The organism is Lunatimonas salinarum (assembly GCF_017811155.1).
In the GTDB taxonomy this organism is placed as follows: domain Bacteria; phylum Bacteroidota; class Bacteroidia; order Cytophagales; family Cyclobacteriaceae; genus Lunatimonas; species Lunatimonas salinarum.
This window is the reverse complement of record NZ_JACVCV010000003.1, coordinates 230,686-288,356: the sequence shown is the minus strand read 5'-3', so window position 1 is coordinate 288,356 and position 57,671 is coordinate 230,686. Positions and strand designations below refer to the sequence as shown.

The window sequence follows — 57,671 nt, the reverse complement described above, 5'->3', positions numbered from 1 at the left end:
GGACAACTTGGAAAGTCCTTTCAAGAAGGTAGGAGATGTGTATCAGGCTGATTTAGCAAAGCAGGACTCACGGTATGTCAGCATGAATGAGGCTTGGGCGGAAATGGCTAAGTTTTCGGTGGGGCATCCCCAGCTGCTTTTTTTGGGAGGCTCAGATGTGCTTGCCTATTTTTACGCGGGCGAACATACTGACAGCACGGAAATCAGTTATGTTCATATTTCATTGTAATAAAAAACCATTGACAAGAACATGCAGTCAAAAAGTAATCCCTATAAATGGGAATATTCGGAAGTGGATAAGCGGATCATTTCCGGTCTGCAGGATTTTCTGCCTGACAGGGTTTTCGACGCTCATGCGCATATATATCGGGTAGCGGATTTGGGCTTGTCGGACGCCGATGCCAGTTTATGGACGGGAGGTGGCCAAGAGGCGTCGATTCTTTCTTGGCACGAGCATGTTTCCCCCTTGTTTCCAACATCCAAACTCGTCGGGGGACTGTTTTTTCCTGCCCCCTTACCTCATGCGGCGATTTTGGCGTCCAATGCCTACTTGATGAGCCAACTGGACCAACATCCGGTATCCCGGGGACTTGCATTGGTGACGCCTGACCTGATGCCCGAGGATTTGGCTGAGGTACTTTCTCATCCACAGGTGGTCGGATTGAAGCCTTACCATGTGTACAGCAGGGAGAAGCCGACTCCTCAGAGTTCGATTTCCGGTTTTTTCCCAGAACACTGGTGGAAGTGGGCGGATGAAAAACAGGCGGTGGTCATGATGCATATTGTAAAGGACGATGCCCTAATGGATCGGTTGAACATCGATGAAATCCGACGTATGTGCACCGAATATCCTGGGATGAGGCTGGTACTGGCGCATACCGGGCGTTCCTTTCACGCACACCATGCAGCCGGCATGAGTGCGATAAGCGACCTTGAAAACGTATGGTTTGATATGTCCGGTGTGTGCGAATCAGGACCTATGGAGTCTGTGATCGAGTATTTTGGTTCGCAAAAGCTTCTTTGGGGCAGTGATTTTCCCGTTTCTTCCCTGCGAGGTAGATCTGTCACCCTTGGGGATGGTTTTTTTTGGATGGATTCCCAATCCTGTAGCTGGAGCCGTGCCCACGGAAATCCGATATTGGTTGGCATTGAGTCTTTGAGGGCGCTTCGCCAAGCCTGTAGCCGCATGGATCTCTCGGAGTGCGATATTTCCGGGATTTTTTTTGACAATGCGATGCGGATGCTCGATAGGAACCCCATATCCACTTCCTATGGTCAGGCTCTTTATACGCAAGCGAAACAACGGATACCCGGAGGGGTACAACTGCTCTCGAAGCGGCCTGAGAATTTGGCGCCGAACCATTGGCCCCCTTATTTTAGCCGGGCCAAAGGTTGCTCTGTATGGGACCTGGATGGGAACCGGTACGAAGACTTCTCCACCAACGCCGTTGGATCCTGCCTGTTGGGCTATGCCCATGATTCGGTCAATCGGGCGGTAAGCAGGCGGGTCTGGTTGGGTTCTATGTCTTCCTTAAATCCTCCTGAAGAGGTCGAGTTGGCGGATGAATTATGTGACATTCATCCCTGGGCAGAGCAGGTTCGTTTTGTCAGAGGGGGCGGAGAGGCATGTGCCGTAGCGGTACGTATTGCTAGGGCGACAACCGGTCGTTCTAAAGTGGCTGTTTGTGGGTATCACGGTTGGCAGGACTGGTATTTAGCTGCTAACCTGGGAGATAATGACGCCTTAAAAGGGCACCTACTCGCTGGTCTGGAGCCCGCGGGCGTTCCGGTAGAGCTCCGCGATACGGCACTGACTTTTCGTTACAATGACCTAGAGGGATTTAGGAAGTTGATGGAGCGATACGGAGATTCCTTGGCGGCGGTGGTGATGGAGCCATGCAGGGGATCCGATCCGAACCCGGGGTTTTTAGAAGAAATTCGCTTAGAGACCCGTCGAAGGGGCTGTTTGTTGGTATTCGATGAGATTACGGTGGGCTGGCGTTTGCATTTTGGCGGTGCCCATTTGCGGTATGCCGTGCAGCCTGATATGGCTGTGTTTGCGAAGGCATTGGGCAATGGCTATCCGATAGGGGCCATCATTGGAAGCCGGGAGGCTATGGATGGGGCTCACGTTTCATTTATCAGCAGTACCTATTGGACTGAGAGTTTGGGGCCGGTAGCTGCGCTGGCGGTATTGCAGGCCATGCGGGAAACCGATGTCCCAGGCCATGTACGTATGGTCGGGATGCAGGTGCAGCAGGCTTGGCTAAGCCATGCCGAGCAATTGGGCTTGCGAGTTAAGGTGGGCGGCTTCCCGAGTTTGGCCACCCTGAGCTTCGACTACCCCGAGGCCGAGATGCTTCGGACCATCTTCACCCAGCAAATGCTGCAGCGGGGGTTTTTGGCAGGCACAGCCTTCTATCCCACCTTGGCGCATACAGAAGGAGTGCTGAGTCGATACACCGCAGCAGTGGGTGAGATGTTCGGAATAATGGCTAGTGCCATACGAGCCGGGGAGGCGCATCGCCTGTTAAGGGGGGAAGTGGCAAAGAGCGGGTTTGCCCGACTTATTTGAAAAGGGCTTCCTACAATTTCCAATTCCTCCGGAAGATTAGTTGCCTAAGGTGGCTTTTGTCCTTCCGCTTACCCGATAATTTCTTACATTGAATGTGGTTAAAAGCAAGCCCCTATGAAAACGATGTCCGATTCTCACCGACGATCATTTCTGAAAAGTTCCCTGATAGGTAGTGTAAGTCTGTTGACTCTTTCTCCTTTTGCGCTCTCATCCTGTAGAAATGGGGGACTGTTTGGACGAAAGCAAGATCTCGATTACACTACCCGGTTGGAGGTACCCACTCGACTGTTTGACGGAGAGAGGTGCTGGGTGCATCCCCGTGCGGGACTGATTCCCGGAGCGGGAAAAGGAAGTCAGCCCCGGATTGTCATGACGCTGAACACCTTAGAGCTCGGTGGCAGTGATGTGTTTAAGGGAATGTATACGATGTATAGCGACGATTTGGGAAAAACCTGGACGGAGCCAGCACTGTCCGAACCCTTGGCACCCCGCATGGAGCTGATAGCAGGGGAACAGCGTCCGGTCGCTGCCAGTGACTTTTGGCCCACGTGGCACGCCAAGTCCGGTAAGCTGCTGGGTACAGGCCACACGATTGCTTATACTACTGACTGGAAAGTGAGTTCTCCCAGACCTAGGGATACGGCCTATTCGGTGTATGATCCGTTGGCCAACCGTTGGTCGGTTTGGGAAAAGCTGAAGATGCCGGATAATCCGGCCTTCCAAAATGCCGGGGCAGGATGCGTTCAGCGCTACGACCTGCCTGATGGATCTATTCTCTTGCCGATTTATTTTTCACCACCTGGCGAAAATTCCCGGGTGACGGTGGCCAAGTGCCGTTTTGATGGTTCCGAACTTATTTACTTGGCACATGGCAACGAGCTGTCCGTGCCGGATCAAAGCCGCGGTCTTCACGAGCCCTCGTTGACGTTTTTTGGAGGAAAGTATTTCCTTACGATCCGAAACGATATACAAGGATATGTGAGCAGAAGTACCAATGGAGTGGACTTCGAACCCATTCAGCCCTGGCGTTTTGATGACGGGCAAGAGCTCGGAAACTACAATACCCAACAACATTGGGTGACCCATAGCGAAGGTTTGTTTTTGGTTTATACCCGTCGGGGAGCCAATAATGACCATGTTTTTCGTCACCGGGCGCCCCTCTTCATGGGGCAGGTGGATCCGGATCGGATGGTCATCATACGGGAGACGGAGCGAATTTTGGTGCCAGAGCGTGGTGCCCGGTTAGGTAACTTTGGGGTGACGGAAATCAGTCCAGAGGAGACTTGGGTGACGGTTTCCGAATGGATGCAGCCCGAGGGCGTAGATAAGTACGGTAGTGATGGCAGCGTATTTGTGGCCCGCGTTCGCTGGAATCTCCCGAATAAAAATGATATATGCTGCGCGAAATAGGTGTGATATATGCTGCGCGAAATATGTCTTTGGCGAAATATTTGGTTGGGTTTATGAGGTTAGTGTCGCTTCGAGTTTTGGTTTATTTTGGAATTTGAGACGAGAAGGGCCTACTTTCCTGCTATGATTTTGTTGAAAAGTGGTGAATTTGCCTGTATCACGTTTTATATAACGAGCAATATCTGCGGTTTGGGCTAAACCCTAATAGTATTTTCATAGATTAGCTAAAGAGGGCACAGAATGACACAGAGTATGGAATTGAATGATTTGTCTTATAAAATAATCGGATGTGTATATAAGGTTCATTCCGAATTGGGTCCTGGTTTGCTGGAATCTACCTATGAGGTTTGTTTGGAGTATGAAATGCGAAAGGCAGGATTGGCTGTAGAAAGGCAAAAGCCACTTCCGGTAATTTACGATAACATCAGACTTGAAGCAGGCTATAGAATAGACCTTTTGGTCAATCATCAAGTCATACTTGAATTAAAATCTGTGGATGAAATCGCTCCCATTCACAAAGCACAATTAATGACCTATTTAAAACTGACGGGGTTGAAGTTGGGCTTATTGCTCAATTTCAACGTCCAGGATATGAGAAAAGGGATTAACAGAATAATAATGTAAAAGGCGGCACCCCAGATAGCTCAGATTACCACAGATGAGGTTTTGAATTGGGTAAAAACTTTAAACGATGGCCAAAGCTTCAAAGAAAATCTGTGCAAATCTGTGTAAATCGGTGGTGAAAAAAACACACCCCAGATAGCTCAGATTACCACAGATGAGGTTTTGAATTGGGTAAAAACTTTAAACGATGGCCAAAGCTTCAAAGAAAATCTGTGCAAATCTGTGTAAATCGGTGGTGAAAAAAAAGCACTCATACGATTACTTTTTGATTGTTTTGGAACTTTTTTATTCCAAAAAGCCCCTTATTAAGCCGCCGTAAAAAAGTATCAGGATTCTATCAGAAAGTAATAGCCATATCGTACCGGTTCCGGTATCTTTGGTAATCGGGTGATTTAAAGATCTGCATACCATGGAAATGAGAAAGAGCCTTGTGCTGAAAAAATTACGAGCCGGTGAAAAGGTCACCTGCTTTAAAATTAACCTGGCGGATGCCCGATCGGTGGAGATTGCTGCATTTGCTGGATTTGACTGCATTTGGGTAGACCAGGAGCATATTGGACAGGATTGGTCCATATTGGCTTCCCAGATATGGGCGGCAAAGGCCCATGGCAAAGACGTAGTGGTAAGAGTTCCGAGGGGAAGCTATAGCGACTATGTAAAACCGTTGGAGTTGGATGCGGCAGGTATCATGGTGCCCCACGTAATGAGTATCGGGGATGGTGCCGCCGTAGTGCGTCAGGTACGTTTTCACCCCGTTGGCTTACGGGCCATCGACGGAGGGAATGCAGATGGGGCCTATACAGCCCTCGATTTCAAGCAGTACCTCCGAGATGCAAATACCGAACGTTTTGTGATTTTTCAGATTGAAGACCCCGAGGCGTTGGAGGCGATTGAAGAAATTGCAGCCTTGGATGGCTTTGACATGCTTTTTTTTGGTCCCGGAGATTTCAGTCAGGGCATAGGTGCACCGGGTGAATGGACTCACCCTAAGATTCAGGAAGCCAGAAAACGGGTAGCCGAAGTTGCTGCCAAGTATGGAAAGTTTGCCGGAACGACAGGAGGTGTAAGTCAGCTGAACGACTTGTATGCCATGGGTTATCAGTTCGTAAGTATCGGTGCAGATGTGGTGGGGCTCACCCAATATTGCCAAAAACTCCTGAGTGAGGTACCCTCTGCCCCTTCCAAGATCGAAGGAAATTCCTATTACCATTCCAGAGATAAGCAATGAGGTACGTTGATTTGGGAAGCACCGGTCTGCGTGTGTCTGAAATAGCGTTTGGCGGCGTGGAAATAGGCATGCCTTATGGAATAGGCATACGTTCCGAGGCGGATATGTTGCAGGAAAGAGAGGCCGTAAATCTATTAAACCGATCCTTGGAAGAGGGTATTAATTTTTTTGATACAGCACGCATGTATGGAGATTCGGAACGCCTGATGGGAATCGCATTTGCGTCCAAGAGGGAACAGGTGGTTATCTGCTCTAAATGCCGGCACTTCCGAGATCAGAGAGGACAGTTGCCAGCGACAGGTGAACTAACCCGCATCATACATCAATCAGCGGAGGAAAGTCTGTGTGCGTTGCGTACCGATTACCTGGATCTATTCATGTTGCATCAGGCGGATGAAGAAATCCTACAGTGCGAAGAAATAATCGAGGCTTTTCTGGCACTTAGGGATGCCGGAAAGGTTCGTAGCATAGGAGCATCAACCTACTCGGCCTCCGAGTCAACCTTAGCCATTAAAAGTGGTGTATGGCAGGTAGTCCAATTGCCTTTTAATATATTGGATCAACGTCAGGCTGCCGTCTTTGAGTCTGCTGCCAAAAGCAATGTGGGTCTGGTAATCCGTTCGGTGTTGCTGAAGGGCCTGTTGAGCGATCGGGGAAAGGGCCTTCCTTTACCCCTTGAGCGTGTGGAACGGCATATACAAAAGTTAGCCGACCTGGCAGGTACAATGGATATCGATCTACCCACCTTAGCTATTCGTTTTGCCCTTTCTTTTGAGGCGGTATCCTCGGTATTGGTGGGTATTGATCAGGAAAAATACCTCCTTCAGGCGGTGGGGGCGGCGCATAAATCCCAACTGGATGAGGAAATCTTCGATGCCGTAAAGCGGCTTGCATTTCCGGATCCTGAATTTATCAACTTACCTCATTGGGATCGAATGGGGTGGCTAACCTAAACGTAAGGATTATCATATGATACGAATTGGAATATTAGGCATGAGTCCCGGAAATGCACATCCTTATTCTTGGTCTGCGATTATCAATGGATCTTTTGATGGAAAGGTGATCGCAGAGATCGGCTATCCGGCGGTATCTGCCTACCTTCAGGCAAACCGTGACACGTTGGGAATTCCCGGTGCCAGGGTGACGCACGTTTGGACTCAGGACTTGGAAATCAGTGAAAGTATTGCCAAATCTTCTAAAATACCCTATTTGGCCGAGAAACTGGAAGACATGGTGGGCGAAGTCGATGCCGTGATTTTGGCTAGGGATGATCCGGAATATCACGTGGCCATGGCCAAGCCCTTTTTAGATGCTGATGTTCCGGTATTTGTGGATAAGCCATTGGCGTTTAGCCAGGAGGATTTGGAATACTTTGCGGGCCAAGTGGCGGCGGGAAAGTTCCTCATGTCCTGTTCGTCAATGCGCTACGCACAGGAGTGTCGGACGGTTAAGACAGAGTTGGGGGCCTTGGGCAAGATCCACTTGGTGACCGCTGTCGGGAAAAAGGACTGGAAAAAATATGGGGTGCACTTGGTGGAAGCGCTTTTCAGTACCTTGAATGATCCCGTTCCACTTTGGGTTCGTCACGTGGGCGAGCGGGACCGGGACACGGTTGTAATGGAATTTGAAGGAGGCATTAAGGCGAGCATTCACCTGTTTTCGGATATTTGCGGTACCTTTCAGCTTTCCTTTTTCGGAAGCGATGGATGGCGTCTGGCCGACATCCGCAACTCCTACAGCATGTTTCGGGATAATATGTTGGAATTCGTCCGGTCCGTGGAAGAAGGAGCTAGCCGCTTGGGTTTTGGTAAAACCTACCGCATCATCCAAACCGTAATAGGTGCTCAAACGAGTTTGGATCATGGAGGGATTGTGGTACCATTGAAAAAATAAGTATGCACGTAAACGAATTATTGAGTTTAAAAGAAAAGGTCATCGTTGTGACCGGTGGATCGGGGCAATACGGCAAGTGTTTGGTAGAAGGTTTGGCCGAAGCGGGCGGAACGGTGATTACCACCTCCCGGGAACTCGCTTCGGCGCAGAGGACCGCCGAAGCGTATCAGGCACAGGGTCTGCGGGTCTTCCCCATGGAGCTGGACCAAGGTATTCCGGAGTCTGTAGCGGCTTTTCGGGAAGAGCTGCTGGCTGAGTTCGGGCGATTGCATGTATTTGTCAATAATGCAGTTTCACGACCAATGAAGGGCTATAGGGCACCGATTAGTCAGTTTTCAGAATCTATGCAGGTCAATGCGACTGGTATGATGGACCTGCTCAGAAAGCTGACAGATTTGATCATCGCCTCTGGTGGAGGATCGGTGATCAATATCGCTTCCATGATGGGCATGAAAGGGCCGGATTTATCGAACTACGAAGGCACCACCATGGGAGATCTTCCGCCTGATTATTTTTTTCACAACGCCGGACTGATCAACATAACCCGTTTTATGGCGAAGATGCATGCCGGAAAGAACATCAGGTTCAATTGTATCAGTCCCGGAGGACTTTTTAACCATCAGCCCCAGGCTTTTTTGGATAATTATTGCCGTAAAGTGCCTATGCGACGCATGGCCAATACCGATGACATAAAAGGGTTGGCAGTGTTGCTGGCCTCTGACGCAGGAGCCTATATCAATGGAGAAAACATCTTGATGGACGGTGGACTCAATGCATGATAAGGCCAGCCATAGCGAGGAAGATTTTGAAAGTGCTTTTGGGCTGCGGGGTAAGCTTTTCTGGGTGCTAGGAGGTGCCGGGTACCTGGGGCAGTCCTTAGTGAAAATGTTGGCCTCCGCCGGGGCAAGGGTTATCTGTGCCGATTTGGGAAGCAAGAGCAAAGACTTTGTGGGTCAGGAAGAGTTGTTTCCACAAGTGATCCCTGTGTCCTTGGATATTGCCGAAGAGGAACAGGTGGAGGCATTTACCTCCTTGCTTTCGTCTGAGTTTGGAGTACCTAACGGGGTGGTCAACCTGACCTATGCGGCGTCAGGGAAGGCGTTTGCCGATTTATCAGCAGCCGACTTTAATAGGGTAAATGAGATAGGCCTGACCGCTGGTTTTGTATTCGGCAGAAAGGTTTGCGAGCTGATGGCGCAGGCAGGTGGAGGTAGTTTTGTGACCTTTGGTAGTATGTATGGGATGGTTTCTCCAGACCCCGCTGTGTACGAAGCACCAATGAATCCCAATCCAATTGAGTATGGGGTAGGCAAGGCGGGAATTATACAACTGACCAAATATTTCGCTATGCAATACGGCAAGCGGGGCGTACGGTGTAATTGCGTTTCTCCAGGGCCTTTTCCTGGTCCCGAAGTAAGGCATTCCCATCCGGAATTTGTGCAGCGGCTGGCGGATAAAACGCTGTTAAAGCGTGTCGGAAGGGCCCATGAAGTGGCTGGAGCCGTTTGTTTTCTTCTTTCATCAGCCTCTTCTTTTATGACCGGACATAACTTGGTGGTTGACGGTGGTTGGACCACGATGTAAATAGGTTAATTAACTAGCGTAGATATGAAAAAGATAGTACATCCAAAAAGAGATGAAAATTTTGTCACCGGAGCGTATTCTGATGCGGTTTTGATAGACGGTTTCTTGTTTGTTTCCGGTCAGGCAGCCGTTGATTTTGAGACTTCCCGTTTTGTCTTGGGTACGATTGAGGAAGAAACCGTCAGAACCCTGGAAAACATAAAGGCGATCGTGGAAGCCGCCGGGGCTACCATGAACGATATCGTCAAATGTACCGTGCATTTGGCCGATATCCGTGAGTTTGACCGGTACAATCGGGTATATGCATCCTATTTTACCGGCGTAAAGCCCGCTCGAACGACGGTGCAGTCTGTATTGGCAGAAGGACTAAAGGTAGAAATAGATTGTATTGTTAAAATCCCTACCGCCTGATTGACATGCAAAGGAGGCTGATCATTGATGGGCATCTGGATTTGGCCATGAATGCCATTGAGTGGAACCGGGATCTGCGGCTTGAGCTTAGCCAGGTACGGCAGATGGAAATGCACATGAAGGACAAGCCGGACAGGGGCAAAGGAACAGTGACGCTTCCAGAGCTTCGAAAAGGCAAGGTAGGAATTGTCGTGGCAACGCAACTGGCACGGTATTCACCGCCCGATTCTGCACTTCCGGGTTGGAATTCACCTCAGCAGGCCTGGGCCATGACCCAAGCCCAACTGGCTTGGTACCGGGAAATGGAATCAGCTGGGGAAATGAGACAGATTCTGACCCGACGGGATTTGGACGAAATGGTAGCCCTTTGGGAAGATGAAGCAGTGCCCGATGCGGATAAGCCCATAGGCTATATTCTCAGTTTGGAAGGAGCGGACTCCTTAGTAGAGGTTTCTTACCTGGATAAGGCCTATGCGTATGGCGTACGCGCGTTGGGTTTGTCGCATTTCGGGCCGGGGAGGTATGCTCCCGGCACAAAAACGGAAGGCCCGATTACCCCCTTGGGAGAACAGCTGTTGGAGGGGATGGGTCGTTTGAACCTGATTCTTGACGTTACCCATCTTACGGATAAAGGATTTGATCAGGCCATGGATCTGTACAAAGGTCCTGTATGGGCCAGTCATCACAACGTGCGGAAAATTGTTCCTAACCAACGGCAGTTAACGGATGCGCAAATCAGACGGCTGGTTCAAAGAGGCGCGGTGATTGGGGGCATGTTGGATTGCTGGGCAATGGATATACGGTTCATTGACACGGTGTCCGACCCTTGGCAACTGGATATACGGCTAGAGCAACTGATCGATCACTGGGACCATATCTGTCAGCTGGCCGGAAATACCCACCATGTGGCTATAGGCAGTGATTTGGATGGGATCTTTGGTACCGAGCAATCTCCCTGGGATCTCAACAGCGTGGCAGATCTCCAAAAATTCGAAGAGTCGTTGGATAAAAGGGGATACAGTTCAGAGGATATAGATCGGATATTTCATGGCAATTGGCTACGTTTCCTGCGGGCAAGCTTACCAGTCTAAAAGGTTCTGATGACGGCAAAATGGAGCTTTCAGAAAGCGGATAGCTAGCTGCTAATAAAAAATGATAAACAGATGAACAGTACTACAGGATTGTATGCCGGTGCAGCACAGGTGGAGACCACCCCACGGTTGGGAACCGTGATCAACGGTGACTTTGTTCCTCATTATGCTACTTCTATCCATGACCCGCTTTTTGCGAAGGCCCTGGTGCTTCGACGTGCCGAAACTTTTTTGGTATTTGTGGTGGTGGATATCTGTGTCATGGGGCAGGAACTGTTGGATCAAGTAAAAAGTCTGATACAGGCCCAAACCGGCATAGCGCCTGAGAATATACTGATTAGTAGTACCCACACCCATGCAGCAGGTGCTGTAGAGGAAGTTCATTTTGTACAGGCAGATTTGGCCTATAGGCAGTGGCTACCCGGACGGATAGTGGAAGCCGTGGACGCTGCCATTAACCGTCTTGAGCCGGCTCTGTTTGGTTATGGCAAGGTCATGGCTCCGGAGCATCTTCGGTGTAGAAGGTATGAGATGGAAGCAGATTTTTTGCCGCTCAATCCCGTTACAGGAAAGGCAGACAAAATAAAGACCAATCCCTTTGGTGTTGAGTGCAAGATCATTCGACCTATTGCCAAGCCGGATCCCGAATTGTCGTTTTTGGCGTTGAAAAGTATCTCGGGTAAATGGATCAGCGTTTTGGCAAATTATGGCTTGCATTATGTAGGCGATTGGAAGAATGGGACCATTTCTGCCGACTATTTTGGTTATTTTGCCCGATCGCTACAGGCAGAGTTATGTGCAGGTGAGGACTTTGTGGGCATCATGAGTAACGGCACCAGCGGGGATGTGAACATTTGGGATTTTCACAACCCAAGTCTTTACCCTGCCGGTGATTTCGCGAAAAGTGCCCTGATCGGGTCAGATTTGGCATCCAAGCTTATCCAGAAGCTGGATGATATCCAATGGGAGTCTGATCCTGTTCTGGGAGTGGTGACTGATGCAGTGTCGCTTGTAAGGCGTATGCCTTCTGACCAGGAACTGGAATCGGCAAAGGAACGGATGGAAGAGGGCGGCTTTGAATACCTACAGGCGGATTATGCCGGTTGGCAAAAGCTTTATGCGAGGGAACAGTGCTTGCTAGCAGCCTATCCCGTTGAGGCTAAGGTGCCGTTGCAGTGTTTTAGGATAGGTTCGGTAAGGATAGGCGCATTGCCCGGCGAGGTTTTCGCGTCAACCGGACTCAAATTGAAAGAAGAAATTTCAAGTCCCTATTTTTCCATTACGCTCGCAAATGGCAATTTCGGCTATATCCCTCCGGCCCTTGAATTGGAAAAGGGTGGATACGAAACCTGGAGGTGCAGGATAAGTAATTTAGATGGGGATGCGGAGCAACGAATACGTAAGGAGCTGATCCGGTTGGCGGATTCTGTGTGATTAATCGGGCCTTGGGACGTTTTGGGGTGAATTGCGTTTGATTATTGGGGCTAAGGCCAGCGTAAACAGTTAGGTGTTCAAAAACGTTTATATTCTAGCTAATGCCCAGCGATACAAAAAAATCTTAGCCGTATGCCTACTGTCCTTCAAAAAACGCTTCCCGTTCTGTTGTTTTTCTTCCTTTGGCATATTCCGTCCTTTGCCCAAGATGAAACGAACGCGCTGAAGCAATATAATCTAGAACGCATCCAATACAATAAGCATGGCATGCTTATATTGGGGTCATGGGCCGTGGGAAATATGCTTTGGGGTGGTTTTATGGCTGGAAGAACCAGCGGGGAATTGCAGGGTTTTCATCAAATGAACGCCTACTGGAACGGCGTCAACCTGTTGATTGCCGGTTTTGGGTACTACTCCGCGATGAAGGAATTGCCGAATCCGGAGCTTTGGGCAACGATACAGCAGCAGTACAAGATCGAGAAAATTCTATTAGTCAATGCGGGACTGGATGTAGCCTACATGGCCACGGGTCTCTATATGCTGGAAAGGGGCAAACGGAAAGACGATGCGAGGATACGGGGTTTTGGAAAGTCGGTTATCCTACAGGGTGCATTTCTGATGTCCTTTGATGTCATCAAGTTTCTATATCACAATGCCCACGCCAAAGATCTGCCCAAAATGGTAGAAAACCTTTCCTTAGGTTCCAATGGGATTGGTTTCAAGGTTATGTTTTAGTGTCGTGAACCGGGGGGTAGGAACTTGAATACTACAGACTTGCCTTTTACAACTTTCTTTTTTACCTATATTTGCCTTAAATAACTGCCTGGAGGCCTTGATTAAACAGGAAGAATGGACGTCGTTTCTGTCAGGCAGAGTGCCTGAACAGTCTATAGCTTATTGTTATGAGCTATGGAGGGAAAACCCTTTTCATTTTGTCGTATCTAAGTCGCGTACCTCCAAACTGGGGGATTTCACTTACCGAAGGAATAGGTCCGTGCAGAAAATAACCGTCAATCACGATTTGAACCCCTATCAATTTCTGATTACCTATATCCATGAAGTGGCGCATCATCGGGTTTATGCTAAGTACGGCAGCACGCGAATGCCACATGGTATCGAATGGAAAAGGGAGTTTCAGCGCCTGATGGAGCCTATGCTGGTAAGGGAGGTTTTTCCGATGGATGTCCTTGTTCCGCTACGCAGGCATATGTCGAATCCCAAAGCCAGTGCCGGAGCAGACCTTTTTTTGATGAAGGAGCTTATGAAATACGATTCCGGTGAAAGGGGTGAATCCGAAATGCTATTGAGTGACCTGGTACTAGGACAGCGGTTTCTATTCAAAGAGCGCTTGTTCGAAAAGCTGGAAAGCCGAAGAACCCGAGTCCTGTGTGAGGAAGTTGGTACCGGTAGGCATTTCCTGATTTCGGGGCATGCTTCGGTAGAGAAGCGGTAGTGTTAGCTATGCTTTGCCCTGTTCATGTGCGGCGACTGCCGCCCTGACAGACCCATGTTGGAGAAGCATATGTTTGGCTTGTTCTTCAGAAAGGCCGGTAGCATCCATGATCATTCGTGTTCCTCTTTTTACCAGCTTTTCGTTGGAAAGCTGCATGTCCACCATCTTGTTGCCCTTTACCCGTCCCAATTTGATCATTACGCTGGTAGAAATCATATTGAGTACTAGTTTCTGGGCGGTTCCGGATTTCATCCGCGTACTGCCGGTCACAAATTCTGGACCTACGACCACCTCTACGGGCAGCTGTGCGGTAGCAGCGAGCGGGCTGCCCGTATTGCAGGTGATGCATCCGGTGAGTAATCCTGCCTCGTTAGCGGCCTTTAGTCCGCCTATCACGTAGGGTGTAGTGCCTGATGCTGCTATTCCAATCACGGAATCGTTTTCGTTGAATCCGAATTTTTGGATATCCTTCCAGGCCTGTGCCGGATCATCTTCCGCATTCTCGACCGCCTTGCGAATGGCAGCATCTCCGCCAGCGATTATCCCGATTACCCAATCATGGGGCACCCCGTAGGTAGGAGGGCACTCAGAGGCATCCAAAATCCCCAATCTCCCACTAGTTCCTGCACCGATGTAAAACAATCGACCTCCGAGCTGCATCCTTGGGATAATGGCTTCTACCAGCTTTTCGATTTGGGGAAGGGATTTGGCGACCGCCAAAGGAACGGTCTGATCCTCTTTGTTCATATTTGAAAGCAGCTCCGAAACGGACATCTGCTCTAAATTTTCGTAGTATGAACTGCTTTCCGTAGTTGTACTCATATTTTATTTTGGTGATAGAGGGTGAGTCCTGCTATTGGTGCTTCCAGAATGATATCTATATGGATACCGAGATCGGCACCTACTTTACGCACTACTTCTCCGTTATGAAATGCAATGGAACCTACAAAGTTCACGGGTTTTTCTTGGTAATTGGTATACCGCATGACATGCCTCTTAAAGAAGTCGGTGAAACCGTTGTAAAACAGCTGAAAACAATAGGGATGGTTTTTCTGATCGTGAATGAACCGGCAAAACCCCGCCATGTATCGGTTGGGAAATGGTTTCTGGTATACGTTTTCTTGGATCTCCAAATTAGTCAGCTGATATTCCTCCAGTACCATTTCCCGGATTTCCTTCGGCATGTCGTCGTAAATAAAATCCTGCAGAAAATGTCGGCCAATGTAGGAACCTCCTCCTTCGTCTCCCAACAGGTATCCTGGGGAAGGACGGTTTGCCACGATATTTTTTCCGTCGTAATCCCCACTATTCGATCCTGTGCCCAATATACAGGCGATGCCCGGCTTGTGTCCACAGGTAGCCTTGGCGGAAGCTGTCAAGTCATGGTCTACCGATACCAAGGTGTCCTTTCCCAGCACACTTTTGATCAGTCCGGCTACCGTCTGTTTATTCTTCTCTCCGGTACATCCCGCTCCATAAAAGTAAACCTGTTCTATACTTCCTTTCAGTGACTGAATGCGCTCTGTCTGCAAATCCCGAAGCATGTCTTCTGCTTTTTGGTAATAAGGATTGAATCCAACCGTACGAAACTGCTCGATTTTTCCGTCTTTGCGTATTACCCTCCAGTCTGTCTTACTGGAGCCACTGTCAGCTATCAGAATCATGTTTATTTCAGGTATGCGATTGGTTCAAATTTATCAAATACATTTGCGCTATGCGGAGCATCCTTTAATTCCTCTGTGAGATCCTGACCCGCCCAGTGTTCATAGTGTTTGCCATTTCTCCAAAGCCTAGACCTACTCAGGTCATATACCAATCCTTGGTAGGCGACATATATTTCTGGCTTATCTTGTCCGTTGTATAAGGCAAGTTGGTTTTTCGTGAGGGTTCTCATGAGCGCTTGCTCTTTCAAATATAAATAATTTATAAAAAGTTCTTTCAGTTTTTTAATTTTTTCTAATTATGGCAATTTCAATTGGGCGTTCACCCAACGTTCTGGGATTTCACCGCGTTGGGCTGTCTGATAATCTTCGTAGCTGCAGGGGATGATTGTATGTCCCCCGAATTTTCCCGTATCGGAGACTGGGACTTCCATCCACCACTTGCCGCTAAGGTTACTTTTATAAAAATGCAGTACAGATGGGGTAGAATCTAGCGATACTGTATACTTGGTGTAGTCACTGCTTTTGAAGGACAGGCTATCTTTTCGATGATAGAAGCCTTCGATGAAGTACCAAATCATCGTCGCAACGACGGATGCGGTAGTATGACGGGAGTCATCGAGGCTTTCGTGGTATCCATAGAAGCCTATGGAGCTCAGCTTTTCGTTGGTACCTGCAAACCAACTTACCTGGCACGCTTCCTCGGATGTCATACCAAAAGGTTGGCAGTCGATGGTTCCGGGCGCATCGGTTGATTTGATGGCACAGAGATCGAAACTGAGCATATCTGCGTTTCGGATAAGTGGTTCCACCTCCTTGAAGTTATCCCTTAGCTTGCCGAGCCGTACATGGTCAAAGTAGAGTTTTTCCAAGGTGGCTACCAGGTCGCTGTCAGTCAGAAAGCTTTGATAAGCTAAGTGACAATAGTTGAAGAGGAAATTTGGTTGATGAAGGATTAGTTGGCTTGAATGGGTCTGGTCAGGTCTGCCTTCATCCTCCATATCCATCTTGGAGTCTACCGTTAAAACGCTCACCATTTTTCGCATCTTTTCAAAGGCTAAAAACTGCCCTACATCTAGGTCATGGGAGCCTCCTATAAATACCGGTAAAATTTCTTGGTTAATCAGAAACTCTCCGATGGAGCGCATCAGTTGGTAGGTTTCCTTAATAGTCTCACCGGATTTTAAGGTGCCTAAATCTGCGATTTTATAGAGTTCTTGTCCTTTTTTCAGTAGAAAGAGTTTTTCCCTTATGGCGTGGGCTGATTCGGGGCCGTTTGGTATGTCGGCTGCTCCACGGTAATCCTCTAGGCCGATAATCGCAAGCTGAATACCTTGCAGATCAGGGAATCGCTCCCCATGGTAGTGGATGCCGGAAAAAAATGAATTATGGGATTTTGTCTTGTGATAAAGGTGTTCCGGTAAAGGTTCGAAAAATATCTGTAAGTCCATCTGATGTTGCGTACTCGCCGTTTGATTGACCAAAAATAAAGAAATTCAAGCGATATAAATCAAAAAAGTCCCGCACCATGCGGGACTTTTTGATTTATCCTCCGAAATCATCGAAGCGAATATTTTCATTTGGAACGCCGAGATCGTCAAGCATTTTCAACACCGCAGCATTCATCAAAGGAGGGCCACAGAGATAAAACTCAATCTCATCAGGCTCGTCTTTGTATTTCAGGTAATTGTCATAAAGTACTTGGTGAATAAATCCAACGTAGCCATCTGCTTCCCGGTCATCCAAGGATTTTTTTACCTTCCAGTTGTCTTCAGGAAGTGGCTCGGATAAGCCTATATGGAAGTTAAAGTTAGGGAAATCCTTTTCGATTTCGCGGAAATGCTCTGTGTAGAAAAGTTCTTTTTTGGATCGGCCTCCATACCAGTAGGAAACCTTTCTATCAGATTTTTCAGTGTGAAATAGGTGGAACAGGTGGGACCTAAGAGGGGCCATTCCGGCACCCCCACCGATGTAAATCATTTCCCGCTGCGTAGGGTTGATATGGAATTCACCATATGGTCCTGAAATGGTTACTTTGTCGCCAGGTTTTCTTCCGAAAACATACGAAGAACATACACCCGGATTCACATCCATCCAACGGTTGTTGGCTCGATCCCATGGCGGTGTAGCTACTCGGATGGTCAGCATAACGATGTTTCCTTCAGCTGGGTGGTTAGCCATAGAATACGCTCGGAAGAGCGGTTCGTCATTTTTCATCACCAAATCCCAAAGCCCAAATTTATCCCAATCGCTTTTGTAAACGTCTTGGGGGTGACCAAGTTCAGGATGTGGAGTGATGTCTATGTCTTTGTAGTTTACCGTGATAGCAGGAACATCAATTTGAATATATCCTCCTGGTTCAAAATCCAGTATTTCACCTTCGGGTAACTTTACCTTAAACTCTTTAATGAAGGTAGATACGTTATAGTTGGAAATAACCTCGCATTCCCATTTTTTAATACCGAATATTTCCTCCGGAATCCGGATTCGCATGTCATTTTTCACCTTTACTTGGCAAGAAAGCCGCACTTTGCCTTGCTGTTCTGCTCGGCTAAGATGCCCCACTTCCGTTGGCAAAACTTCACCCCCGCCGTCTTCAACCGTGCATTTGCACATGGCGCAGGTACCTCCTCCTCCACAGGCAGAAGGAAGGAAGATTTTTTTGTTCCCAAGGGTATTTAGCAGGGTAGATCCTGCTGAGGTGATAATGGGATTTTTTTCGTCGCCATTGATGATGATTTTTACATCCCCGGAGGCAACCAGCTTGGATTGGGCAAATAGAAGAATAAATACAAGTAGCAAAATGATCAACGTAAATGCTACGATCGAGGTAATGATTACTGAACCCATTTAACGATGTTTTTTCTTTATCAGTACGACAAATCCGGTTTAAATGATTGCAAATATATTCAATAATCGCTTAAACCAGTGAATAAATTCTAAATTTTAGGAGCTATTGCCTACTTACTGTTAACTGCTAATTTTTCAATAGGTTTAGCAATGTACTTATTCTGTTTTTCAACTGCCGTCGGTCGATGATGAAATCCAAAAAACCATGTTCCAACACAAATTCAGCGCTTTGAAACCCTTTTGGGAGGTCTTTTCCGATGGTTTCTCGTATCACCCTGGGGCCGGCAAATCCGATTAGAGCGCCTGGTTCGGCGATGTTAAAATCACCCAACATGGCATAGGAAGCCGTGACGCCACCTGTGGTAGGGTCAGTGAGTAGCGAAATATAGGGGATTCCAGCCTCGTCCAGCAAGGCCAGTTTTGCAGAGGTCTTTGCCATCTGCATAAGGCTGAATCCGGCTTCCATCATTCGGGCGCCACCAGACTTTGAAATCATCAAAAAAGGAATCTTGTGTTTCAGGGAATAGTCGATTGCCCGGGATATTTTCTCTCCTACTACTGACCCCATGGACCCACCTATGAAATTAAAATCCATACAGGTAATGACGATATCTATGCCGTTGACCTTTCCTATACCTGTTCGCGCGGCATCGTTTAATTCGGTTTTTGTAATGGTATCCTTGATGCGGGCAGTGTAGGGCTTGCTGTCCACAAATTTTAGCGGGTCGCCTGAAGTCATCTTGGCATCCAACTCCGTAAATTTGTTTTCGTCAAAAAGTATTTCAAAGTATTCTTTAGATCCGATTTTTACGTGGTATTCGTCGTCAGGACAGACATAGGAATTATTTTTGAGTTCGCGGGTATGGATGATATTTCCCTTTGGGGTTTTATACCAAAGCCCGTCAGGGGTGTCCTTCTTTTCCTCTGTGGAGGTTTTTATGCCAGCGTCTTTTCTTTTAAACCAAGCCATGTTTAAGATGTTTTTAGGCCGAAACCAACGATTCGGCTTACAAATTTATGGGTAATATCGATTAAATAAAATTCTAATCCACAAACACGATTTCAGGGCTGATTGAAGTGGGACTTTTCGAAGGTGTCCTTCTCCATCACAATGCGGGTTTTCGGAAGAGATTCCGGGTAGTTTTTTTGAATATAGTCAAGCATGTTTTCCCGCACGTAGCACCGAAGGTCAAAGGCGGTAGGGCTGTCTGCCGCACTCATCAGGCACCGCAGTTCTACCGTCCGCTCCCTGATGTCTGTGACTTGGAGTACCTGAACTTTCCCATCCCACAGCGGTGTAGCCTCCAAGAGTTTTTTCAACTGTACTTTGAGCGGTGCAATTGGCAAGCTGTGGTCTACGTACAAAAATACAGTTCCCCAGATATCTGCGGTAGTACGGGTCCAATTTTGAAAGGGCTTTTCCAGAAAGTAGGTTATTGGCAGCACCAGTCTGCGTTGATCCCAAATGCGCACAACCACATACGTCAGGTTGATTTCCTCGATTTTACCCCACTCTCCCTCTAGCACCACCACATCATCCAGCCGGATCGGTTGGGTAAATGCTATTTGAAAGCCCGCAAGTAGGTTGGCTATCGATTTTTGCGCAGCAAAACCGATGATTATACCGGCGATCCCCGCTGAGGTAAGTAGGCCTGCGCCAATATTCCGAGCGGACTCAAACTGCATCAGAATACTCGCGGACGCAATCACAACGACCACAATGACGAAGACCTTGCGGATAAAATCAATTTGGGTGACCATCCGACGCTCGCGTAAATTATCCGACTTTTCGAAGGTAAACTTATCCAAGATGTGGTACCTGACTACGTTGGAGATTTCAATAATTATCCACGTCAGATTTATAGCAAAGAGGACGGCAAATACCGGATGGCTGCGTATCAATTCCATCCCATCAGGTGAAAAATAGGGTTCTGCAATTGGAAAAATGACGAAGAAAAGCCCCCATTTCAATGATCGGGAAAGTTTTTTCAGCGCATTTTCGCCTTTGGATGTTTGGGGTTTATAGATAATTGCCGCAAGCCTTTTAAAAGTGAAATACAGAAGGAGATGGCTAATGATAAGCGATAGGATAATGATCGAAACAAACAGTAATTTTTCATGTGTCATAAGGAGTTGGCTTTTGAATCTTGTAACTGGATGGAAATAATACGTATAGGCAGGGTCTTGAAATCGTTTTTCTGCCTATATTTATTACCAAATTCCATTTGAACAGGTCTTCCGGTTCAAGCTGCTCTTACAACAACCAAAAACCATGCAATTAACCTATCTTTTCATTATTTCGGCTGTAATTTTAACGGGTGCGTATTTCACCTACGGGAAATATGTCTTTCAGAAGTTTAAAATTAACAACAAAAATATCACCCCGTCCCACCGTTTTAGCGATGGGGTAGACTATGTTCCCAGTAAGCCCATCGTTGTTTTAGGGCATCATTTTGCTTCCATAGCCGGGGCAGGTCCCATAGTAGGGCCAATTATTGCCGTTACATTTGGCTGGGTTCCAGCCGTGATTTGGATTTTGATTGGGGGGATATTTTTTGGTGCGGTGCACGATTTAGGCAGTATGGTGGCTTCCCTGCGAAATGACGGCAAATCTATTGGTGTGATCATCCAGAATAATATTGGTAGAAGGGGGAAGCAATTGTTCATCCTGTTTAGTTTTTCGACGCTCATTCTGATCATAGCTGTTTTTGCAGATATTATCGCCAAAACCTTTATCAGCAACCCCGGAGTAGCCTCGGCATCGATCCTGTTTATCTTGCTTGCGGTTACCTTTGGCTGGGTCAATAAATTTACAGCCCACAAAAAGTCTGCTTTCCTAATCGCCACCGTGGTCGGTGTGGTGATCATGTATTTTTTCGTGTATTTGGGTATGCAGATTCCCTTTGTATTGGAGTACCAAATGTGGATTTATGTGCTTTTGGCCTATGCCTTTATCGCCTCTGTAGCGCCGGTTTCGATGTTGTTGCAGCCAAGAGATTACTTGAATAGCTTTTTGCTTTATGGACTGATTCTAGCTGCTGTAGTGGGGGTATTTGTGGCTAATCCCACGATAGTCATGGATACAGAGGTCCATGTTTCCAGCGAAAATCTAGGCTATATCTTCCCCGTCCTCTTTGTCACTATTGCCTGTGGAGCCATTTCAGGCTTTCATTCCCTAGTAGCTTCGGGTACCACCTCCAAGCAGATCGACAGGGAAGAGGACGTAAAGGTAGTAGGCTATGGAGGAATGTTGATTGAATCGTTTCTGGCGATTATATCAGTAGGTGCGGTTGTGGTGCTGACCCGGTCGGATTATATTGAGCGGTTAGCGGCCCAAGGCCCCGTCCCTTTGTTTGCAGACGGGTTGGGGGCTATTATCTCAGCAATGGGAGTAAACGAAGCATTTGCTGTGGGTTTTGTCGCTTTGACGGTTTCGGCATTTGCATTGACCACGTTAGACACGTGCACACGTCTGGCGCGATTTACGCTTCAGGAATACTTCGAGGACGTATCCCATCCGGTTGGAAGGAAGATTTCGCAGAATCGGTACCTTTCTACTACGGTAGTGGTGATTCTTTCCGTCTTGCTCTTGCAGAGTGGAGGGTTTTCCACACTTTGGCCCATTTTCGGTTCGGCTAATCAGCTATTGGCGGCGCTTGCTTTGCTAACCATCTCGGTTTGGCTGATTCGCAAAAAGGTAAATCCTACCTTTGTGACCATCCCTATGTTTTTCATGTTTACGGTTACCTTGAGTTCACTGGGCTTGTTTGCTTGGAACAACTTTAAGCAGCAGTCCTACACGCTATCGGTTATTGCGACGGTCTTGTTTGCCTTGTCCTTTGCCTTGATTTTCCTCGCCAGAAAAAGTCTGACTAAGGAATTGACGCCCAAGGAAATGGTTAAGGGATAAGATGCAGGTGGATAGTTGATTTTCAAGTTAGTGTTCTAGATTGCGTGAGCCATTTGCCAATGATGTCGAGCTAATTAATCCCCCGCATGCTTAAGTAGATGACGTAGTCGGTTTAGAATAATCTGAATCCCATAGACAGGATCACTTGGTTTTGCCGTTGGTCAGTAGCAACCTGGGTGTGGCTGGAGATTGCATTGGTTAGGCCTCCTTCATATTTTAGGTCTACAATCAGCGTTCCTATATCAATCCCAATGCCTGCTTGAAGCCCAAAGGTGAAGTCTTCCTTTGGAGGGATCATCGATGACCGCTGGGTGTCGTTACTCGTGATTTTGCTGTCCAATAAGTAGGTGGCAATGGGGCCCGCCTGTAGGCGAAAAAGAGAGCCTGCTTTTATGCCGACCATCATGGGGATATCTAATCGGTTGAACGTGACGTCATACTGAAAAGTGTTGTCTCGAAAGGCCCCTCCTGTATTGGTATACAGCAGTTCGGGTTGAAAGAATAGCAACGGCAAATTGATCCGGGCAAATGCGCCCAGGTGGTATCCAATTTTGGATTGGTCTCCTTGAAACCCATTGGTAACCCGGATATCTCCCTGTGAGATGCCAAATTTTGGACCGATGGAGAAAATCTGTGCATGTGCTTGCATCGTCCCCAAGCCCATTAAAAGCACCATAATCATTGTTTTTCTCATTTGTATGTTTTTTTGATTCTAGACCTTGGATTTCGGAAAACACATACTAACTCCGTCCGTACGGATATAAATGTAGTTTTCAACTTAATCCATATCATTTGGATAACGAAAATTACTGAATTTGAATCAATTTCCGTTTCCTTTAAGTTAATCAAGGCGGCTTTTTTTTATGGGAGTTGATCATTTTAGCGAAATAGTTCGTTATGGAATCATTAAAAACAATTAATCATAAAATATGCGCAAAGGATTACAGGGTTTAGTCTTAACGTTTGGATTGGCCATGCTGAGTTTTTCCTGTTTCGTAGATCGAGATAGGGTGGTCGAGGATCCGTTTGTTGGAGAACCTGCGGCCAGGACTGGCGTGGGGCAATTGGCGAATCAGCTTCTTTCCGCCGATAGATTTACCCGCCTTGAAGTCGAGGTGGTGTATATGCGAGGGTTTCGTCCAACCAATCAGATGATGACCGAAATGGTCTCTTTTTTGGAAGACTACACGCACAAGCCGGATGGGGTGATTTTTAGGGAGCGTGAGATACCCGCAGGTGGGCAGCAAAGTTACACCGTGCAAGAGCTTTTGGATTTGGAGAAGGAACATCGACAGCGGTATAATGAGCGAAATATTATGACGGTATTTCTCCTAGTGGTAGACGGATACTTTTCGAGGGATGAGGAGGAAACGTTTGCACTTGGAGCAGCCTATCAAAGTTCCAGTATGGTACTTTTCGGGCGTAGGATCGCCGAAAATTCAGGAATCCTCAGGCGCCCGGGCCGGGAGATGTTGGAAACTACCGTGGTGCTACACGAGTTGGGACATTTGATGGGGTTGGTTAATAACGGTACGGACATGGTAGAAGATCACGAAGACGAAGAGAATGAAGCCCATTGCGACAATTCTTCCTGCTTGATGTATTGGGCTGTGGAGACCAACCGTGTGTTTGGGATGATGGAGACCTCTATACCCCAGCTGGATCAAAAATGCCGGGACGATATCCGAGCAAATGGTGGACGGTAAATTCACCGACTTCCTTATTTTGGAAGCCGGTGAAGGGGTGTTTTTTACTTGATATCAAATAAGTTGGGATGTTTTTTGCTGATTCGCCAGGCAATACCGAGATTAACTAGGTAATCTGCGAAAGCCGCATCTCCATGTCGGATATTGTTAGGGGTAGAGGCTGCTATATCTGTCACGCTACGGGTTCTGTTTCTGATGATCGCCACAGGAATATTGAGACTTAGGGTAAGATCTTTAACCATATAGCTGACTCCTGGCTCTACAGATACCACATATCCCGGACGTCTAAAACCTTCGTTTCCACCAATGAGGTCTCTTACCGGCACGCCCTCAACTCTCCCCCCAAGGGAAATCCCAAGGGTATGGGCGATGACTGATTTGAACATTCCTGCACGGAAGGCATACTGGTCAGGAACGGCCATAATCGCTTCATTGGCTAGGATGGGGTTGAGGGTCTCTCTGAAGGTTCGGGTGCCGTTTGTTTCCCTTGGATTAATGAGGTAAAACCCGTCGTAGTATATGATAAATCCATTCTTTAGAAATCGAAGGCCCTGTGTGTCCAAAATCAACCCAACACCTCCGTCACCAGGTTGAATAGATTGGTCTACCGGTCGTATTTCCGGCTCCCCTTCTGGCCCTACATGGTAAAAGGTACTGCTTGCACGGTAATTTCCCGTGGGGAGTTTTATACTTGCGCCCAAGGCCATATTTCCATTTTTAGCTTTATCGCTTTCGAATAGCCAATAGCCAACGCCCACCCGCGCATCGGCAATCCCTCCGGAATAGCTTGGGTGCCTGGAGTTACGACCATGTTCGTAGAGCGAACTACGTTCGTTATATACAAATGGCAAGGAACCCGCAAGGAAGAGGCGATCGGTGAGAGCATAACTTAAATTGACATCTACAGAATGGGACCAATTGATCACTTCGGTGTTATTTGCAAGGCGGTCAGGCTCTTCATGAGTGCCCCGAAAGTGCCTAAATGACTTGAAATAGCGGTAGTTCAACCCCACGTTAAAGTCTCCCTTTTGCAGGATCTCTCCCTGATTAAGGGAATTGCCAACGCCCGAAAATTGCCGGATGGCGACGCAGCCCTGAGCAGACAGCTCAAAAGCATGCAAGCAAGTGCTCGCTATGAGCACGAGTAAGTAAGAATATGGTTTCATAATTAATTTGGTCAGATGTAAAGAGATAAAATGATAGCATGTTGCCACAAATGGAGGCAGGAGTACATCGGATACGCATTTTGGGTGCCTACCTCAGTTTAGTGCAATGCCTAAACAGGCTCGTGGAATTTCCCACAGCCTTCAATAACGTTTTCCCACAAGGGAATGGAAGTTATCTTGATTTTATGCCTTTGGGGGAGGTGATATTACGTCTAAATGGATACGTTTAAGGCAAGTTAAAAAATACGAAGAGACCTCTGGAGAGGTTTCAGTTAAGTGCTTAAACGACATGGGAGGGTGCGGAGGTAAGTAATCCTTAATGATGCTGGAGGTAATGATCACCTCTTTGCCGGGGTCTTGGGTTCCCTCTGGGATTAGTGACACCACCCAACTTCGCAAAGTTAGGTCTAGCTTTATTTGTGCGTGATCAGGTACGTAGACGAGCTGAAAAGCATCGTTTACAAATCGTTTTTTGATACCGCGGTATGCAACCCCTTCTAAAAGGAAAGGGATATTGGTTTGGTGAAAATCTTCGTTATCGATCATATAGGGAATCCGCATGGGGATTTCCAACATCAGTTGGGTATCGGGATCTTCCAAGTGGATCTTTTCAATCCATACTGCTTCCAAGTGGTACTGGTAGGCAACATAAAACATGTAATACCCAAAGTGGTACAAAAAAAAACATATCAGCAGCAATATAGAGGTGCCCCGTCTCATTCAGGGGTAAATGTAGTTAAAAAATCAGAAGGATCAAGTGGTTGAGTTAATCTTTAACCTCTTCGTAATCAATGTATTCTCCGCTTCGCGAATTTCCTCGGGAGCCCCGTTTGTCTTTTGGGATGTAATCCACGTTTACATTTCCATCTTTAGGTCTGGTTTGCTGCCGGTATTCTGCCCGCTGCGATTCGTTTACCTGATCTACAAATTGCTTTAGCTTGCTTCTCAGAAAATACTTCACCAAACTGGAGAGCACCCAACCGATGGCTATGAAGAATATGATGAGTTTAAGAATCATGCGTATGTTTTTAATCCGTAAGGGCTGGCTTTCGTAATGCTACTAAACATCACCAAACCCACTTTCAAAGCAGTTTAGTGGCAAGATAGCCAATTTAAAGGCTTTATACGATACTTAACACGGGAAAGCGCCAAAAACGTTTCCCTTCCGCGGGTTTTTGAGGGAAGAAAAAGGGCAGGAGGCTAAAAACTTCCTGCCCTCCAAGCATTTTTCTATTTGCTCAAATAGATGTTTCTTTCTGAGTAGATTTTCAAGAAGAAGTCGTCCATCAGGTCATCGATAAAGTATATTGCTTCACCGGTCGATTTCATTTCAGGTCCCAATTCTTTGTTTACATTGGGGAATTTATGGAATGAAAATACAGGTTCCTTGATCGCATAGCCTTTTTTAGTTGGGTTAAACGTGAAGTCGGTCACCTTGTTGATTCCCAACATCACCTTGGTCGCATAATTAACATAAGGTTCTCCATAAGCTTTGCAGATAAAGGGAACGGTACGTGACGCCCGTGGATTGGCCTCGATTACGTACACGATGTCGTTTTTGATCGCAAATTGAATGTTGATCAACCCTTTGGTTTTAAGTGCTAGCGCAATGCGTTCTGTATAGGTTTCGATTTGTCGCATCACATAATCGCCTAGGTTGTAAGGCGGAAGTACGGCATAAGAGTCTCCAGAGTGTATACCCGCGGGCTCTATATGCTGCATAATGCCGATGATGTAGACGTTTTCTCCGTCGCAGATGGCATCTGCTTCCGCTTCTATAGCTCCTTCCAAGAAGTGGTCCAGCAGGATCTCGTTGTTAGGGATATCCCGCAGCACGTTTACCACATGCTCTTCGAGTTCCTTTTCATTGATCACGATTTTCATACCTTGTCCACCCAGCACATAGGACGGCCTTACCAGCAGTGGAAACCCTATTCGCTTGCAGAGTTCCAATGCTTCATCTGTATTGTGAATGGTGCCAAACTCAGGGTAAGGCACATCATTTTCTTTCAAAAGGCTTGAAAATCTACCCCGGTCTTCGGCCAGATCCAAGGCTTCAAAGCTGGTGCCGATGATGGGGATGCCGTATTTATCCAGCTTTTCGGCGAGCTTTAGCGCAGTTTGACCGCCCAGCTGAACGATGACGCCTATGGGGTTCTCATGTAGAATGATTTCGTAAATATGCTCCCAAAATACCGGCTCGAAATATAGCTTATCGGCAATATCAAAATCAGTGGAAACCGTCTCAGGGTTACAATTAATCATGATGGTTTCAAAGCCGGCTTCTTTTGCGGCTAGCACACCGTGCACACAGGAATAGTCAAACTCGATGCCTTGACCCACGCGGTTTGGACCCGATCCAAGAACCACGACCTTCTGTCGATCGGAGGCGCTGGATTCGTTTTCTTCTCCGAAACTGGAATAATAATAAGGTGTTTGTGCTTCAAATTCAGCAGCGCAGGTGTCAACGAGTTTATATATTCGTTTGATGCCCATTTCGTCCCTTCGTTTGTAGAAGACTTCACTTTCTAGGCATCCGAGCAAGTGGGCAATTTGCCGGTCGGCATAGCCTTTGTGTTTGGCGAGTTTCATGAGGTCCACAGGAATGGACTCCAAGGTGTGCTCGGCAATTTTACTGTCCAAATGAACCAGTTCTTCGATTTGCTTGAGGAACCACTTATCTATTTTAGTGAGATCCTGAATGGTGCGGAAGGAGATGCCCAGCTTAAAGGCATCGTATACGTGGAATAGTCTATTCCAACTAGGATTGGCTAGACTATAGAGTATTTCATCTTGATTTCTAACTTCCTTGCCATCCGCTCCTAATCCGCTGCGTTTGATTTCCAATGACTGACAGGCCTTTTGGAGAGCCTCCTGAAAATTACGTCCAATACCCATTACTTCGCCTACGGCTTTCATGGAAAGTCCCAATCGTCGGTCTGATCCTTTGAACTTATCGAAGTTCCATCGTGGTATTTTAACAATCACGTAGTCAATAGCTGGCTCAAAGAAAGCGGAAGTGCTGCCCGTGATGGAGTTTTTCAGCTCATCCAAGTTGTACCCTATGGCCAATTTGGCGGCAACCTTAGCGATGGGATATCCGGTGGCTTTGGAAGCCAATGCGGAAGAGCGGGATACCCGCGGGTTGATTTCTACACCGATGATGGTTTCGTTGTCAGGGCTGACGGCAAACTGAACGTTGCATCCGCCCGCAAAATTGCCGATACCATTCATCATTTTGATGGCTAGTGTACGCATGCGCTGATAAACCGGGTCGGGAAGTGTCATTGCAGGAGCCACAGTGATGGAGTCTCCGGTATGTACCCCCATGGGGTCAAAGTTCTCGATCGAACAGATAACGACCATATTTCCAATCGAGTCTCGAAGTACTTCCAATTCGTACTCCTTCCAACCCAAGATACTCTGTTCAATCAGTACTTCATGCGTAGGTGAAGCCTGTAGGCCTGCCATCAGGGCTTTTTCGAAGTTTTCGGCACTGTTTACAAAACCACCGCCGGTACCTCCCAAGGTGTAGGAAGGTCTTATCACCAAGGGGAATCCGATCTCCTGAGCAATTTCCTTGCCTTGCAAAAAGGAAGTGGCCGTCCTTCCCACGCATACGTCCACCTTTAGTTTTTCCATTAAGGCCTTGAATTTTTCCCTGTTTTCGGCCGTTTCTATCGCATCGATATCCACTCCGATCATCCGCACGTTGAACTTGCTCCAGATCTCAGCCTTGTCGCAATCAATAGCCAGGTTTAAGGCTGTCTGACCTCCCATCGTGGGGAGTACACAATCAATATCCGGGTGGTCTTTTAGGATCTTGATGATCGATTTTTTTTCCAAAGGAAGGAGATAAACATTGTCCGCTGTCACCGGATCGGTCATGATCGTTGCCGGGTTGGAGTTGATGAGGGTAACAATAATTCCCTCTTCTCTCAGCGACCTGGCGGCCTGGGAACCTGAATAGTCAAATTCGCAGGCTTGTCCGATAATGATGGGGCCACTTCCGATAATCAGTACATGTTTGATGCTGCTGTCTTTAGGCATGCTAAAATAAGGTTTTGAGTAGAATTTACTTCTGGCTAAATTGGTGCAAAATTAGGGAAATTATTGGAACATGCACCTTGTCTGTATCAATAACTGTTGGAAAGTCTGATTTGGCCCCAAACAGGTTATCCTCTAAATCATACATAATGGATGCAACAAAAAGGAATCTCTTTGTAATAGGGGACGTACATGGATGCTGGCATACTTACATCAAATTGTTACAGCACTGGAATCCGGAGACGGAGTTGTTGATACAAGTGGGCGATTTGGTGGATCGGGGTCTCTACAGCAATCGTTGTTTAGAAAAGTCCAAGGAACTAGAGGAAGGATTCCCCGGCCGAGCCGTTTTTTTGAAGGGGAATCACGAACTGATGATGATAAAATACCTAATCGGTGAAGATCTGCGAAATCATTGGCTAGTGAATGGTGGTAAGGAAACATTGAGTTCGTTTGCCAATGTGGAGTCACTAGCGGAGGAATGGGTAGATTGGCTGGGTCGCAGGGACTTGTTTTGGCAAAATGACGCCGTTTTTGTTTCCCATGCTGGTATATCTCATACCAATGACCCCTTTGTGGAGGAAAATCGGCATGGTATCCTATGGAATAGGGGGTTGCTGAGGGATTTAGGCAAACTACAGGTGATTGGACATACACCACAGATAAATGGGAGAGCTACTTTTATCAGTGATCCACCCTCTTGGAACGTGGATACGGCGGCTTTTCGGGGTGTCTGCCTGACCGGCATCAAGCTAGATATGGCTGGAGCATTATTGGAGGAAATCAACATCCCGACAGACCCTAGAGATATATCGTAAAAAGAAAGCGCGTAAGCCATTCGGCCCACGCGCTTTTCAGAAAGGGAAAATATCAATATCCCGGATTTTGGACCAAATTCGGATTTAGATCCAGTTCCAGCTGGGGAATAGGAAAAACGAACTGTTGCTGTGACGGAACACCTAGCATCTCCGTTGCGAGTCCGGTTCTGGTCAAATCAAACCAGGTCTCAAACTCAAACATCATTTCCCGCCGCTTTTCCAGTTGAACCTCCCTGGTGAACGCTTCAACAGAACCGGGGTTGGCAATAGGGCTGATACCTGCTCTTTGCCTTATGGTATTTAAGCTGGCCAATGCGGCATCACTTACATTTCCGTCAGCTTTCGCGCGGGCCTCCGCATGGATCAAGTACACTTCCCCTAGCCTTATGATCGGGACATTCTGGTTAGGTGGGTTGAAATTTCGATACTTGCCTACATACAATTGCTCGTTGCCTGCCACATCCAGTGCTCTTCGAATGGTGAATGACCTACGAAGATCTGTATCGACAAATAGCTCTTCTGCCGAAGCTCTTGCGAAGAACTCTTGTCTGGATGTAGGATTGGCGTTTGTCACAAAGGTATTGGGTGTCTGTTGATCAAATTGAAGTTCAAACAGGGATTCGGATGAATTTTCTGTAGTCCAGATGTCCGCAAAATTTTCAGCTAGTGCATAAGCCCCATTTCCAAGGACTTCTTCGGCCAATTGTGCTGCTTGAGCAAAGTTCCCTGTATATAGTTGGACTTTTGCCAAAAGGGCTCTTGCAGCCATGCCACTTGCCCGTCCTTTTGCACTTCCGCTGGCGTTAAGAGGTAGGTCGAGTGCTTGGGTAAGATCTGCGATGATAGCGGCATACACCTCCGATGTGGAATTCCTCGATACCCTGAGGCCTACACTAGTGGTCTGCTGGGTCGTAGGCTCCAGAATCAGCGGGACATCCCCCCATCCCCTTACGAGGTTGAAGTACGAAAGTGCCCGAACAAATCGGGCTTCACGCACAAGGTGCTGTAGAGCCGTATTGTTGGTGAAACCGGCTATGCGAGGGGCAAACGTGATGATATTGTTTGCCGCATTGATGGTGTTGTAAGCGGCTGTCCATAGGTTCAATGACCATGGGTTATCTATTCGGACGTTAAAGTTCTGAAATTCTACATACTCCGGAAAGCTGGAAATGTGGGCCATATTCCCCGCGGCAAACTCAGGAATAACAACGAATGCCTGTCCGTAGCTTGCGCTGGCGGTTAAGCTTCTATACGTGCCTATGATGGCGGTACGAGTGGTCGCTTCGTCTGCAAAAAACGTGGCTTGGCTGAGCTGGTCGATCGGTTGTTTTTCGATAAAATCATTGCAGGAAGTAAATCCTGTACCAAGCAGAAGTCCTAATACTAATGTTTTTATGTGCTTCATATTCAAAAGGGTCTTAGAAGGTGATGTTAATTCCGCCAGTAAAAATCCGCGGCTGAGGGTAGTTGCTGTGATCTGTACCGTAGGCAATTCCGTCGCTCGACATGGCGTTTACCTCAGGGTCATAACCCGTGTATGCAGTAAACACAAAGGCGTTTTGAACGGTCGTGTAGATACGCATGTTGTTGATTTTCAACCGGTCGGTTAGGGCGCTTGGAAGGGTATATCCTAGGGTGATATTTCGTAGTCGGAAGAAAGATCCGTCTTCCACCCATCTGGTAGAAACAGCCGCATTGTCCAGACTGCCGGGTGAAGGACGCGGAACATCGGTGATATCGCCAGGTTGCCTCCATCTTCTTGTCCACATGCTGTCACCGTTGCCGCTGAGGTTGAAGCCAGACAAACGGTAGAATGCGGTGTAATTGTACAGTTCTACTCCTCCTACAAACTGGCCCATCACACTAAAATCAAAATTTTTGTAGAAGAAATCATTGGTAATTCCTCCAAAAAGGCGTGGATTGGGGTTCCCAATAATTTGTCTATCTTCTTGCCTGGTGGGTGGTCCCAACGTTCCATCCGTGCGCTCGAAGTCAATCATGCCGTTTTCTGGGTTAACGCCGTGCATGACCCAGCCAAAGAAGGATCCTAGCGGTAACCCTTCTCTTGCGATATTGAAATTGCCTATGCCTCCCAGGAGATCACCTTCCGGTAGAGCCATCACCTCGTTTCGGTTGAAGGTCATGTTCAATGAGGTGTTCCAGATAAATTCTCCAGTCAGGTTTCGGGTTTTCAGCTCAAATTCAAAGCCTCGGTTTTGAATTTCTCCCAAGTTGGTGAAGGTGTTCATATAGCCGGAGGTGCGAGGGATCTGAACTCGAATCAGCAAATCACGGGTGTTCTTGATGTAATAATCAGCCAGTATACTAATGCGATTGTTGAAGAGCGAAAAGTCCAGGCCCAAATTGATTTGCTCGGTTGTCTCCCAGCCCAATTCACCATTGCCATATACGTTTGGCAGGAATCCCGGCTGTTGGTTGTAAACCTGACCTCCGGAGAAAAGTATCTGGTTTACGTAATTGGGGATCTCTTGGTTTCCAGATAAACCCCAACTGGTACGAAGTTTCAGGTTTTCGACCACCCCGTTGCCCCGAAGGAATGCTTCATCTCCCATTCTCCATGCGAAGGCTACGGAAGGGAAATGTGCGTACCGGTTAAGGGCTCCAAACCGTGAAGATCCGTCGATCCGATAATTTGCCGTGAACAAATATTTATCCTGGATACTGTAATTTACCCGCGAGAAATAAGATAGGATGCTCCATTCTTGTACAGTGGCATTTGCTCCACTGATAATGCCCCCGGCACTAATGATGGGGATTTCATTGAAAGGGAAATTCGTTCGGCGGGCATCCGTAAACGAAAATTTGGATTCCTGCACAGACATACCCAAGATCGCATCGATTCGGTTGTTGTCGTTTAGCTCTTTCTGGAATTGGAAATAATTTTCGTTCAGCCACAATTGGTCCTTGGTGATCCGGCTGCCTCCTAGGCCTATGCCTTGGTTGAAACGTACACCGTTTGGTGGCAGAAAGAAATTTTCTTCAATCGTACTTAAGTCTACCCCAAAGTTGCTTTTAAAGCCCAAGTCTTTTGTGATTTTGTAGGTTAAGCCCGCATTCGTCAGGATTCGCAGGTTTTCGGCCGTGTTGGTAGGAAGGGTAAGCCAAGCGACAGGGTTTTCACGCGAAGTTACCTGCGGATCAAAAGCCCAATTTCCCTCAGCGTCTCTAACTGGGATTGTGGGGGGAGTCACCAATCCGTTACGAATAGGTGCGGATCGGGAGTTTTCTTCCTGAATTCGTCTGTTAAACGCATTGGTCAAATTCACGTTTGCATTGAACTGAAGGCGGTCGCTGTGCTGATGGTCCAGGTTTAGCCGGAAGCTATACCGATTGAACCCCGAGTTTTTGATGGTACCTTCTTGGTTGTAGTAGCCAAAGGACGTGTAGTATTGTGTTTTATCGCTACCTCCCGTAGCTGATACTTCGTAGTTTTGGATGGCTGCTGTTTGAAAGGTTTCCCGCTGCCAGTCGGTATCAACGGTCGTGTCCAAAATGGCAGGGTTTGGAGATCCCCCTTGTGGCCGATAGCTCCATAGGTCTTGTATGTAGTCTACGTATTCTTCCGAGTTCATAAAGGGTAGCCACCGTTCCCTAGGTACTTCGGAAAAGCCCGCGTATGCGTTTACGCTTACTCGGCTTTCATTTGCTCGACCTCTTTTGGTGGTCACTAGCACCACCCCGTTGGATGCCCTCGCCCCGTAGATGGCGGTGGCAGCTGCGTCTTTGAGAATTTCAATCGAGGCAATATCGCTTGGGTTGATCGAGGCGAGGACGTTGATTCCCTGATCGGCACCTCCAAAGTTGAAATCCTGGCCTCCGGTAAAGTTGGTAGAGCTGTTTACCGGAACACCATCAATCACGTAAAGGGGTTCAGAGCTTGCATTTATCGAAGTTGTTCCCCGGATTCGAATGCTGATGCCCCCTCCGGGCGTACCAGAGTTCTGCGTAACCTGTACTCCTCCGGCTTTCCCTTGAATAGCCTGGGTTAGAGACGGCAGCGGATCTTTATCAATCTGGTCGCTGCTGATGGAGCTTACCGCACTGGTAAGGCGTTTTCGGTCCATGGTGCCATAGCCGACCACAACCACTTCGTCAAGGCTTCTTTGTTCTTCCCGCAAAGAAATCTCGAAGCGAGTTTGATTACCAATAGTGACTTCTTGTGTAGCCATCCCAATAAACGAAAAAACCAATGTCTTACCAGAAATTGGCACATTTAATCGAAAGGCTCCGTTGGTGTCTGTCACGACGCCGTTACCGGTTTCTTTGACCATAATACTTACGCCCGGAAGGGGCTGCTTATCCTCTTCGGAAACAACCCTTCCAGTGATCTCAGTTTGGCCAAACGACCAAAAATGGATCAAAATAATTGAGTTAAATAATAGAATGATTTTTTTCATAAATAGATTGGTTGATTTGGTTTGTAGTATTACTGTGATCGAAGATATTGAAAAATTATATATTATGAAAATATCAAATTAATATGGTGATATATTGTAATAAAAACCGTTTATGCAAGACCTAATTCTGATGATATACGCAAAAAAAAAGGCATTCCTTTCAAGGAATGCCTCATTAGAGTTATGGGTTGAAATATAGGCTACTCTGCCTCTGCGTAAGACTCAACGGGTACGCAACTGCAAATGAGGTTTCTGTCTCCGTAAGCCGAATCAATTCGGCGTACGGAGGGCCAGAATTTGTTTTCCCGCACAAAGGACAAAGGAAAGGCCGCTTTCTCTCTGGAATAGGGGAAATCCCAACTGCTTGCGATTACTAAATCTGCTGTGTGTGGGGCGTTTTTGAGTACGTTGTTTTCTTTAGGGGCCGCGCCGGTTTCTACCTCACGAATTTCTTCCCGAATAGCTATCATGGCTTCACAAAACCGGTCGAGCTCTGCCAATGATTCGGATTCGGTGGGTTCCACCATTAGTGTTCCGGCTACTGGAAAGGATACCGTAGGTGCATGGAAACCATAGTCCATGAGGCGCTTGGCGATGTCTTCTACTTCAATACCGACCTCTTTGAAGCTACGGCAATCGAGGATCATCTCATGGGCTGCCCGGTTATTTTTGCCCGTGTAAAGTATGGGGTAGTGTTCTTCTAGTCTAGACTTAATGTAATTTGCATTCAGAATGGCTATTTTGGTTGCCATGGTCAGCCCCTCTCCACCCATCATGGCAATATAGGCATAGGAGATGGGCAAAATGCTCGCACTTCCAAAGGGAGCAGATGAAATGGCGGGGATCGCATTTTCACCTCCGGTGCTCACAAAGGTGTTTCCCGGTAAAAAGGGCTTGAGGTGTTCCGCTACGCAAATAGGTCCCATTCCGGGTCCGCCCCCACCATGGGGAATACAAAACGTCTTGTGTAAATTCAGGTGACAAACATCAGCACCAATACGACCGGGACTGGTGAGGCCCACCTGCGCATTCATATTGGCGCCATCCATATAGACCAGTCCACCGAACTCGTGAATGGTTTGACAAATGTTTTGGATGGCTTCTTCGAATACGCCATGGGTAGAAGGGTAGGTCACCATTAGTCCGGCAAGGTTGTCCTTGTGGGTAGCGGCTTTTTCCTGTAGGGCTTCCACGTCGATGTTTCCGCGCTCATCGCAGGGAACCAACACTACCTTCATCCCGGCCATTACAGCTGACGCAGGGTTGGTGCCGTGTGCGGAAGTAGGAATGAGTACCACGTCTCTATGCGCTTCGTTTCGATGATGATGGTATGCACGAATGACCATCAATCCGGCATACTCTCCTTGGGCTCCCGAATTGGGCTGCAACGAGGTGTCGGCAAACCCGGTAATTTCACTTAGCCAATTTCTCAGGTCATGGAACAACTCATAATAACCGGCCGCCTGATCTTGCGGTGCAAAGGGGTGGATTTGTCCAAATTCGGGCCACGTAACCGGAATCATTTCAGATGTGGCATTCAGCTTCATGGTACAAGACCCCAACGAAATCATGGAATGTACCAATGACAAATCTTTGGACTCCAATTTTTTGATATAGCGAAGCATTTCATGCTCTGCGTGGTACCGGTTGAACACCTCGTGAGTAAGGAATTCGCTGTGACGTTGCAGCTGAGCAGGAATTGGGGAGAGCAGCTCTTGAGGCGGATCTAAGCGAACCAACTCTTCACCTTGTATGCTTTTTGCAAACACCTGTACTACTTCCTCAGCGTCTTGAAAGCTTTTGGTTTCATCAAAGGCAATCAAGATGGCATCATCTTCGTAGCGGAAATTCATTTTTTGGGAAAGGGCAAAGGTTCGCACCTTTTCCGTCAATGAAGGTTTTACGTTAACCTTAATGGTGTCAAAATACACTTGGCTGCTGAGATCGAGACCGAGTTTCTGTAATGCTTGTCCCGTGAGGACAGCCAGCCCGTGAACTTTGGATGCAATTTCCTTCAGGCCTTTCGGGCCATGGTATACAGCGTACATTCCGGCCATCACGGCCAACAGCACCTGAGCGGTACAGATATTTGAGGTGGCCTTTTCTCTTTTGATATGTTGCTCCCGAGTTTGAAGCGCCATACGATAAGCTTTTTTACCGGCTTTGTCCACCGACACGCCGATGATTCTTCCGGGAATTTGGCGCTTAAAGGCGTCTCTTGTGGCAAAAAATGCTGCATGAGGTCCGCCGAAACCCATCGGAACCCCAAAGCGCTGCGTGGTACCCACCACCACGTCAGCACCCATTTCACCAGGGGACTTAAGTAGGGTCAGGCTCAATAGGTCTGTAGCGAAGGCAGTCATTACATCTTGTTCTTTTGCGCTTGCCACGAGAGATGAATAGTCGACAACCTCTCCGTTTGCGTTAGGGTATTGCACCATGACGCCGTAAAGTTCAGGATCGGTCAAATCCAGTTCGGATAAAGGGCCCACGTGAAGGTTTATTCCCAAGGGCTGGGCTCTGGTATGTAAGAGATCTCGGGTATGAGCATATACTTTCTCATCCACAAAATAGGTGTTGGCCGATTTTTTGGTTCGGGGCTTGGAGGCGTGAAGCATGGTCATGGCCTCAGCCGCCGCTGTCCCTTCATCTAGCAGGGATGCATTGGCCAGTTCCATTCCGGTCAGGTCGATGACCACCGTTTGAAAATTAATCAATGCCTCCAGCCTACCCTGAGCGATCTCCGCTTGGTAGGGGGTGTAGGCGGTGTACCATCCGGGGTTTTCCAAAATGTTGCGCTGAATCACCCCTGGCACGATGGTGTCGTAGTACCCCAGTCCGATAAACGATCTGAATATCTTGTTCTTTTTCGCCAGTTTATGGAATTTTTTCAAAAATGCATCTTCAGATAGTTCGGAAGGCAGATGTAGAGGCCGCTCTAGTTGGATGTGCTTTGGAATGGTTTGATCGATCAGCTCTTCTAAGGAGTTCGAACCAATACGTTCCAACATTTTTTGGATTTCTTCCGTAGAAGGAGCAATGTGTCTGTGGCGGAATTTAGTGGAGGGGTGGAGATTAATTTTCATAGAAGCGGAAAATATGATTAGTTTTGACGGCTGTCATCTTGATTTCCAAATGAAGGCCCAAAGGTAGGAATAATTTGTGGTAAAGATTGTGTCTAAAAACAATATCGTATACGTTTTGATTTCTCTAATTTTGTGGTCTTGAATGACGAAAAAGTAAGTGTAGAATCTTGAAATAGGTTCCAATTTAAACCTCAAATGAATAATGGTAAATAAAAGGTATGTTTTTGGGTGTGTGATCGCCCTGTTTATGTCATTTGGTGCGGAGGCACAGTTAGCTGATCCGGTAAAGTACGCGGCCACGATTCAGGTGAAGGATTTGGAGAGGCATCTGACTTACCTGGCCTCGGATGAACTAGAAGGCAGGGATACCGGGGAAAAGGGTCAAAAGCTGGCAGCGGAATACCTCAAGGACTTTTATCGGGCTTTGGGACTGAAAGGTCCGGTAAACGGTGATTATTTCCAACCGTTCCAGCTCTCAAGTATTTTATGGACAGAAGTTGCGTTGCAAATCGGAAGAAGCAAGCTGATTGAAAATGAGGACTTCGTCTTTATGGGAGATGGTGATATGAAAAGGGCGGCAAAGGCCGATCTTGTCTTTTTGGGTATAGCAAGTGATGAAAACCTTGCTAAGGTAGATGTTAGCGGTAAACTGGTCGGGCTATGGGCCATCGGGGAGCGGGCGAGCAGTTTTGCAGATAAAATCATGGATAGAGGTGCGGCGGGTATCGTGGTAGTCACCATGGAAGGCCAGGCCAATTTTGATCGGATGGCAAATCGGTTTAAGTCTTTGGCAGGAAGAGGTAGAATGGGCTTTGATAAGCCTACGTTACAAAGGCCCATCTTTATGGTAAGCTCTGAAAAAATGGCAGAGATATTCGATACGCCGGTAGAGGAGCTAAAAGAAGCGGCAAAAGGAAAGCCCGAATCCATCAAAGCCCAAAAGGCGACGTATCGTGTGACCAAAAAGAAAAACTGGGTGGATACGGAAAATGTGATGGCATTCATCGAGGGTACCGATAAAAAGGAAGAGGTATTGGTGATCTCCTCGCATTACGATCACGTGGGGATTAACAGTGATGGACAGATCAATAATGGTGCTGATGACGACGGATCCGGAACAGTGAGCGTCATGGAGATCGCAGAGGCGTTCGCTTTGGCTGCAAAAGATGGATTCAAACCGCGCAGATCGGTATTGTTCTTAAATGTAACCGGGGAAGAAAAGGGCTTGCTTGGTTCGGAATATTATGCGGAAAACCCGGTGTTTCCATTGGAAAACACGGTGAACAACCTGAACATAGACATGGTGGGTAGAATTGACTATGAATACGAAGGCAAGGAAAACCAAGACTATATCTACGTGATTGGGTCTGAAATGCTATCATCGCAACTCAAAGTCATAAGCGAATACAATAACATGACCTATTCTAATTTGATTTTGGATTACCGCTACGATGCAGAGGACGATCCCAACCGTTTCTACTATCGCTCGGATCATTACAATTTCGCCAAGCACAACATCCCTGTGATTTTTTATTTCAATGGCGTGCATGATGACTACCATCAGCCCACCGATACGGTGGACAAGATTGAGTTTGAATTGATGGAAAAAAGGGCAAGATTGATCTTTCACACGGCATGGGACCTGGCAAACCGTGAGCATAGAACGCCGGTGGATCGTGTAAATACACGTACAGATCGCTAAAGACCGAATTTTTACCCAAAAGCCCCGACCGACTCAGTATCCCTGACGGTCGGGGTTTTTTGTTTTTGGGGAATGTTTTTTTCGTTATATTTATCCATTGATAAACCGATACCCTGCATAGATTATGAGCAACGACCTCTTTCCATCTTCAGCATTCCGCGTATTTATAGCCCTGTTTACTGTTTTTGGCATTCATTCGGCCTGTGGTGCCCAGACGGTACAGGATAGGGCTGTGCAGATCAAAATGGCCGTTATGGCAGCACCCGAAGGTACCCGTGAGGGCGCCAAGGTGTATGGGTACGATGCGAATGGCAAATTCGTAACGCTGAGGAATGGCTCAAATGAAATGATCTGTATCGCGGATGATCCCTCCGCCAATGGCTTTAGCGTTTCCTGTTACCATCGGGACCTGGAACCTTTTATGGCAAGGGGCAGGGAGCTGAAAGATCAGGGAAAGAGCTTTAGGGAGATTTTTGATATCCGGGAGGAAGAGGTAAAGTCCGGCAAACTGAAAATGCCGAAGGATGGGGCCACGCTCTATGTGCTTACGGCTTCTGCGGATGAATACAATCCCCAAACCGGTGAAGTCGCCAACCCTTACCTACGCTATGTAGTGTATATTCCTTGGGCCACGCAGGAGAGTACCGGCCTACCGCTCAGCCCGGAGTCTCCGGGTATGCCTTGGATCATGGATCCCGGCACGCACCGGGCACACATCATGATCAATCCCCCGAAGAATTAGGGGCGAACTTCAAGATTCGATAGAAAAAGTGTTCCAAGTGGCAGGCATTTGATTTCTAGTAGGCTATTTCATAAGCCATTGCAGATGGCGTAAATGGGATTACGACTGCAAAGCAGGTAGGAGATAGTAGGATGTAGCGGATTCTAGACCTAGTTGAGGATGCCGATTATAAGTGACGTTGAAAGTCTTGTTGCTGGCTTAAAACACGCACAATCCTAATATTCGAATTGGAGTGCAAATAGAAAATACTGTGGGGTTTATAGTTATGCCGTTTAAGGTGTGGGTGAAATTCTGATGCGTCACGCCCGATATCCGGGCTAGTAGCGATTTTCCCTAGGCAGTTGAACAATTCCTCAATATAAACGAGGGTTTGTTTTCACTCCATTTCCCTAAAGAGTAATCAGCAATGGCGTCCAACTCATCGTCTGCCTTGACAGATAAAACGTTATTAGCCATGCTGTTTTACGCCGGGTTTTCCCACTGCCCTTTTCTTGGCAAGCGTCACGATTTATTCTGCGGTCCTGACTTTAGGACTTACACCACTCTGGAGTCCTTCTTGAATAGCCGCTTTGGTAAGTAAAAACTCCCTGTTTTGGTCTTCATCTTTCCGAACCAAATACCGCAGGTATTCAGCTTCGGTTTTATACCCGCCTTGCTTTACGGCAAAATCAATATACCGCCCTAAGGTTTCGCCGAAATCGATTGTTTTTCTACCCATAGTTGCTGTAATTATGCTGTAAATTTAACATATTTTCGGGGCAATCCTACGATAGCAGAAAAGAGTGACCCTGGCAGGGTCGTACAGGCCGAATAGTACGGCCACAAAATGGAAATCGGTAGTTGTTTTACGCAAAGGGGATAAAATGATTTTTTTTGGCAGCGTTTATTTTTACTCCCCCCCTACAAACAACTGATTTCGAGTCGGCTATTTTACTACCAGCTCTACCCTTCGGTTTTTCTGTTTTTCGGTATCCGTACGGTTGTGGCTGATGGGAGAGACGGGGCCTACACCGATGGCCTCCAGTTGGTGGGTGGGTATTCCTGCTTTTTTGGTTAGATGGTCGACTACGGCAGTCGCGCGTTTTTTGGAAAGGTCTAGATTATGGGCGTAGTTTCCGGTATTATCCGTGTGCCCTACCACATACACATTTACCGAGGGATTTGCCAGTAGAAAGCGGGCAATTTCATCCAGTGTTTCGGATGATTCTTGTTTTATTTCTGCTTTATCGGTGTCAAATAGAATACCATAGAAGATAGCCCGACCAGCGTCTAGCAATTCCTGTTTGATTTCTTCTGCGGATAGGATTATGGACTGGTCCATGGCTTCTTCCCGCACGGATTCTACCCGGTAGGTACCGCTATTGTCCGTAGAAACACGTGTCCACCAGGTTTGCCCGGACACCTTCACCATTAGGTAGACCTCCCCTCGGCTTTCATACTTGACCGACCCTCCTTTGGAGATTACGGCGTTTTTGTAGTTCTCAATTATCTCTGCAGCAGAGGGCCTTTTTTCAAACTCCCCCTGAAACTCAAACCAACTGTCAATAAAATACCCACTTTTTATGACGTCTTCCAACGATCCATCGGATGAGGTCATTTTGATTTTTAGCCGATTAAAGGCATTTTCTTCACAGAAACTGACCTTGTGGTTTGGTAGGTGGTTGAACAGCGGGTGCTGATCGCAGGCATATGCCTGTTCAGTCAGACCGAGGGACATAAAAAATAGCAGGTTGGAAATAAATATAGTCTTCATAGGATAACCTTTTGTCCGTTGATGGCAAAAATAGTGCAACTTTATGGTATTCTGATTATTTTTAGGTTGTCCTATTGTAAGTTTTTTTCACATCATTCAATCGTCTATTTGGCGGTATTGCCGAGTTCAGTAGGTAAATTGATTTATCTTTGTCCCCAAGTCCCAGTGTCTTTAGTCATGTCCAGAGAACTTCTGCTTATCACCCCTCCATTTACCCAGCTCAATACCCCATACCCTGCAACAGCCTACATCAAAGGTTTTTTGGGTACCAAAGGGATATCTTCGTTTCAGATGGATTTGGGAATTGAGGTGATATTGGAGTTGTTTTCTGCTCGGTCTTTTTCGCGGATATTTCAACTAGCGGAAGAAATGGAGGCCTTAAGCGCCAATGCCAGCCGTATGCTGGCTTTGAGAGAGGCATACTTGGGGCCGTTGGATCAGGTTGTCAGGTTTTTGCAGGGAAAAGATCTGCCTTTTGCAAGACAGATTTGCAGTGAAGGATACCTTCCAAAAGCGTCCCGGTTTGACCAACTGGACGACTTGGATTGGGCCTTTGGCCATATGGGCATGGTCGATAAGGCCAAGCATTTGGCCACCCTTTATTTGGAAGATCTTTCCGATTTTATCGTGGAGTGCGTGGATCCCCATTTTGGCTTTAGCCGGTACGCGGAGGTGCTCGGGCAGAGTGCCAATCAGTTCGACGAACTGTATGCTGCGCTACAGGATGCTCCTACCTTTGTGGACGATATTGCCTTGGATATTTTGAAAAAGCGGATTGCGGAGATCAACCCTACGATGGTGTGTTTTTCAGTGCCTTTCCCCGGTAATTTATACAGTGCCTTTCGTTGCGCAGGATGGGTTAAGGAGCATTTCCCCCAGTTGATTACCTGCATGGGTGGCGGTTTTCCCAATACAGAGCTTCGTTCACTGAAGGATTCTCGGGTATTCGAGTTCTTTGATTTCATCACCTTGGACGATGGGGAGCGACCCATCGAGCTGCTGATCGATCATGTGCTGACAGCGAAGACTCCATGCTCCTCCTTGCCTTCTCTCAAACGAACGTACATGCTTCTAGATGGACAGGTTTTTTACAACAACACCGCCACACTTCCAGATTATCGGCAAGCCGAAGTAGGTACGCCCGATTACAGCGATTTGCGCTTAGAGGAATACATTTCGGTGATAGAGATCGCCAACCCCATGCACAGCCTTTGGAGCGACGGGAGGTGGAACAAACTGACCATGGCCCACGGGTGCTATTGGGGGAAATGCACGTTTTGCGATGTGTCACTGGATTATATCAAGGTATACGAACCGGTAGCGGCCAAGCTGCTGGTAGACCGCATGGAGGCTCTTATCGAACAAACGGGTACCACAGGCTTTCATTTTGTGGATGAGGCGGCTCCGCCGGCGTTGATGCGGGAATTGGCGTTGGAGATCATCCGAAGGAAGCTCCATGTGACTTGGTGGACGAATATTCGTTTTGAAAAACGCTTTACCCGAGACCTTTGCCGTTTGCTGAAGCATTCGGGTTGTATAGCCATTTCAGGAGGGCTGGAGGTTGCTTCGGATCGTTTGTTGGCTTTGATAGATAAGGGGGTTACCGTGGAGCAAGTGGCGCGGGTCACACGGAATTTTACCGATTCGGGCATCATGGTTCACGCCTATCTGATGTATGGATACCCTACACAAACGGTTCAGGAAACCGTAGACAGCTTGGAAATGGTCCGTCAGCTATTTGAAGAGGGCGTGTTGCAGTCCGGTTTTTGGCACCGTTTTGCCCTCACTGCCCATAGTCCCATTGGGCTAAACCCCGACGCTTATCAGGTCGTTCCTGATCGGTCTGAGGTGACTTTTGCGGATAATGAGGTGCCGTTTCGGGATAAGACAGGGGTAGACCATGCCCGGTTTAGCTTCGGTCTGAAGAAGTCACTGTTTAACTTTATGCACGGCATAGGTTTTGACATGCCCCTTCAGGACTGGTTTGATTTTAAAGTTCCAAGGACTACCGTCGCCCGGGATTTTATCGTGAGCTGCCTAGAGACCGACGATTCCTATCAGATCAATCCATTGGGTAAGTTGATTTGGCTGGGAAGTCATCCCGTAGTGCATGAGCGGGTAAAAATGAAAAAGGGGCGTCGTTGGGAAATGTCCGAATGGACCATTCATACCTCGGGTGATACCTACACCATAGTCCTTGACAAGGAGGTAGGGACTTGGTTGCAAGGCTTTTTGGAGCAGATTCGGCCCGGCGTAAAGCGCTTGCTGACCTGGAAGGAGGCCAAGATGGCCTATGAGCAGATGGGGTTTGGGGATTTTGAACCGTTTTGGGTTTCCAAGCCCATCACTGTTTTGCGAAACGCCGGATTACTGCTGGTGTGATTTTCGACACAGCGGTCTGCTTATTTGTTTTTGTATTTGGATTGTGTTTTTAACTGGCTGCGGTTTTTCTTCGCTTTGGAGTTCTTGTTTCCTCGCTTCTTTTCGGTGGGCTTGAAAGGATTTGTGCCCGGGTTGCCTTTCTTTTCATGAAACGCACCTTTGAAGTCCGGGTTTTCCTTTCGCTTTTGCAGATCAATCTCCCGTTCATATTCTTGTTTTTCCACAAAGGGAGTAGGAGGGACTTCCACACCTTCTGGCAGACTGAGCTCTACAACCTGCATTCGGATGATGCCTTCAATCTTGTCGAAGTGATAGGCTTCTGCCGGATTGACGAAGGTGATCGCTTCCCCATCTTTTTCTGCCCTGCCGGTACGCCCTATTCGATGTACGTAGTCATCGTAGATGAGAGGTACATCGAAATTGATGACATGGCTCACTTCGGTGATGTCAAGGCCTCGAGCAGCGACATCGGTGGCCACCAATATGCGTACATCACCGGCTTTGAAGAGGTCCATGGAATGAATTCGGGTGTTTTGACCTTTGTTGGCATGGATTACCTTTACCTCGCCCAGGTCTCGCCGGCCCAGGTAATTGGAGACAGCTTCGGCATTTTTCCGGGATTTCGTAAAGACAATTACCCGTTTGAGCTCCTGCTGGCGCAGCAAAAATTCCAATAGGTGTATTTTCGTCTTCAAATTTGGCACGGCGTACTTGACCTGTCGGATCGTTTCGGCGGTGGTAGCTTGAGGGGTTACTTCCACCCTTTCCGGAAATTCAAGGAACTCCTGTGACAAAACTTCCACTCTGCCACTGAAGGTGGCGGAGAAGAGCATGTTTTGGCGTTTGACGGGGATAACCTCTAAGGTCGATCTGATTTGTGGCATAAATCCCATATCCAACATTTTGTCCGCTTCATCCATTACCATCGTTTTCAGGTCTCTAGTGAAGATTTCACCCCGGTTGTATAGATCCAAAAACCTCCCGGGAGTGGAGATGATGAGGTCCACCCCTTCTTGCAGTGCTTCAATTTGGCTTTTGGGTCCCACGCCCCCGTACAGACTCACGGATCTGAGGTCGGTGTATTTGGCAAACCGGTTCACCTCATCGGTAATCTGAAGAACCAGCTCTCTGGTAGGAGCGAGTACCAGTCCGCGGGGGTGTTTGCCCTGGGCGTATTTTAGCTTGAAGAGTAAGGGCAGTAGGTAGGCGGCTGTTTTGCCAGTGCCAGTCTGCGCAATGCCCAGCAGGTCATGACCGGCGAGCGCCAAGGGCAGGGCCTGTGCCTGTATAGGGGTTGGTTTTTCGTACCCGGCTTCGTTGATGGCAAGTAAAAGTTGTTTGTTGAGCTTAAAATTCTCGAAACTTTGCGGGGTATCGGACATGATTTTTCTAATTTTAGGTCGGAAAAGGAATGATTACCTAATTACAATACCATGAAGAAGATATTGATCCGAAATGCAAATATAGTGAATGAGGGTAAGATAATCAGTGGGGATGTCTTTATTAAGGACGGATTGATATTTTCTGTAGGTCCGGATCTGCCCGAATATGAGGCTGATATCACGGTGGATGCCTCCGGGAAGTACCTGCTTCCCGGCCTGATAGACGATCAAGTTCACTTTCGAGAGCCGGGATTAACCCATAAGGCCGATATCTATTCCGAAAGCCGTGCTGCGGTAGCCGGTGGGATTACCTCTTATATGGAGATGCCGAATACGCAGCCCCAAACGGTTACGTTGGAGCTTCTGGAGGAGAAATATAAGCTGGCGGCTGAAAAATCGCTGGCGAATTATTCTTTTTACATGGGTGCTACGAACGACAACCTAGACGAACTGCTGAAGGTGGATCCTAAAAACGTTTGTGGGATCAAGGTTTTTCAGGGGTCCTCTACCGGGAATATGCTGGTTGATAATCCGGTGACATTGGAAAACATCTTTCGGGAGTGTAAACTACTGATCGCAACCCACAGCGAGAATGATAACATCATTAAGGACAACCTAGAGAAGTATAAGGCCGAGTATGGGGAAGATATCCCCGTTAGTTGCCATCCAAAGATACGCTCAGCTGAGGCGTGCTACGACGCTTCAAAACGTGTGGTGGATTTGGCACGAAAATATGGAACAAAGCTGCATGTGCTTCACATTAGCACCGCACGAGAGGTAGCATTGTTTGACGATAGCCTGCCTTTGGAATCCAAGAGAATTACCGCTGAGGCTTGTATTCACCACTTGTGGTTTTCAGATGCGGATTATGATCAAAAAGGTAACTTCATCAAGTGGAATCCGGCGGTAAAAACTGCCGAAGATAGGGAGGAAATACTTGCCGGTGTGCTAAGAGGCAACATAGATGTGATTGCGACCGACCATGCACCACACACCAGAGAAGAAAAGTCACAGGTTTATGGCAAGGCTCCTTCAGGAGGCCCCTTGGTACAGCACAGTTTGGTAGCATTGCTTGAGATGTACCATCAGGGTAAAATCAGCCTAGAGGCAATCGTCCAAAAAACGAGCCACAACGTAGCCATTCTATTCGAAATCGAGAAGCGAGGGTACATCCGTCCCGGCTATCATGCAGATCTTGTGTTGGTGGATTTGGATGACCCTTGGACCGTTGCGTCCGATAATATCTTGTATAAGTGTGGTTGGTCGCCTTTTGAGGGAGAAACCTTCCGCAGTAGGGTGACTCATACCATCGTTTCCGGACACCTAGTGTACGAGAATGGTGTGTTTTACGAGGAGGCAACCGGGAAACGTTTAAAATTTCTAAGAAAATAATCAAAGCTGTTGCCTTAATTGAAAAAGCATATTACCTTTGCATTCCGTTACAACTAGAAGGGTTGTGATGCTGTTTATGGTGATTGTAGCTCAGCTGGTTAGAGCGCTGGTTTGTGGCACCAGAGGTCGCCGGTTCGAACCCGGTCTTTCACCCGTAGTCCTTTCTGTAATTTATAGAAAGGGCTTTTTTTTTATGCTTGATTCATTTAGTAGATGGCATATTATTTGAATAGGTTCGATTGAAATTAAACTACTATTATTATGTTTACTTTATTGAGTAGAACTAAGTCCTTTCCCCGCATAAGGCCTGTGGATATTAGAGACATACACCTTTATATGATGAAATTCGAGGAATCCCTCAAGAACTTCGAGGCCTTGCAAAAGGAAACTGCCCGATCTAAAAATCGATGAACCAAGAAAAGGCTTCCCTGTCGGGAAGCCTTTATTTTTTTTTGGGATTAATTTTTCTTTCGAAAGCTTTCTCCTATTTTTATAAAAACCTACAAACTTTGTGTTTAGATGAGCTATATACATTTTGATAAAACACAGCTGATAAATCTGAATTATTCTCTTGAAAAGGAATTTATACGGTCTAACCGTTCGGGATGCTATACCAGCACTACAATAATTGGCTGTAACACCAGAAAGTACCATGGTTTGTTGGTGGCGCCTCAGCCACAGATTGATACCCAATTACATGTGCTTCTATCCAACGTCCACGAAACAGTGGTTCAGAAGGGAAGTAGTTTTAACCTAGGCATCAACAAATATCCAGGCAATTATTCGCCGAGAGGCCACAAATACTTGGAGGATTATGACTCTGAGCCAAACCCCAAACTCACGTACCGGGTAGGAGGAGTCGTGCTGGAGAAGGAGATTATCCTGGATACCCATGCGGATAGGGTAATGATCAAATACACCTTGGTAAGTGCCCAGGCACCTGTTAAGCTTCGGCTGAGTCCCTTTCTGGCTTTTCGTGGGTATCACGGACTATCGAAGGCAAATACGTACGTAAATAAGAGTTACGTCCGGGCAAATGGAGGCATTAAGGTAAAGCCCTATGAGGCGTATAGCGAACTGTCTATGCAATTATCCAAGCCTAATGAATTTGTCGCGGCGCCGGATTGGTATTACAACATCGAATACATTCGGGAGATTGAACGTGGCTACGATTTTCAAGAAGACCTGTATGCTCCCGGGTTTTTCGAGTTTGATATCGAGACCGGAGAGAGCGTGGTTTTTTCGGCAGGATTGGAGGAGGCGAATCCAGATTCCCTGTTGAAGGCCTTTGCAGACGAAGTCAGTCGGCGCATTCCCAGAGATAATTTTGAAAACTGCCTCAAGAATTCCGCTACCCAGTTTATCAGCAGGAGAGGAGGGGAAACCCGTGTCATTGCGGGCTATCCTTGGTTCGGCTGGTGGGGGAGAGACACTTTTATAGCACTTCCGGGACTTACACTTACCATTGGAGACACGGAAACGTATTTGGAAGTCATGGATACCATGTCGAAAGATCTCATCGGTGCCCTTTTCCCAAATGTGGGGAGCGGTGTGATGACCAATATGAACTCCATTGACGCACCACTTTGGTACTTTTGGGCGCTGCAACAATACGTGATTTTTACAGGTGACGAGCAAACGATCAAAGACAGGTATTTGCAAAAATGCAAGGGGATCATAGAAAGCCTGCAGGAAGGTACGGAGTTTAATATCCATACCACATCCGACGGGTTGCTCTACGGAGGGCAGGATGGCGTGGCCCTCACTTGGATGGACGCAGTAACAAAAGACGGGCCGGTAACCCAACGTGCCGGTTGCCCGGTGGAAATCAACGCCCTTTGGTATAATGCGCTGTGTTTTTACCATCAGCTAAGTGGTGATGAAAATATAGCAGAGCTTGCAGAGCAAGTGAAAAAGTCCTTTGTAAAGGCATTTTGGAATGAAAAAAAGGGTTATCTGGCTGATGTGGTAAATGAAAACGAAAAGGATTGGTCTATACGTCCGAATATGGTCTTTGCCACTTCGTTGCCTTACACGATGCTGACAGATGATCAAAAGGATCAGGTGCTAGAGGTGATCAAGGCCAACTTATTTACTGAGAGAGGGCTAAGGACATTGGCACCAAGTGATTCCAGGTATCAGGGGTATTACCAGGGCAATCAATACGAGCGGGATAATGCCTACCATCAGGGTACCGTGTGGCCTTGGCTATTGGGGCATTTTGCTGAGGGCTATCTGAAGCTTCACGGTAAATCCGGTAAGCGGTTTATTCAGAACGTGATAGCAAGCTTCGATAAAGTGATGACCCAATATGGGATTGGAACGGTGGCCGAGATCTACGATGGCGATCCCCCACACCGACCAAAGGGATCTATTTCGCAGGCTTGGAGCGTAGGGGAGTTATTGCGCATGCAGTATCTAATCAACAACTATTAAATAGTTTTTTCATGAAAGTACTTATGTTCGGGTGGGAATTTCCCCCTCATATATCCGGAGGATTGGGGACAGCTTGTTATGGTTTGGTCAAAGGATTGGCACACCATAATCAGGATATGATTTTCGTGGTTCCCAAACTTTGGGGAGATGAGGATCCCTTGGCCGAATTTGTGAACGCAAGTGATGTGGAAATCGACTACCGGGAAAAGCGTTTTAGGTCGGTTTGGAAAAATTTAACGTACCTCGAGGTGGGGTCTTTTTTGGTTCCTTACCTGAGTCCTGAGCAGTATGCTTCTTTCACGCAAGGAATCAAAGAAGGAAAGGAAAATCTGGAGGATAGTGTTTTTTCTACCAAGTTTTCCTTCAGTGGGAAGTACGGCAAGGACCTCATACAAGAGGTGTCCCGCTATGCGTTGGTTGCAGCGCAGATAGCGAAGGATAAGCACCACGATATCATTCATGCACACGATTGGTTAGCTTTTCCTGCGGGAATTGCGGCGAAGAGCATCAGTGGAAAGCCATTGGTAGCCCATGTGCATGCAACGGAATTTGACCGTTCCGGTCAAACGGTCAATCAGCAGGTTTACGAGATTGAGCGTGCGGGCATGGAAGCAGCTGATAAAATCATCGCGGTAAGTCAGTTGACCAAAAATACCATTGTAGCGAATTATGGGATACCCGAAGAGAAGGTGGTGGTAGTCCACAATGCGGTATTGGATACCAGTGCGATCAAATCCAAGGAAGTTAAGAAGGTACCTGAAAAGATCGTAACCTTTTTGGGAAGGATCACCTTTCAGAAGGGACCCGAATACTTTGTAGAGGCAGCTGCTAAAGTGCTCAAGAAGGATGAAAATGTACGTTTCGTGATGGCAGGATCCGGCGATTTATTGAATAGGATGATACAGCGGGTAGCAGAACTACGGATAGGCACCCGATTTCACTTTACCGGATTTTTGCGAGGAAAGGATGTAGACCACATGTTCGCCATTAGCGATGTATACGTGATGCCTTCGGTCTCGGAGCCTTTTGGGATCTCGCCGCTAGAGGCGGTGCGGCATAATACACCCGTAATTATTTCCAAACAATCTGGGGTGGCCGAGGTGCTCCAAAATGCGGTCAAAGTGGATTTCTGGGACATTGATGCCATGGCCGATGCCATTTTTGCACTGCTCCACTACGACGGTATCTCCAAGATGTTTAAGGAATTGGGGAGAGAGGAACTGAAGAGGCTAAAATGGGAGCATGTGGCATTAAAAGTAATAAAAGTATATAAGGAAACCGTTAATCAATAAGCTATGAGATCGATCTGTTTTTATTTTCAAGTGCACCAGCCTTACAGACTGAAGCCCTATAGATTTTTTGAAATAGGCGAGGATCACCATTATTGGGATGATTTTTCAAATAGAAGCATATTGAAAAAGGTGGCCGAGAAGTGTTACCTACCGATGAACCGGCTTTTGCTGGAGCTCATTGAAAAATACCAAGGCGGGTTTAAAGTTTGCTTTTCACTTTCAGGTACTATCCTAGATCAGCTTGAGGAATACGCCCCGGAAGTGTTGGAAAGTTTCCAACGTTTGGTAGCCACCGGCCATGTGGAATTGCTCAACGAAACCTATGCCCACGCCTTGTGCGCATTGAAGAGTGAGTCCGAGTTTAGGGACATGGTTGGCAAGCATCAGGCAAGAATTCAGCAGCTGTTCAATGGGTATACCCCCAAGGTTTTTAGGAATACAGAACTTATTTATTCCGATAAAATCGGGAAGATGGTGTTTGACCTCGGTTTTGAGGGTATTCTGACAGAAGGGGCTAAGCATGTTTTGGGATGGAAGAGCCCGAATTATGTTTACGCCAATGCCTTGGAACCGAAGCTAAAAGTACTGTTGAAAAACTTTCGGCTAAGCGACGACATTGCTTTCAGGTTTGGAGAGCCAAAATGGTCTGACTATCCGTTGACTACCGAGAAATTTGTCAGTTGGATCAATCAAATTCCGCAAAGTGACGAGGTACTCAACCTGTTTATGGATTATGAAACCTTTGGAGAACATCAATGGGCCGAGACAGGTATCTTTGAATTTATGCGGCACCTTCCAGAGGCTGTTTTTGCATCATCGGACTTTGGGTTCGCTACGCCTTCTGAGGTAATTTCAAAGGTTTCCCCGGTAGGGATGATTCATGTACCTACTCCCATTTCTTGGGCGGATGAGGAAAGAGACCTGACCGCTTGGTTAGGAAATGACCTACAGGATGAGGCGTTTGATAAACTTTATCAACTAGAAGCACGCGTGAAGAGATCAAAGAATCCAGAAATACAACGGGACTGGAATTACTTGCAAACCAGTGATCACTTCTACTATATGTGTACGAAGTTTTTCTCTGATGGAGATATTCACGCCTATTTCAGCCCCTACGAGAGCCCTTACGAAGCATTTATCAATTACATGAACGTGCTGAGTGATTTTATTCTAAGGCTTAAGCAGGAGGAAGAGGCTGCGGTTGCGGTAGTTTAGTTTCTTCGCTATTTTATAAAAAGTCAAAAAAAGGCCCGACTCACCAATGAGTCGGGCCTTTTTTGAGTGATTCCAGTAGCTAATCCTCCATTAAAAAGGTAAACTACAGTGGTAAGTCTTCCCTTCTATAAGTCAGCTTCATCCCTTTGATGAAATTACGCAAGACCTGATCTTTGCAGGGCCGAAACTGGCTCTGACTGGGTTTTCGAAAAAAGGCACTCAATTCGTGCCTGCTGAGGTGCTGCCCCGCCCGTGAAAGGATTTCCAGCATGTCATCTTCTTGCAAACTCAGTGCTATGCGTAGTTTGCGGAGTACGTCGTTGTTGTTGAGTTTTTTTTCAGCTACAGGGTCCTTCCCTTCCTGTTTTCCTCTGTTTTTTACGATCATCCCGTTTAGGAAATGGGCAAGGTCGCGGTCATAGATGCTTTTGTAATCGGGATCTTCTTCTTTTTTCAGCCAGTTACTCACCTCTTCGCGCGTCACGTCTTTACCCCCAAGCTTAAACAGTTTCATCATCTTGTCGTCATCGTAGGAAAAGATGTAACGGAGGTTTCGAAGGATATAGTTGTTTTCCATTTAGTCAGCTTGTTGCGAAGAGTGGTTTTGATTAGAGGGCTTTGAAGCGGCTTATCAATACGTAAAGATAGTGCTTTCTGCCAAAACCCCGTGGAGGGTCGGTCGGCTGGGATAGCGTGGGGACGCAATGGACTTTAAAAGAAAACCTACTCCAAAGCTTAGAAATCTCCGGAGTAGGTCGTCCTCAGTATATTTGCCCTCGGCCCTTTGAGGGAAGGGCCGATCGGTAGGTGTTAGTCGACCACTTCGACCTGGTCTATGTTTTTAAAGTAAACCTGCCCGTCGGCATCCAAGTCCACTAATACCGCGCTGTCATTTTTGATGTATCCACTGAGAATTTGTTTGGACAGCTCGTTTAGAATCACCCTTTGTATGGTACGCTTAAGGGGACGTGCACCAAATTGAGGGTCGAAACCAGTGTCGCCCAAATAGTCCAACACCTCCGGGGTCGCTTCCAGTTCAACACCGGATTCCGCGAGCCTCCCTTGGATTTCCTTCCATTGGATATCTACGATCTTTCGGATAATGGATCGATTCAGCGGTTCAAACATGATCACCTCATCGATACGGTTCAAGAATTCGGGCCGCACTGATTTTTTTAAAAGCCCAAACACTTCGTTTTTCGTGTCTTCCATCACTTGTTCCTTATTCCATTCCTCCATATTTTCAAAGCGCTCCTGAATTAGCGTGGAACCGATATTGGTGGTCATGATGATGATGGTGTTCTTGAAATTTGCCAAGCGACCTTTGTTGTCAGTCAGTCTTCCGTCATCGAGCACTTGCAGGAGAATGTTAAAGACATCTGGGTGGGCTTTTTCGATTTCGTCCAACAGCACGACAGAGTAGGGCTTCCTTCGAACGGCTTCGGTGAGTTGCCCCCCCTCATCGTACCCCACATAGCCGGGAGGCGCACCTACCAACCTGCTTACGGCATGCCTCTCTTGGTACTCGGACATATCAATCCGTACCATCGCATTATCATCGTTGAAGAGGTACTCCGCTAATGCCTTGGCTAGTTCGGTCTTACCCACGCCGGTAGTTCCTAGGAAGATGAAGGAGCCAATCGGCCGCTTGGGATCCTGTAAGCCTGCGCGACTTCTTCTTACGGCGTCAGATAAAGCGGTAATGGCTTCTTTTTGTCCTGCTACCCGCTTGCCCAGCTCGTCTTCAAGGTGGAGGAGCTTTTCCCGTTCGCTTTGGATCATCTTGTTCACGGGGATTCCGGTCCACTTTGAGACCACGGCTGCGATGTCCTCGTTATCTACTTCCTCTTTGAGTAGGGAGGAGCCTTCTTGAATCTGCTTCAGTTGTTGCTGGAAGGAGGCCAGTCTACTTTCACTTTCTACGATTTTGCCGTACCTTATTTCCGCTACCTTACCGAAGTCACCGGCACGTTCGGCCTGTTCAGCTTCGATGCGTAGCTTTTCAATATTTTCCTTTTCCCGTTGAATCCCAAGGATTACTCCTTTTTCGCTTTCCCATTTGGCTTTGATCACCTGCCTTTTTTCGGAAAGCTCGGCAATCTCTTTGCTTAGTACGGCTTCTTTGTCTTTATCCTTTTCCCTGCGAATGGCTTCCCGTTCGATTTCCAATTGCATGATCCGACGGTTCATTTCGTCGAGTTCTTGGGGTAGCGAGTCGATTTCCATACGGAGTTTGGCTGCAGCTTCGTCCATTAGATCAATGGCTTTATCTGGAAGGAATCGGTCCGAAATGTACCTTTGAGAGAGCTCTACGGCAGCGATTACCGCGTCGTCTTTAATGCGTACCCCGTGGTGGAGTTCGTATTTGTCTTTGATACCTCGTAGGATAGAAATGGCATCGGCGGCATCGGGCTCGTCCACGATCACCTGTTGAAACCGTCTTTCCAGGGCTTTGTCCTTTTCGATGTACTTTTGGTATTCCTTCAGCGTAGTTGCTCCGATGGCATGCAGCTCTCCCCGTGCCAGCGCCGGTTTTAAAAGGTTAGCGGCATCCATGGCCCCTTCTCCTCCACCACCCGCACCAATAAGGGTGTGTATCTCATCGATAAAGAGTATAATCTGTCCATCTGAATCGGTGACTTCCTTGATTACAGCCTTTAATCTCTCCTCAAATTCCCCCTTATACTTTGCGCCCGCCACAAGAAGGCCCATATCCAGAGAGATGATGGTTTTGCTCTTTAGGTTTTCGGGTACATCGCCACTTACGATTCGCTGGGCCAATCCCTCCACAATGGCAGTCTTGCCCACTCCAGGTTCTCCCAGCAGGATGGGGTTGTTTTTGGTTCTTCTCGCGAGTATCTGCAATACCCGTCGGATTTCTTCATCCCTGCCAATAACCGGGTCGATTTTTCCTTTTTTGGCTAGGTCATTCAGGTTTTTGGAATATTTTTCCAAGGACCTGTACGTGGATTCTGCGTTTTGATCAGTCACTTTATTTCCTTTTCTTAGTTCCTTGATGGCTTCTGTTAGACGCTGCTCTGTTACGCCCAGTTCTTTTAATAGTTTAGCGCTGGCATCGCTTCCCGCAAGTATGGCCAGTACCAAGTGCTCTACTGCAATGAACTCATCTCCAAAGGGTTTCATGTATTCTTTTGCCTTTAGAAATACCTGATTTGTAGCTTGAGAGAGGTAGGGCTGTTGCTGCCCGCTTACTTTGGGCAACCGTTGAATGATTTCATCCAGTCGTTGTATCAGCAAGTTGGGATTAATCGAAAGCTTTTTTAGCAAAAACTCTGACACATTCCCATCTTCTTGTAGAATTGCCTTGAGCAGGTGGGCGGGCTCGATTACTTGCTGCTGCTCTGCACTGCACAGTTCCAGTGCTTTTTGGATAGCTTCCTGTGATTTTATGGTGTATTGTTTAAAGTCCATTGTTTCATTGCATCTGGTTCAAATCTTTGTAAACAAATACCTAACCAATCGAATAAATCGAAATTTTCAAGACAATATGACCTATAAAAATGCTTTATGAGTTGTTTTTTGGGACATATTGACATATATTGTCATGTATTCAATGCGCTTGGCTTCGTTTAATTTTAGTTGGTACGGCGATCAGTTTCTGCCAGCAAAGATCTATTCCGTTTTTTTGAATATTCCTGAATATTGGATTAGTTTGTAGTCAGTTAATCGTCCTTATTTATGTACTTTGTAAAAGTAACTTATCCTGCCCTAAAACCATGGCTACTTGTATATTTGCTGACATGGGCCTTTTGTTCATGCGGTTCTCCTGCGGAAGTGAGACCGAATTTTGTCTTTATATTGGTAGATGATCTGGGTTGGGCAGATATCGAAGCAAATTGGGAGGGTACTTTTTACGAAACCCCCCATGTAAATGCAATGGCAGCGAAAGGGATTCGGTTTAGTCAGGCCTATTCTGCGCATCCGGTTTGCAGTCCCACTCGTGCGGCATTGATGACCGGCAAGCACCCTAATAGCGTGAATATCACAGATTGGATTCCAGGATTTGACCGGGATGCAGACAGCAGACCCATTGAGACGCCTGCTATTGACCATGAGTTGGCCTTGGAGGAGGTAACGTTGGCGGAGAAATTTAAGGAGGGAGGTTATCAGACTTATTTTGTGGGAAAATGGCATTTGGGGGAGGAGGAGGCCTTTTGGCCCGAATTTCAGGGATTCGATGTTAACATCGGAGGGTGGAGCGTGGGAGCACCTCAACTTAAGAAGGGAATATCCAACGGGTATTTTTCCCCCTACGGCAACCCAAGGCTCTCGGATGGTCCGGAAGGAGAGTACCTTACAGATAGGCTGACGGAAGAAAGTGTACGTTTAATGAAAGAGGCCGGTAATCAGCCTTTTTTGTTGTATTTGTCTTATTACACCGTGCATACACCCATTCAAGCGGTTGACCGGTACCACGAACGCTTTCAGCGGAAATTGGCCGAGCAACCTCAAGTATCCGAAGAAGTGCGGTATCAGCCGGAGGGGGTGGATGGGGTCACCCGATTGATACAAGACAATGCCGAATATGCGTCGATGGTAACAGCCATGGATGAAAACATCGGCAGGATTATGGATGCCCTGAGGGAATTGGGACTGGAGGAAAATACCTGGGTGATTTTCACTTCAGATAATGGGGGCCTATCAACCTTGTTTTCAGAGGGGGCACCTACCGCAAATGGTCCTTTGCGAGCAGGTAAAGGTTGGTGTTATGAGGGGGGGATTAGGGTGCCATTATTGATCACTGGTCCTGAAATCAAAAATCCCGGTAGGGTAGTTGAAACCCCGGTGGTGAGTATGGACTATTTTACCACGATGCTTTCGCTTGCGGGTATTTCCCATGAACCCCACGATGGAACTAGCCTGGTGCAGCTATTGACCGAAGAATCAACGAAGTCCTGGGAGAGAGACGAGCTTTTTTGGCATTATCCCCATTACCACGGGAGCGCTTGGCGCCCTGGATCAGCTCTTCGAAAAGGGAAATGGAAGTTGATTCATTATTACGAGAGTAATACCAATGAGTTATTTGATCTAGAAAGTGATCCAAAGGAATCCACCGATCTGTCTTCTAGTATGCCAGAATTGGCGGATAGCTTGCGGCATCGCTTATTCGAGCGTTTAGGTGACTCTGGAGCGAAATTTCCGGTAAGAAAGCAGGATGTCGCGGTACTTCCTTCGAGCCTTTAGGGGGCGGGGTAATACTTTGTTGAACTTATACGAAGCTACATGAGTTCATAAGCTTTGATGACTAATTGCCTTGGCGCAAAACAGGCCGCAATGCCTTGTACGATGGACGTGGAAATAAAGAGAGATATCAGGAAATTAAGTTTAGCGGAACTGGAGGAATTTTTCCTTTCGGTTGGAGACAAGAAGTTTAGAGCCAAGCAGGTATACGATTGGCTTTGGAATAAAAAGCTGAAGAACTTTGAGGAGATGACCAATATCTCCAAGGCTACCCGCGAGATGTTGGCGCGGCACTTTGTGATCAATCATATTCGGGTAGATCAGATGCAGCGCAGTGAGGATGGTACGATCAAAAACGCTGTGATGCTTTATGATGGAAAGATTGTCGAATCGGTTCTCATTCCCACATCCAAACGGATTACTGCGTGCGTTTCTTCCCAGGTAGGCTGTAGTCTGGATTGTAATTTTTGTGCTACAGCTCGGCTTAAGCGGATGCGCAACCTGTACCCCGATGAAATATTTGATCAGGTAGCCACCATCATGGAAGAAGCCGATCGGTTTTTTGACCGGCCACTGACAAACATCGTTTTTATGGGTATGGGGGAGCCACTGCTGAATTACGCTAATTTAATAGAATCCATTCAAAAGATTACGTCTCCGGAGGGTTTGGGCATGTCGCCAAAACGTATTACCGTTTCCACGGTAGGGGTCTGCAAGATGATTCGAAAACTGGCCGATGACGAGGTGAAATTCAACTTGGCGGTCTCATTGCATTCGGCAATCAATGAAACCAGAAGCAGACTGATGC

Annotated in this window: 47 protein-coding genes and 1 tRNA gene (2 of these 48 only partly in view); 27 read left to right on the top strand and 21 right to left on the bottom strand. The window is 47.1% G+C overall.

Annotated elements, in window-relative coordinates; genetic code table 11:
- The 14 genes from IAQ59_RS05000 to IAQ59_RS04935 all read left to right on the top strand — a co-directional run.
- Positions 1 to 229: the end of a sialidase family protein gene (locus IAQ59_RS05000; RefSeq protein ID WP_209329684.1), read on the top strand. Its footprint begins 887 nt before the window's first position; the window shows 229 of its 1,116 coding nt (coding positions 888–1,116); the start codon falls outside the window, past its left edge; the stop codon is at positions 227 to 229.
- A 21-nt stretch (positions 230 to 250) separates the two neighbouring features.
- Positions 251 to 2,575 carry an aminotransferase class III-fold pyridoxal phosphate-dependent enzyme gene (locus tag IAQ59_RS04995; RefSeq protein WP_209329683.1) on the top strand — a complete coding sequence of 775 codons (2,325 nt, stop codon included), beginning with the start codon at positions 251 to 253 and terminating at the stop codon, positions 2,573 to 2,575.
- Between the two features lie 114 nt (positions 2,576 to 2,689).
- A complete protein-coding gene (locus tag IAQ59_RS04990; protein ID WP_209329682.1) occupies positions 2,690 to 3,985 on the top strand; it encodes a sialidase family protein in 1,296 nt (431 codons plus the stop codon).
- A gap of 240 nt (positions 3,986 to 4,225) precedes the next feature.
- The gene (locus tag IAQ59_RS04985; RefSeq protein WP_245189437.1) at positions 4,226 to 4,609 is read left to right on the top strand and encodes a GxxExxY protein; all 384 of its coding nucleotides are present in this window, start codon (positions 4,226 to 4,228) and stop codon (positions 4,607 to 4,609) included.
- 415 nt (positions 4,610 to 5,024) lie between these two features.
- Positions 5,025 to 5,837, top strand: a complete 813-nt coding sequence (locus IAQ59_RS04980; RefSeq protein ID WP_245189436.1) for an HpcH/HpaI aldolase family protein — start codon at positions 5,025 to 5,027, stop codon at positions 5,835 to 5,837.
- Entirely contained in the window at positions 5,834 to 6,790 is a 957-nt protein-coding gene (locus tag IAQ59_RS04975; RefSeq protein ID WP_209329680.1) for an aldo/keto reductase, read from the top strand. The genes IAQ59_RS04980 and IAQ59_RS04975 overlap by 4 nt, the downstream gene beginning before the upstream one ends.
- Positions 6,791 to 6,806: 16 nt before the next feature.
- The gene (locus tag IAQ59_RS04970; protein WP_209329679.1) at positions 6,807 to 7,730 is read left to right on the top strand and encodes a Gfo/Idh/MocA family protein; all 924 of its coding nucleotides are present in this window, start codon (positions 6,807 to 6,809) and stop codon (positions 7,728 to 7,730) included.
- 2 nt (positions 7,731 to 7,732) lie between these two features.
- Positions 7,733 to 8,509 carry an SDR family oxidoreductase gene (locus IAQ59_RS04965; RefSeq protein WP_209329678.1) on the top strand — a complete coding sequence of 259 codons (777 nt, stop codon included), beginning with the start codon at positions 7,733 to 7,735 and terminating at the stop codon, positions 8,507 to 8,509.
- A complete protein-coding gene (locus IAQ59_RS04960; protein ID WP_209329799.1) occupies positions 8,502 to 9,314 on the top strand; it encodes an SDR family oxidoreductase in 813 nt (270 codons plus the stop codon). The genes IAQ59_RS04965 and IAQ59_RS04960 overlap by 8 nt, the downstream gene beginning before the upstream one ends.
- Before the next feature lie 24 nt (positions 9,315 to 9,338).
- Complete coding sequence (locus IAQ59_RS04955; RefSeq protein WP_209329677.1) at positions 9,339 to 9,725, top strand: RidA family protein; 387 nt, start codon at positions 9,339 to 9,341, stop codon at positions 9,723 to 9,725.
- Positions 9,726 to 9,730: 5 nt separating this feature from the next.
- On the top strand, positions 9,731 to 10,816 hold the full coding sequence (locus IAQ59_RS04950; protein WP_209329676.1) for a dipeptidase: 1,086 nt from the start codon (positions 9,731 to 9,733) through the stop codon (positions 10,814 to 10,816).
- Between the two features lie 72 nt (positions 10,817 to 10,888).
- Positions 10,889 to 12,250: a hypothetical protein gene (locus IAQ59_RS04945; RefSeq protein ID WP_209329675.1), complete on the top strand. Its 1,362-nt coding sequence runs from the start codon at positions 10,889 to 10,891 to the stop codon at positions 12,248 to 12,250.
- 132 nt (positions 12,251 to 12,382) lie between these two features.
- Positions 12,383 to 12,985, top strand: coding sequence for a DUF6992 family protein (locus IAQ59_RS04940; protein WP_209329674.1), 603 nt, complete (start codon positions 12,383 to 12,385; stop codon positions 12,983 to 12,985).
- A 97-nt stretch (positions 12,986 to 13,082) separates the two neighbouring features.
- Complete coding sequence (locus IAQ59_RS04935) at positions 13,083 to 13,703, top strand: transcription elongation protein SprT (protein WP_209329673.1); 621 nt, start codon at positions 13,083 to 13,085, stop codon at positions 13,701 to 13,703.
- Positions 13,704 to 13,709: 6 nt separating this feature from the next.
- Here the strand turns inward: IAQ59_RS04935 and murQ are convergent, their stop codons facing one another.
- The 7 genes from murQ to IAQ59_RS04900 all read right to left on the bottom strand — a co-directional run bounded on the left by murQ (position 13,710) and on the right by IAQ59_RS04900 (position 20,341).
- Entirely contained in the window at positions 13,710 to 14,525 is an 816-nt protein-coding gene (murQ, locus tag IAQ59_RS04930; RefSeq protein ID WP_209329672.1) for an N-acetylmuramic acid 6-phosphate etherase, read from the bottom strand.
- Positions 14,522 to 15,367, bottom strand: coding sequence for an N-acetylglucosamine kinase (locus IAQ59_RS04925; RefSeq protein ID WP_209329671.1), 846 nt, complete (start codon positions 15,365 to 15,367; stop codon positions 14,522 to 14,524). Before IAQ59_RS04925 ends, murQ begins: the two co-directional genes overlap by 4 nt.
- 2 nt (positions 15,368 to 15,369) lie before the next feature.
- Positions 15,370 to 15,597, bottom strand: coding sequence for a cytochrome b5 domain-containing protein (locus IAQ59_RS04920; RefSeq protein WP_209329798.1), 228 nt, complete (start codon positions 15,595 to 15,597; stop codon positions 15,370 to 15,372).
- Between the two features lie 66 nt (positions 15,598 to 15,663).
- Positions 15,664 to 16,815 carry a formimidoylglutamase gene (locus IAQ59_RS04915; RefSeq protein ID WP_209329670.1) on the bottom strand — a complete coding sequence of 384 codons (1,152 nt, stop codon included), beginning with the start codon at positions 16,813 to 16,815 and terminating at the stop codon, positions 15,664 to 15,666.
- Between the two features lie 94 nt (positions 16,816 to 16,909).
- Positions 16,910 to 18,214 (bottom strand): NADH:ubiquinone reductase (Na(+)-transporting) subunit F, encoded by a 1,305-nt coding sequence (gene nqrF / locus IAQ59_RS04910; RefSeq protein WP_209329669.1) that lies wholly within the window; start codon positions 18,212 to 18,214, stop codon positions 16,910 to 16,912.
- Between the two features lie 127 nt (positions 18,215 to 18,341).
- Positions 18,342 to 19,184, bottom strand: coding sequence for an acetyl-CoA carboxylase, carboxyltransferase subunit beta (accD, locus tag IAQ59_RS04905; RefSeq protein WP_209329668.1), 843 nt, complete (start codon positions 19,182 to 19,184; stop codon positions 18,342 to 18,344).
- 92 nt (positions 19,185 to 19,276) lie between these two features.
- The gene (locus tag IAQ59_RS04900) at positions 19,277 to 20,341 is read right to left on the bottom strand and encodes a mechanosensitive ion channel family protein (RefSeq protein WP_209329667.1); all 1,065 of its coding nucleotides are present in this window, start codon (positions 20,339 to 20,341) and stop codon (positions 19,277 to 19,279) included.
- Between the two features lie 145 nt (positions 20,342 to 20,486).
- On the opposite strand from IAQ59_RS04900, the gene IAQ59_RS04895 reads away from it, so the two are divergent.
- Complete coding sequence (locus tag IAQ59_RS04895) at positions 20,487 to 22,124, top strand: carbon starvation CstA family protein (protein WP_209329666.1); 1,638 nt, start codon at positions 20,487 to 20,489, stop codon at positions 22,122 to 22,124.
- Positions 22,125 to 22,236: 112 nt separating this feature from the next.
- Here the strand turns inward: IAQ59_RS04895 and IAQ59_RS04890 are convergent, their stop codons facing one another.
- Positions 22,237 to 22,818 (bottom strand): porin family protein, encoded by a 582-nt coding sequence (locus tag IAQ59_RS04890; RefSeq protein WP_209329665.1) that lies wholly within the window; start codon positions 22,816 to 22,818, stop codon positions 22,237 to 22,239.
- Between the two features lie 235 nt (positions 22,819 to 23,053).
- Here IAQ59_RS04890 and IAQ59_RS04885 point away from each other — a divergent pair, with 235 nt between their 5' ends.
- A complete protein-coding gene (locus tag IAQ59_RS04885; RefSeq protein WP_209329664.1) occupies positions 23,054 to 23,830 on the top strand; it encodes a zinc metalloprotease in 777 nt (258 codons plus the stop codon).
- A gap of 44 nt (positions 23,831 to 23,874) precedes the next feature.
- Here IAQ59_RS04885 and IAQ59_RS04880 read toward each other — a convergent pair whose 3' ends face one another.
- The 4 genes from IAQ59_RS04880 to carB form a co-directional block, all read right to left on the bottom strand.
- The gene (locus IAQ59_RS04880; protein WP_209329663.1) at positions 23,875 to 24,996 is read right to left on the bottom strand and encodes a hypothetical protein; all 1,122 of its coding nucleotides are present in this window, start codon (positions 24,994 to 24,996) and stop codon (positions 23,875 to 23,877) included.
- Positions 24,997 to 25,179: 183 nt separating this feature from the next.
- Entirely contained in the window at positions 25,180 to 25,653 is a 474-nt protein-coding gene (locus tag IAQ59_RS04875; protein WP_209329662.1) for a hypothetical protein, read from the bottom strand.
- A 109-nt stretch (positions 25,654 to 25,762) separates the two neighbouring features.
- Positions 25,763 to 26,014 (bottom strand): DUF4834 family protein, encoded by a 252-nt coding sequence (locus IAQ59_RS04870; protein WP_209329661.1) that lies wholly within the window; start codon positions 26,012 to 26,014, stop codon positions 25,763 to 25,765.
- Positions 26,015 to 26,226: 212 nt separating this feature from the next.
- A complete protein-coding gene (gene carB, locus IAQ59_RS04865; protein WP_209329660.1) occupies positions 26,227 to 29,046 on the bottom strand; it encodes a carbamoyl-phosphate synthase large subunit in 2,820 nt (939 codons plus the stop codon).
- A 146-nt stretch (positions 29,047 to 29,192) separates the two neighbouring features.
- Between carB and IAQ59_RS04860 the strand changes: the two genes are divergently transcribed.
- Entirely contained in the window at positions 29,193 to 29,861 is a 669-nt protein-coding gene (locus tag IAQ59_RS04860; protein WP_209329659.1) for a metallophosphoesterase, read from the top strand.
- 52 nt (positions 29,862 to 29,913) lie between these two features.
- Here the strand turns inward: IAQ59_RS04860 and IAQ59_RS04855 are convergent, their stop codons facing one another.
- From IAQ59_RS04855 to gcvP, 3 genes are all read right to left on the bottom strand, one after another.
- Positions 29,914 to 31,266, bottom strand: coding sequence for a RagB/SusD family nutrient uptake outer membrane protein (locus IAQ59_RS04855; RefSeq protein WP_209329658.1), 1,353 nt, complete (start codon positions 31,264 to 31,266; stop codon positions 29,914 to 29,916).
- Between the two features lie 13 nt (positions 31,267 to 31,279).
- Entirely contained in the window at positions 31,280 to 34,279 is a 3,000-nt protein-coding gene (locus tag IAQ59_RS04850; RefSeq protein ID WP_209329657.1) for a SusC/RagA family TonB-linked outer membrane protein, read from the bottom strand.
- Positions 34,280 to 34,479: 200 nt separating this feature from the next.
- Complete coding sequence (gene gcvP / locus IAQ59_RS04845) at positions 34,480 to 37,365, bottom strand: aminomethyl-transferring glycine dehydrogenase (RefSeq protein ID WP_209329656.1); 2,886 nt, start codon at positions 37,363 to 37,365, stop codon at positions 34,480 to 34,482.
- A gap of 202 nt (positions 37,366 to 37,567) precedes the next feature.
- Between gcvP and IAQ59_RS04840 the strand changes: the two genes are divergently transcribed.
- On the top strand, positions 37,568 to 39,067 hold the full coding sequence (locus IAQ59_RS04840; protein WP_209329655.1) for a M28 family peptidase: 1,500 nt from the start codon (positions 37,568 to 37,570) through the stop codon (positions 39,065 to 39,067).
- Positions 39,068 to 39,191: 124 nt separating this feature from the next.
- Positions 39,192 to 39,809: a hypothetical protein gene (locus IAQ59_RS04835; protein ID WP_245189435.1), complete on the top strand. Its 618-nt coding sequence runs from the start codon at positions 39,192 to 39,194 to the stop codon at positions 39,807 to 39,809.
- Between the two features lie 166 nt (positions 39,810 to 39,975).
- Here the strand turns inward: IAQ59_RS04835 and IAQ59_RS22725 are convergent, their stop codons facing one another.
- From IAQ59_RS22725 to IAQ59_RS04820, 3 genes are all read right to left on the bottom strand, one after another.
- A complete protein-coding gene (locus IAQ59_RS22725; protein ID WP_209329654.1) occupies positions 39,976 to 40,158 on the bottom strand; it encodes a type II toxin-antitoxin system RelE/ParE family toxin in 183 nt (60 codons plus the stop codon).
- 159 nt (positions 40,159 to 40,317) lie between these two features.
- On the bottom strand, positions 40,318 to 40,527 hold the full coding sequence (locus IAQ59_RS04825; protein ID WP_209329653.1) for a ribbon-helix-helix domain-containing protein: 210 nt from the start codon (positions 40,525 to 40,527) through the stop codon (positions 40,318 to 40,320).
- Between the two features lie 207 nt (positions 40,528 to 40,734).
- Positions 40,735 to 41,562, bottom strand: a complete 828-nt coding sequence (locus IAQ59_RS04820; RefSeq protein WP_209329652.1) for an OmpA family protein — start codon at positions 41,560 to 41,562, stop codon at positions 40,735 to 40,737.
- Positions 41,563 to 41,739: 177 nt separating this feature from the next.
- Between IAQ59_RS04820 and IAQ59_RS04815 the strand changes: the two genes are divergently transcribed.
- Positions 41,740 to 43,944, top strand: coding sequence for a B12-binding domain-containing radical SAM protein (locus tag IAQ59_RS04815; RefSeq protein ID WP_209329651.1), 2,205 nt, complete (start codon positions 41,740 to 41,742; stop codon positions 43,942 to 43,944).
- A gap of 20 nt (positions 43,945 to 43,964) precedes the next feature.
- Here IAQ59_RS04815 and IAQ59_RS04810 read toward each other — a convergent pair whose 3' ends face one another.
- On the bottom strand, positions 43,965 to 45,326 hold the full coding sequence (locus IAQ59_RS04810) for a DEAD/DEAH box helicase (RefSeq protein WP_209329650.1): 1,362 nt from the start codon (positions 45,324 to 45,326) through the stop codon (positions 43,965 to 43,967).
- Between the two features lie 51 nt (positions 45,327 to 45,377).
- On the opposite strand from IAQ59_RS04810, the gene IAQ59_RS04805 reads away from it, so the two are divergent.
- The 5 genes from IAQ59_RS04805 to IAQ59_RS04785 all read left to right on the top strand — a co-directional run bounded on the left by IAQ59_RS04805 (position 45,378) and on the right by IAQ59_RS04785 (position 51,661).
- Positions 45,378 to 46,718: a dihydroorotase gene (locus IAQ59_RS04805; protein WP_209329649.1), complete on the top strand. Its 1,341-nt coding sequence runs from the start codon at positions 45,378 to 45,380 to the stop codon at positions 46,716 to 46,718.
- Between the two features lie 78 nt (positions 46,719 to 46,796).
- Positions 46,797 to 46,872 (top strand) — tRNA-His (locus tag IAQ59_RS04800).
- Between the two features lie 365 nt (positions 46,873 to 47,237).
- The gene (locus tag IAQ59_RS04795) at positions 47,238 to 49,154 is read left to right on the top strand and encodes an amylo-alpha-1,6-glucosidase (RefSeq protein ID WP_209329648.1); all 1,917 of its coding nucleotides are present in this window, start codon (positions 47,238 to 47,240) and stop codon (positions 49,152 to 49,154) included.
- Positions 49,155 to 49,165: 11 nt separating this feature from the next.
- A complete protein-coding gene (locus IAQ59_RS04790; protein ID WP_209329647.1) occupies positions 49,166 to 50,446 on the top strand; it encodes a glycosyltransferase family 4 protein in 1,281 nt (426 codons plus the stop codon).
- Positions 50,447 to 50,449: 3 nt separating this feature from the next.
- The gene (locus tag IAQ59_RS04785) at positions 50,450 to 51,661 is read left to right on the top strand and encodes a glycoside hydrolase family 57 protein (RefSeq protein ID WP_209329646.1); all 1,212 of its coding nucleotides are present in this window, start codon (positions 50,450 to 50,452) and stop codon (positions 51,659 to 51,661) included.
- 103 nt (positions 51,662 to 51,764) lie between these two features.
- On the opposite strand, the gene IAQ59_RS04780 is transcribed toward IAQ59_RS04785, so the two are convergent.
- Positions 51,765 to 52,238, bottom strand: a complete 474-nt coding sequence (locus IAQ59_RS04780; protein ID WP_209329645.1) for a YehS family protein — start codon at positions 52,236 to 52,238, stop codon at positions 51,765 to 51,767.
- A gap of 233 nt (positions 52,239 to 52,471) precedes the next feature.
- Entirely contained in the window at positions 52,472 to 55,093 is a 2,622-nt protein-coding gene (clpB, locus tag IAQ59_RS04775; protein ID WP_209329644.1) for an ATP-dependent chaperone ClpB, read from the bottom strand.
- 267 nt (positions 55,094 to 55,360) lie between these two features.
- Between clpB and IAQ59_RS04770 the strand changes: the two genes are divergently transcribed.
- Both IAQ59_RS04770 and rlmN read left to right on the top strand, forming a co-directional pair.
- Positions 55,361 to 56,866 carry a sulfatase gene (locus IAQ59_RS04770; RefSeq protein ID WP_209329643.1) on the top strand — a complete coding sequence of 502 codons (1,506 nt, stop codon included), beginning with the start codon at positions 55,361 to 55,363 and terminating at the stop codon, positions 56,864 to 56,866.
- Between the two features lie 90 nt (positions 56,867 to 56,956).
- On the top strand, positions 56,957 to 57,671 hold the 5' portion of the coding sequence (gene rlmN / locus IAQ59_RS04765) for a dual-specificity RNA methyltransferase RlmN (RefSeq protein WP_425342599.1). The gene runs 356 nt beyond the window's last position; the window shows 715 of its 1,071 coding nt (coding positions 1–715); it begins with the start codon at positions 56,957 to 56,959; its stop codon lies off the right edge, out of view.

Bases quoted from the DNA above. Each gene is read 5' to 3' on its own strand.
- IAQ59_RS04980 (WP_245189436.1), top strand. From the start codon at position 5,025: ATGAGAAAGAGCCTTGTGCTGAAAAAATTACGAGCCGGTGAAAAGGTC.
- IAQ59_RS04920 (WP_209329798.1), bottom strand. From the start codon at position 15,597: ATGAGAACCCTCACGAAAAACCAACTTGCCTTATACAACGGACAAGAT.
- IAQ59_RS04955 (WP_209329677.1), top strand. From the start codon at position 9,339: ATGAAAAAGATAGTACATCCAAAAAGAGATGAAAATTTTGTCACCGGA.
- IAQ59_RS04890 (WP_209329665.1), bottom strand. From the start codon at position 22,818: ATGAGAAAAACAATGATTATGGTGCTTTTAATGGGCTTGGGGACGATG.
- IAQ59_RS04855 (WP_209329658.1), bottom strand. From the start codon at position 31,266: ATGAAGCACATAAAAACATTAGTATTAGGACTTCTGCTTGGTACAGGA.
- IAQ59_RS04850 (WP_209329657.1), bottom strand. From the start codon at position 34,279: ATGAAAAAAATCATTCTATTATTTAACTCAATTATTTTGATCCATTTT.
- IAQ59_RS04975 (WP_209329680.1), top strand. From the start codon at position 5,834: ATGAGGTACGTTGATTTGGGAAGCACCGGTCTGCGTGTGTCTGAAATA.
- IAQ59_RS04795 (WP_209329648.1), top strand. From the start codon at position 47,238: ATGAGCTATATACATTTTGATAAAACACAGCTGATAAATCTGAATTAT.
- gcvP (WP_209329656.1), bottom strand. From the start codon at position 37,365: ATGAAAATTAATCTCCACCCCTCCACTAAATTCCGCCACAGACACATT.
- IAQ59_RS04965 (WP_209329678.1), top strand. From the start codon at position 7,733: ATGCACGTAAACGAATTATTGAGTTTAAAAGAAAAGGTCATCGTTGTG.
- IAQ59_RS04915 (WP_209329670.1), bottom strand. From the start codon at position 16,815: ATGGACTTACAGATATTTTTCGAACCTTTACCGGAACACCTTTATCAC.
- IAQ59_RS04810 (WP_209329650.1), bottom strand. From the start codon at position 45,326: ATGTCCGATACCCCGCAAAGTTTCGAGAATTTTAAGCTCAACAAACAA.
- IAQ59_RS04770 (WP_209329643.1), top strand. From the start codon at position 55,361: ATGTACTTTGTAAAAGTAACTTATCCTGCCCTAAAACCATGGCTACTT.
- IAQ59_RS04970 (WP_209329679.1), top strand. From the start codon at position 6,807: ATGATACGAATTGGAATATTAGGCATGAGTCCCGGAAATGCACATCCT.
- carB (WP_209329660.1), bottom strand. From the start codon at position 29,046: ATGCCTAAAGACAGCAGCATCAAACATGTACTGATTATCGGAAGTGGC.
- IAQ59_RS04960 (WP_209329799.1), top strand. From the start codon at position 8,502: ATGCATGATAAGGCCAGCCATAGCGAGGAAGATTTTGAAAGTGCTTTT.
- IAQ59_RS04985 (WP_245189437.1), top strand. From the start codon at position 4,226: ATGACACAGAGTATGGAATTGAATGATTTGTCTTATAAAATAATCGGA.
- IAQ59_RS04840 (WP_209329655.1), top strand. From the start codon at position 37,568: ATGGTAAATAAAAGGTATGTTTTTGGGTGTGTGATCGCCCTGTTTATG.
- IAQ59_RS04815 (WP_209329651.1), top strand. From the start codon at position 41,740: ATGTCCAGAGAACTTCTGCTTATCACCCCTCCATTTACCCAGCTCAAT.
- IAQ59_RS04805 (WP_209329649.1), top strand. From the start codon at position 45,378: ATGAAGAAGATATTGATCCGAAATGCAAATATAGTGAATGAGGGTAAG.
- IAQ59_RS04835 (WP_245189435.1), top strand. From the start codon at position 39,192: ATGAGCAACGACCTCTTTCCATCTTCAGCATTCCGCGTATTTATAGCC.
- IAQ59_RS04785 (WP_209329646.1), top strand. From the start codon at position 50,450: ATGAGATCGATCTGTTTTTATTTTCAAGTGCACCAGCCTTACAGACTG.
- IAQ59_RS04895 (WP_209329666.1), top strand. From the start codon at position 20,487: ATGCAATTAACCTATCTTTTCATTATTTCGGCTGTAATTTTAACGGGT.
- IAQ59_RS04780 (WP_209329645.1), bottom strand. From the start codon at position 52,238: ATGGAAAACAACTATATCCTTCGAAACCTCCGTTACATCTTTTCCTAC.
- clpB (WP_209329644.1), bottom strand. From the start codon at position 55,093: ATGGACTTTAAACAATACACCATAAAATCACAGGAAGCTATCCAAAAA.
- nqrF (WP_209329669.1), bottom strand. From the start codon at position 18,214: ATGGGTTCAGTAATCATTACCTCGATCGTAGCATTTACGTTGATCATT.
- IAQ59_RS04940 (WP_209329674.1), top strand. From the start codon at position 12,383: ATGCCTACTGTCCTTCAAAAAACGCTTCCCGTTCTGTTGTTTTTCTTC.
- IAQ59_RS04925 (WP_209329671.1), bottom strand. From the start codon at position 15,367: ATGATTCTGATAGCTGACAGTGGCTCCAGTAAGACAGACTGGAGGGTA.
- IAQ59_RS04875 (WP_209329662.1), bottom strand. From the start codon at position 25,653: ATGTTTTATGTTGCCTACCAGTACCACTTGGAAGCAGTATGGATTGAA.
- IAQ59_RS04945 (WP_209329675.1), top strand. From the start codon at position 10,889: ATGAACAGTACTACAGGATTGTATGCCGGTGCAGCACAGGTGGAGACC.
- IAQ59_RS04870 (WP_209329661.1), bottom strand. From the start codon at position 26,014: ATGATTCTTAAACTCATCATATTCTTCATAGCCATCGGTTGGGTGCTC.
- IAQ59_RS04900 (WP_209329667.1), bottom strand. From the start codon at position 20,341: ATGACACATGAAAAATTACTGTTTGTTTCGATCATTATCCTATCGCTT.
- IAQ59_RS04860 (WP_209329659.1), top strand. From the start codon at position 29,193: ATGGATGCAACAAAAAGGAATCTCTTTGTAATAGGGGACGTACATGGA.
- IAQ59_RS04790 (WP_209329647.1), top strand. From the start codon at position 49,166: ATGAAAGTACTTATGTTCGGGTGGGAATTTCCCCCTCATATATCCGGA.
- IAQ59_RS04990 (WP_209329682.1), top strand. From the start codon at position 2,690: ATGAAAACGATGTCCGATTCTCACCGACGATCATTTCTGAAAAGTTCC.
- IAQ59_RS04820 (WP_209329652.1), bottom strand. From the start codon at position 41,562: ATGAAGACTATATTTATTTCCAACCTGCTATTTTTTATGTCCCTCGGT.
- IAQ59_RS04885 (WP_209329664.1), top strand. From the start codon at position 23,054: ATGCGCAAAGGATTACAGGGTTTAGTCTTAACGTTTGGATTGGCCATG.
- IAQ59_RS04950 (WP_209329676.1), top strand. From the start codon at position 9,731: ATGCAAAGGAGGCTGATCATTGATGGGCATCTGGATTTGGCCATGAAT.
- IAQ59_RS04825 (WP_209329653.1), bottom strand. From the start codon at position 40,527: ATGGGTAGAAAAACAATCGATTTCGGCGAAACCTTAGGGCGGTATATT.
- accD (WP_209329668.1), bottom strand. From the start codon at position 19,184: ATGGCTTGGTTTAAAAGAAAAGACGCTGGCATAAAAACCTCCACAGAG.
- IAQ59_RS04880 (WP_209329663.1), bottom strand. From the start codon at position 24,996: ATGAAACCATATTCTTACTTACTCGTGCTCATAGCGAGCACTTGCTTG.
- murQ (WP_209329672.1), bottom strand. From the start codon at position 14,525: ATGAGTACAACTACGGAAAGCAGTTCATACTACGAAAATTTAGAGCAG.
- IAQ59_RS04995 (WP_209329683.1), top strand. From the start codon at position 251: ATGCAGTCAAAAAGTAATCCCTATAAATGGGAATATTCGGAAGTGGAT.